Genomic DNA, 56,958 nt, shown 5'->3' with positions numbered 1-56,958 from the left:
CGGCCGGTCCCAGGCCTTGCGGGCGCGGGTGACCAGGGTCCGCACCGGGTTGTCGCGCACGGGCCGCACGGCGGCGGGCCGGGGGACGGCGCGCTGCACGGGCGGGCGGCGGGTACCGCCGCCGGGGCCTTTGGACTCAGCGGGCATCTGCGCCTCCGCCGTACGCCGGCCGCGTCTGTCCGGCTCGCATCGCGGGTCCCACGCGTCCCTCCCAAGGTCGCCCGGCGACAGGGCGGCCGGGTTCAGCGGGCGCCGAGTTCGCGAACGGCCTCCGCGAACGCGTCACCACGCTGGTTGTAGTTGGCGAACATGTCCATCGAGGCGCAGGCCGGGGCCAGCAGCACCGTGTCGCCGGGCCGGGCGAGCCGCCGTGCCTCCTGGACGGCCTGGAGCATCGCCCCAGTGTCGGTCCGGTCGAGGTCGACCACGGGGACCTCGGGCGCGTGTCGCGCGAGGGCGTCGCGGATGAGCGCGCGGTCGGCGCCGATGAGCACCGCGCCGCGCAGCCGCTCGGCCGCCCCCGCGACGAGTTCGTCGAAGGTCGCGCCCTTCGCCAGACCGCCCGCAATCCATACGATCGACTCATATGACGCCAACGACGCCTCGGTGGCGTGGGTGTTGGTGGCCTTGGAGTCGTCGACGTAGGCGACGCCGTCCACATCGGCCACGTGCGCGATGCGGTGGGCGTCCGGGGTGAAGGACCGCAGGCCGTCGCGGACCGCCGCGGCCGGCACGCCGAAGGCGCGCGCGAGGGCCGCCGCGGCAAGGGCGTTGGCGATGTTGTGCGGGGCGGGCGGGTTCACGTCGGAGACCTCGGCCAGCTCCTGCGCGTTCTTGTGCCGGTCCGCCACGAACGCGCGGTCGACCAGCAGGCCCTCCACGACGCCGAGTTGGGAGGGGCCGGGGGTGCCGAGGGTGAACCCGACGGCACGGCAGCCCTCCTCCACGTCCGCCGCGCGCACCAGGTCCTCGGTGGCCTTGTCGGCGACGTTGTAGACGCAGGCGACCCGGTTGCCCTCGTAGACGCGGCCCTTGTCGGCGGCGTACGCCTCCATGGAGCCGTGCCAGTCGAGGTGGTCCGGGGCGAGGTTGAGCACCGCCGCCGAGTGCGCCCTCAGGGAGGGCGCCCAGTGCAGCTGGTAGCTGGAGAGTTCGACGGCGAGCACGTCGTACTTCTCCTCGCCGAGGACGGCGTCCAGCAGGGAGACGCCGATGTTGCCGACGGCGGCGGTGCGCAGGCCCGCCGCCTTCAGGATGGCGGCGAGCATCTGCACGGTGGTGGTCTTGCCGTTGGTGCCCGTGACGGCCAGCCACGGGGCGGCGTCGGGGCCGCGCAGCCGCCAGGCGAGTTCCACGTCGCCCCACACGGGGACGCCGGCCCGCCCGGCGGCCTGGAACAGCGGCTTGTCCGGCTTCCAGCCGGGCGCGGTGACGACCAGTTCGGCGCCCTCGGGCAGGGTGTCCCCGTCGCCGAGGCGCACGGTGACGCCCAGGGCCTCGAGTTCGGCCGCCTGCGTCCGGGCGCGCTCGTCGTCGCCGTCGTTGACGACGGTGACGCGGGCGCCGAGCCCGGCCAGGACCTTGGCCGCCGGGACCCCGGAGACGCCGAGTCCGGCGACGGTGACGTTCTTCCCCTGCCAGTCGGTCACTTGTCCGCTGCCCATCCCGCGTAGAAGAGGCCGAGTCCGACGATCACGCAGATGCCCTGGATGATCCAGAAGCGGACCACCACGAGGACCTCGGACCAGCCCTTGAGTTCGAAGTGGTGCTGCAGTGGCGCCATCCGGAAGACGCGCCGGCCGGTGAGCCGGAACGAGCCGACCTGGATGACCACCGACATGGTGATGAGCACGAACAGGCCGCCCAGCAGCGCCATCAGCAGCTCGGTGCGCGAGCAGATCGCCAGGCCCGCCAGGACGCCGCCGAGCGCCAGCGAGCCGGTGTCGCCCATGAAGATCTTGGCCGGCGAGGTGTTCCACCACAGGAAGCCGAGGCAGGCGCCCATCAGCGCGGAGGCGACCACCGCGAGGTCGAGCGGATCGCGCACCTCGTAACAGGCGTTGGGGTTGGTCAGCGTCATCGCGTTGGCGCAGGACTCCTGGAACTGCCACACGCCGATGAAGGTGTACGCGCCGAAGACCAGCACGGAGGCGCCGGTGGCCAGACCGTCCAGACCGTCGGTGAGGTTCACGCCGTTCGACATCGCGAGGATCATGAACAGCGCCCAGATCACGAACAGCACCGGACCGATGGTCCAGCCGAAGTCGGTGATGAACGACAGCTTGGTGGAGGCCGGGGTGTTGCCGCGGTTGTCGGAGAACTGCAGCGCGAGCACCGCGAAGCCGATGCCGACGATCAGCTGGCCGGCCATCTTCGCCTTGGCCCGCAGACCGAGCGAGCGCCGCTTGACGATCTTGATGTAGTCGTCGAGGAAGCCGACCAGGCCCATGCCGACCATCAGGCCCAGCACCAGCAGCCCCGAGTAGGTCGGGGCGTAGCCGGTGATGACCTTGGACAGGAAGTACGCGGCGACGGTGGCCAGGATGAAGGCGATGCCGCCCATCGTCGGCGTACCGCGCTTGCTGGCGTGCTCGCGCGGGCCGTCGTCGCGGATGTACTGCCCGTAGCCCTTGCGGGCGAGGAGCTTGATCAGCAGCGGAGTGCCGACCAGCGTCAGGAACAGGCCGATGACTCCCGCGAACAGGATCTGCTTCATCATCGGCCGGCGACCTCGCCTTCGGCAGCGGTCTCGAGCAGCGCCGCGGCGACGCCCTCCAGACCGACCGAACGGGACGCCTTCACGAGGACCACGTCCCCCGGGCGCAACTCGCTGCGCAACAGGTCGATCGCCGCCTGTGCGTCGGACACGTGCACCGACTCCTCACCCCACGAACCCTCGTTATATGCGCCCAGTTGCAGCCAGGACGCTTCCCTGCCCCCGACCGCGACGAGCTTGCTGACGTTGAGCCGGACGGCGAGCCGTCCGACCGCGTCGTGCTCGGCGAGCGCCTCGTCCCCGAGCTCGGCCATCTTGCCGAGCACCGCCCAGGTCCGCCGCCCCTTGCCCATGGCCACGAGCGCGCGCAGGGCGGCCCGCATGGACTCCGGGTTGGCGTTGTAGGCGTCGTTGACGACGGTCACGCCGTCCGGGCGCTCGGTGACCTCCATCCGCCAGCGGGAGAGGGAGCCCGCCTCGGAGAGCGCGGTGGCGATCTCGGTTGCGGACATGCCCAGCTCATGGGCGACGGCGGCCGCGGCGAGCGCGTTCGACACGTGGTGCTCACCGTACAGGCGCATGGTCACATCGGATGCACCGGAGGGTGTGTGAAGCCTGAAGGAAGGCTGTCCGCTGTCCGTGAGTCTCACGTTCTCGGCGCGTACGTCCGCTTCGTCGGACTCACCGAAAAGGATCACCTTCGCCTTCGTACGGGAGGCCATGGCCCGTACCAACGGATCGTCGGCGTTGAGGATCGCAGCGCCGCCGTCCTCGGCCGCGGGCAGGCTCTCCACGAGTTCGCCCTTGGCCTGGGCGATCTGCTCACGGCCGCCGAACTCGCCGATGTGGGCGGAGCCGACGTTGAGCACCAGGCCCACCTTCGGCGGGGTCAGCTCGGTGAGGTAGCGGATGTGGCCGATGCCACGGGCGCCCATCTCCAGCACCAGGAACCGGGTGTCCTCGGTGGCGCTGAGGGCGGTCAGCGGCAGCCCGATCTCGTTGTTGAGCGAGCCCGGTGTGAACACCGTCGGCGCCTTGGTCTGCAGGACCTGGGCGATCAGGTCCTTGGTGCTGGTCTTGCCGGCCGAGCCGGTCAGCGCGACCAGGGTCGCGCCGAGCCGGTTCACGACGTGGCGGGCGAGGGCGCCGAGGGCGGCCTGGACGTCCTCGACCACGATCGCGGGCACGCCGACGGGGCGGGACGCCAGCACGGCGACCGAGCCCGCCGCCACGACGGCGGCGGCGAAGTCGTGGCCGTCCACGCGCTCGCCGACGAAGGCGACGAAGAGGCTGCCGGGCACCGCCTCGCGGGAGTCCCGGACGACGGGTCCGGTGACCTGGACGGACGGATCCGGTATGTCGTGCGTCTGCCCGCCGACGACTGCTGCGATCTCGGCGAGGGAGAGGGCGATCACAAGTTCATCCCCTGGGTCTTCTGGATTTTCATCCCTGGGTGTTCTGGATAGCTTCGCGAAGCACCTGGCGGTCGTCGAACGGACGGACCACTCCGGCGATGTCCTGGCCCTGCTCGTGGCCCTTGCCCGCGACCAGCACGGTGTCCCCGGGCCGGGCCCGGGCCACGGCGGCGGCGATGGCGGCGGCCCGCTCCTCGAAGAGCAGCACCTCGCCGCGCTCGTGCGCGGGCACCGAGGCCGCGCCCTGGAGCATGGCCGCCAGGATCGCGAGCGGGTCCTCGGAGCGGGGGTTGTCGGAGGTCAGCACGGCGGTGTCGGCCAGCCGCGCCACGGCGGCGCCCATCGGCTCGCGCTTGGTGCGGTCGCGGTCGCCGCCGCAGCCGAGCACGACGTGCACCCGGCCCTTGGTGACCTTGCGCAGGGCGCGCAGCACCGACTCGACGGCGTCGGTCTTGTGCGCGTAGTCGACCACCGCGAGGTAGGGCTGGCCCGCGTCCACCCGCTCCAGCCGGCCCGGCACGCCCGGTACGGCGGCGATGCCGTCGGCGGCGGTCTGCGCGTCGAGGCCGGCGGCGGCCAGGGCGACGATCGCCGCGAGGGTGTTGGCCACGTTGAACGGGCCGGGCAGCGGCGAGCGGGCGCTGACGCGCACGCCCTCGGGGCCGGTCACGGTGAAGGTGGAGTCCATCGGGCCGACCTGGACGTCCTCGGCGCGCCAGTCGGCGTCGGGGTGGCCCTCGGCCGAATAGGTGACGACCGGGACGGTGGCCTCCTCGGCGAGCCGCCGGCCGTACTCGTCGTCGGCGTTGACGATCCCGAGCCGGCTGCGCGCCGGGGTGAACAGCTGCGCCTTGGCCTGGAAGTAGTCCTCCATGCCGGAGTGGAACTCCATGTGCTCCGGGCTGAGGTTGGTGAAGACGGCGACGTCGAAGACGCAGCCGTCGACCCGGCCCAGCACCAGGGCGTGGCTGGAGACCTCCATGGCGACCGCCTCGACGCCGCGCTCGCGCATGACCGCGAACAGGGCCTGGAGGTCGGTGGCTTCGGGGGTGGTGCGCTCGGACTTGATGCGCTCCTCGCCGATCCGCGTCTCCACCGTGCCGATCAGGCCGGTGGCCTTCGCGGTCTTCAGGCCGCCCTCGACGAGGTAGGCGGTGGTGGTCTTGCCGGAGGTGCCGGTGATGCCGATCTGGAGCAGGTCGCGGCCGGGCCGGCCGTAGATCGTGGCGGCCAGTTCGCCCATCCGGGCGCGCGGGTCCTCGACGGTCAGGACCGGCAGTCCGGTGGCGGCGGCGCGTTCGGCGCCGGCCGGGTCGGTGAGCACGGCGACCGCGCCGAGGCTCGCGGCCTGGGTGACGAAGTCGGCGCCGTGCGCGCGGGCGCCGGGCAGGGCCGCGTACAGGTCGCCGGGGCGCACGGCGCGCGAGTCGTGGGTGATGCCCGTGACGTCGGCGGTGCGGTCCGGCTGCGCGGCACCCAGCTGATCGGCCAGCTCCGCGAGGGGTGTGGCGGAGACCTGAACCGGTCGCGGCGGCCCCGGATATGTCACGGAAGCGCCTTTCTGAGTGGTTTGGGACTGATCAGCGTGTGGCACGGCGGTGAGCGTACCGGGCGTACCCGCCTGGGAGCGAAGCGAGGGCCGGGGGCGGGGACGGTTCCCGGGATCGGGGGTGATCGTTGTCACGGGCTGGTTCCTGGTGGTTCCGTGCGGGTGGTACGGGTCGTGCGGGTCCCGGCGGCGGGGCGGTCCGCGCCGCGGTGAGCGGCGGCGGCGCGGGACCGTCCCGGCCGGGGGCGGCGCGGGTCAGGGCTTGAACTCCACGGGCAGGCTCGCGGCCTTCGCCCCGGTGGGCGGCACCTGGAGGGTCTTCAGCGCGAACTCCATGACCTGCTTGTAGATGGGTCCGCAGATCTGGCCGCCGTAGTAGTTGCCCTTGGTGGCGTTCTGGATCGCGCAGTAGACGGTGATGCGGGGGTTGTCGGCGGGCGCGAAGCCGGCGAAGGACGAGGTGTAGCCGCGGTACCGGCCGGTGGCCGGATCCACTCGGTTGGCGGTGCCCGTCTTGCCCGCGACCCGGTACCCGGGGATGCGCGCCTTCATGCCGGTGCCCTGTTCGTCGTCCACGACGGACTCCAGCATCTGGGCGAGTTCCTTGGCCGTCTTGGCGCTCACCACGCGGGTGGCGGCGGGCTTCTCGGCCGGGGTGAAGCGGCCGTCGGGGCCCTTGGTGCCGCGTACCAGCGTCGGCTGGATCCGGACCCCGCCGTTGGCGATCGTGGAGTACACGGAGGCGGCCTGGACGGCGTTGACGGAGACGCCCTGGCCGAACGGGATCGTGTACTGCTGCGAAGTGGACCACTTGTCGGGCGGGGCGAGGATGCCCTTGGTCTCGCCGGGCAGGTTCAGGCCGGTGTAGCCGCCGATGCCGAACTTGCGCAGGTAGGAGTAGAGGACCTTGTTGGCCTCGGCCTGGGTCTTGCCGAGCTGGCCGGTGGCCTCGATGGTGCCGATGTTGCTGGACTTGGCGAGCACGCCGTTGAGCGTGAGGTACCAGGTCTTGTGGTCGACGTCGTCGTGGAAGAGCCGGTCGCCGCGGTGCAGCCGGTTGGGCACGACGACATGGGTGAGCGGGGTGGCGGCGTTCTCCTGGAGGACGGCGGCCATCGACATGAGCTTGGCGGTGGAGCCGGGCTCGAAGGCGTCCTGGACGGCGGCGTTGCCGAGCGCGGCGGGGTCGGCGTGGGCAAGGTCGCCGGGGTCGAAGCCCGGGGAGTTCGCCATGGCGAGGATCTCGCCGGTCCGGGTGTCCTGGACGATCACGTAGCCGCGGTCCGCCTCGGACTTGCGCACCTGCTCGGTGATGGCGTTCTGGGCGGCCCACTGGATGTCGCGGTCGATGGTCAGCTCCACGTCGGAGCCGGGCACCGCGGGCGTCTGGGTGGAGCCGACCGTGGGCACCTCGCGGCCGCCGGACTGGGCGTAGCGGATCTTGCCGGGCTTGCCCGACAGCTCCTTGTCGAGCTGCTGTTCGATGCCGCCGCCGCCCTTGCCCTCGGCGTTGACCCAGCCGAGCAGGGCGGCGGCGAGGTCGCCGTTGGGGTAGACCCGCTTGCTGCTGGGGTCGGAGAAGACGCCGGCGAGGACGTTGACCGTGGTCTTGTCGGTCTGCGCCTTCTTGGTGAGGGCGGCCTTGAGGTCCTTGATCTGCTTCCAGACCTGCGGGGTCTGCCGGCGGGCCAGCAGCACGTACCGCGTGTTCCGCGTCTTCAGCTTCCTGACCAGCCCCGCCTGGTCCTGGCCGAGGATCGGGGCGAGCAGGGCCGCGGCCTGTTCGGGACCGTCGCCGATCTTCAGGGACTCGCGGGTGAACATGGTGGGGTCGGCGGTGATGTCGTCGGCGTCCACGCTGGCCGCGAGGGCGACGCCGTTGCGGTCGGTGATGCCGCCCCGCTCGGCGGCGATGGTGTGGACGACGTAGCGGTTCTCGTCGGCCTTGGCGGCGTAGGCGGCGGCGTCCACGGCCTGCACCTGGAGCAGCCGGACCGTGAAGACCAGCAGCACCAGGGTCAGCGCCACGGCGATCAGGCGCAGCCGCGGGCGGGGGCTGCCGAGCTTGAGGACCCGCACGGGCGGCGGCCGCCAGGCGGAGTTGGGGCGGCGGGCCGGGCGGGCGCCGGGGCCGGGACGCGGCCGGCTGCTGCCGGGGCGGGCGGGCCTTGCGGGTCCGGGCACGCGGCGGCGCGGCGGTTCCCTGTCGGACACTTCCGTCACCTGCCGGGGGTCGTGGTCGTGGCGGGCTGGGGGGCCGCCGGTGCGGCGGGGTCGGCGGGCGCGGCGGGCTCGGGGAGGGCGGGCTGCGGCGCGTTCGGGGCGGGGCCGTTCAGGGGGGTGGCCTCCGTCGGGACGGGGGTCGCGGGGACGGAGGTCACGGGGACGCCGTCCGTGGGCGGGCCGGCCGTCGGGGCGGCGCCCGTCGGGCCGGGGGCGCCCGTGAGGGACTCGGGCGGGCGGACGGAGACCGGCAGCTCCTGGTAGGCGGACTGGTCGGCGAGGGACTGCTCGGGGGCGGCCGAGGGGACGCCCTTGACGGTGCCGTCCGGGTTCAGGAAGGCCGGGTCGCCGCCGGGCACCATGCCGAGCTGCCGGGCGCGGCGCTCCAGGGCGTCGGGGGCGGAGTAGGCGTCGATGTCCCGCTGGAGGGCCTGTTCCTCGTCGGTGAGGTTCTTGGTGTCCTTCTGGAGGTCGTCCTGCTGGAACGCGCCCTCGCTGAGCGCGGAGTTCAGCACCAGCAGCCCGATCAGGCCGCCGCCGAGGAGCAGCACGACCAGGAGGACGAAGGGCGTGCGGGCGGCCTGTCGCCGGTTCGCCGGGAAGAGCCGCGCCAGCCGGGCGGCGCGGCCCCTCAGTTCCGGTTTCCTGCTCACTGGTCCCCCTTGCCTCACTCGACGTCCGCCCTGACGCGCTCGACCCCGCGCAGCCGGGCCGGCGCCGCCCGCCGGTTCTCGGCGATCTCCTCCTCGGTGGGAAGTTCGGCACCGCGCGTCAGCAGCTTGAGCCGGGGCTGGTAGCGCTCGGGGACGACCGGGAGCCCGGGGGGCGCGGTGGTGGCGGCGCCGGCCGCGAACACCTGCTTGACCAGGCGGTCTTCGAGGGATTGGTACGACAGTACGGCGATCCGACCGCCGACGTCGAGGGCCTTCACGGCGGCCGGGACCGCCCGCTCCAGGACGGCGAGTTCGCCGTTGACCTCGATGCGCAGCGCCTGGAAGGTGCGCTTGGCCGGGTTGCCGCCGGTGCGCTTGGCGGCCTGCGGCAGCGCGTCGCGGATCAGCTCCACCAGGCGGGCGCTGTGGGCGAACGGCTCCTTCTCGCGCTCGCGGACGATCGCGGCCACGATCCGCTTGGCCTGCTTCTCCTCGCCGTACGCGCGCAGGATGCGGACGAGTTCGCCGGGCGGGTAGGTGTTGAGGACCTCGGCGGCGCTGATGCCGGTCGTCTGGTCCATGCGCATGTCCAGGGGGGCGTCCTGGGCGTAGGCGAAGCCGCGGTCGGCCTCGTCCAGCTGCATGGAGGAGACGCCGAGGTCGAACAGGACGCCCTGCACGCGCGCGATGCCGAGCCGGTCGAGCACGTCGGGCAGCTCGTCGTAGACGGCGTGCACCAGGGTGGCCCGGTCGCCGAAGGGGGCCAGGCGCTCGCCCGACAGGCGCAGCGCCTCCTTGTCGCGGTCGAGGCCGATCAGACGGGCCTCGGGGAAGCGGGTGAGCAGCGCCTCGCTGTGCCCGCCGAGGCCGAGGGTGCAGTCGACGACCACCGCCCCCGGCCGCTCCAGGGCGGGCGCCAGGAGATCCAGGCACCGCTGGAGCATCACGGGGACGTGTCGGCTGTCGCTCAAGGGGGCCTCTCAGGTCCGGCGCGTCCCGCACGCACCGCCGGGTCCCCGACCGCTCACGGACGGTGGGCCCGACCGGCGCCGGAAGCGTCAGCCGACCGGGAGCGGGAGGAGGCCGAGCCGTACGTACGCGCCGCGCACGTGGGGAGACCGCTCGGGCGGTTGCCGGGGCCTCCGGGGAATGCATGTCCAGCAGGGAGAGCGGCGCCTCCCGCTTCGCGTCACTTTAGTCCACCGTGTCGCCCGGTCAATCAACCGGCCTGCGCGTCGCCCGACGGAGTGCCGCCGACACGGCGATCCGGTGAGTTTCACCCGGACGGAGGGGGGTAGCGGCCTGTGTGGAGTCGCTCACAACAAGCGACTGTCGTGCTTTTTGTCCTCTCTCATAAGAGGACCGCGAGACGCATGACCAGTAACGTCATGAGTATGACGACTTCTGCATCAGTTCCCGCCGGATCCGAGAAGGCCATAACGGACACCGACGTCATCGACAGCCTCGTCGCGGCGAACGCGGCCTACGCCGACGAGTTCACCGACCCGGGGATGGACGCCCGTCCCGTCCGCAAGGTCACGGTCGTCTCCTGCATGGACGCCCGTATCGACCTGCACGCCGCGCTCGGCCTGCGGCTCGGCGACTGTCACACCATCCGCAACGCCGGCGGCGTGGTCACCGACGACGTGATCCGCTCCCTGGCCATCAGCCAGCGGGCGCTCGGCACCCGCAGCGTGGTGCTGATCCACCACACCAACTGCGGCATGGAGGCCATCACCGAGGAGTTCCGGCACGAGCTGGAGATGGAGGTCGGCCAGCGGCCGTCCTGGGCGGTGGAGGCGTTCAAGGACGTCGACCAGGACGTGCGGCAGTCGATGCAGCGCGTGCGGACCTCGCCGTTCCTGCTGCACACCGACGACGTGCGCGGCTTCGTCTTCGACGTCCGCACGGGCCGGCTGCGCGAGATCGACCCGGCGGCCTGACCGAGCCCGGGGGCGCGCCCCGCGCACCACGGCGGCGGCCGTGCCCCCACGAACCCCGGCGACCGGGCCCGCGGGCCCCGGGAGCCGCGCCGCGAAGATGCGGAACCGCCCCGGCCGCATACACGGAATCGCTGGTCGGCGTGGACAAAACCCCGAGTTGTCACCTGGTAAAGGTCATAAGACCTGACATATCGCGGCCAGTTGTCCACAGGCGGATGACACGAATCGGTAACGGCGGCAAGAATGCGGGTGTGACACCCCGCGGAACTACGCAGCGTGGTGTCCGTGTTCGGGGTGGGCCGGTCCGCGCTGCGGGGCGTCGGCCTGGAAAGCTGGGGAATCCCCCGCTCGTCGAAGAGCGCGGGGAAAGGCCGAGGAGGGCCGGGTGACGACCTATGACGATCGAGCGAGCCTCACTGATCTGACCGCCACTGTGGAGCGGGTCCGCGGTTCGGTGGAGGGAGTGATCGAGGGCAAGCCCGAGGTCGTACGGCTCGCGCTGACCGTACTGCTGGCCGAGGGGCACCTGCTGATCGAGGACGTCCCCGGCGTCGGCAAGACGATGCTGGCCAAGGCGCTGGCGCGGACCATCGACTGCTCGGTGCGGCGCATCCAGTTCACGCCCGACCTGCTGCCGTCCGACATCACCGGCGTGTCCATCTGGGACCAGCAGCGCCGGGACTTCGAATTCAAGCCGGGCGCCATCTTCGCGCAGATCGTGATCGGCGACGAGATCAACCGCGCCTCCCCCAAGACCCAGTCGGCGCTGCTGGAGTCCATGGAGGAGCGGCAGGTCACCATCGACGGGCAGAGCTACGAACTGCCCAGCCCGTTCATGGTGGTGGCCACCCAGAACCCGGTCGAGATGGAGGGCACCTATCCGCTGCCCGAGGCCCAGCGCGACCGGTTCATGGCCCGTGTCTCCATCGGCTATCCCAGCCCGGAGGCCGAGTTGCAGATGCTGGACGTGCACGGCGCGGTGAGCCCGCTGGACGACCTCCAGCCGGTGGCGCACGCGCACGACATCGTCAAGCTGATCGACGCCGTGCGCGGCGTGCACGTCGCCGCGGCCGTCCGCCGGTACGCCGTCGACCTGGTCGCCGCGACCCGTACGCACCCCGACCTCAGACTCGGCGCCTCGCCGCGCGCGACGCTGCACCTGCTGCGCGCGGCGAAGGCGTCCGCGGCCCTGAGCGGGCGGGAGTACGCCCTGCCGGACGACGTGCAGGCGCTCGCGGTGGCGGTCCTCGCCCACCGGCTGCTGCCCACCGCCCAGGCCCAGCTCAACCGCCGCACTGCCGAACAGGTCGTCCAGGAGATCGTGCAGCACACCCCGGTGCCCGCGGCGGCCCAGGCCGGCGGCCTCGGCCCCGGCCACACCACGCCGGAGTTCGGCCGGCACCAGCCGCGGAGGCTGTGATGACCGAGGCGGGGGCCCCGCGCCCGGAGGACGACCAGGACGACAGGGGCGGCGTGCGCACCGCGCTGGCCGGTCTGACCACCCGCGGGCGCTCCTTCCTGGCCGCCGGGATCGCGGCGGCCGTCTGCGCCTACGTCCTCGGCCAGCCCGGCCTGCTGCGGGTCGGTCTGCTGCTGGCCGTGCTGCCGCTGGTCTGCGCGGCCGTGCTGTACCGCACCCGCTACCGGGTGGCCGGCAACCGCCGGCTCTCCCCCGCGCGCGTGCCCGCCGGCAGCGAGGCCCGCGTGCACCTGCGGATGGACAACGTCTCCCGGCTGCCCACCGGCCTGCTGATGCTCCAGGACCGGGTGCCCTACGTGCTCGGGCCGCGGCCCCGCTTCGTCCTGGACAGGGTGGAGCCCGGCGGCCGCCGCGAGGTGTCCTACCGGGTCCGCTCCGACCTTCGCGGACGGTATCCGCTGGGGCCGCTCCAGCTGCGCCTGTCGGACCCGTTCGGCATGTGCGAACTGACCCGCTCCTTCTCGTCGTTCGACACCCTGACCGTCGTCCCCCGGGTGACGCCGCTGCCGCCGGTGCGGCTGACCGGCGACGCCAGGGGGTACGGCGAGGGACGGCAGCGCGCGCTGGCGCTGGCCGGCGAGGACGACGTCATTCCGCGCGGGTACCGCTACGGCGACGACCTGCGCCGCGTGCACTGGCGCTCCACCGCGCGCTACGGCGAGCTGATGGTGCGCCGCGAGGAGCAGCCGCAGCGCGCCCGCTGCACGGTGCTGCTGGACACCCGGGGCGTCGCCTTCCGCGGCGCGGGCCCCGAGTCGGCCTTCGAGTGGGCGGTGTCGGCCGCCGCCTCCGTGCTGGTGCACATGCTGGAGCGCGGCTTCACGGTGCGGCTGCTGACCGACACGGGCGCCTCGGTGCCCGGCGACAGCGCCGACGGGTACGCCGGAACCGGGACGGACTCGGCGGACGCGGCCGGGCTGATGATGGACACCCTCGCCGTGATCGACCACTCGGACGGGGCGGGCCTGTCGCGCGCGTACGACGTGCTGCGCGGCGGCGACGAGGGGCTGCTGGTCGCCTTCTTCGGCGATCTCGACGAGACGCAGGCCGCGGTGGCGGCGAGGATGCGGCAGCGCAGCGGGGGCGCGGTCGCGTTCGTGCTGGACGACGCGGCCTGGACGCGGGAGCCGTCCGGCGCGGCCGGTCCCGCGGACCCCGCTGCCGGGCCGGGTGTGCTGCGGCTGCTGCGCGACGCGGGCTGGACGGCCGTGGGCGTGCCGCGCGGGGCCTCGCTGGAGGACCTCTGGCGGCGGGCGGACCACGAGCGCACCGCCGCCGCCGGCGGCCTGGGCTCCCCTGCCGCGGACGCCGCCGGGTTCGGTGCGGTGGGCGGCTCCGGGGTCGGTGCGGTGGGCGGTTCCGGGCTCGGTTCCGGCCTGGGGGGTTCCGGGTTCGCGGGGTCCGGGTTCGGGGGGCATGGCTTCGGGGAGGGGCGGGGATGAGCGGGCGGGCGCGGCTGGAGTGGAGCGCCGCACTGGCGACGGTGATGGCGGCGTGCGCGCTGCTGCCGCTGGTCGGCTCCTCCCGGTGGATCTGGCAGGCGGCGCTGCTGGTGGCGGTGCAGTCGGGCGTGGGCGCGGCGATGCGGCGGGCGCCGGTGCCGCGACCGCTGACCGTGCTGGTGCAGGCCCTGGTGACGCTGGTGCTGCTGGTCCTGGTCTTCGCCCGGGGGCAGGCCCTGGGCGGGCTGCTGCCGGGTCCCGACGCCTTCCGGCAGCTGATCGACCTGTTGCAGCAGGGCGGCGACGACGTCAGCCGGTACGCCACCCCGGCGCCGCTGACCGACGGCATCCGGCTGATGCTGGTCGGCGGCGTGCTGGTGATCGGGCTGCTGGTGGACGCCCTCGCCGTGACCTTCCGCAGCGCCGCCCCCGCCGGGCTGCCGCTGCTCGCGCTGTACTCCGTGGCCGCCGGTCTGGCCACCGGGGGCTGGGACTGGCTGTGGTTCCTGGTCGCGGCGGCGGGCTATCTGATGCTGCTGCTGGCCGAGGGCCGGGACCGGCTCGCCCAGTGGGGCCGGGTGTTCAGCGGCGCGGCGCCCGCGCCGGGCCGGGAGGCCGCCGGCGCGCCGGCGCCGGTGCGCACCGGACGCCGGATCGGCGCGCTCGCGCTGGGCGTCGCCCTGGTGGTGCCGCTGGCGCTGCCGGCGATGGACGGCGGGCTGCTGGGGCCCGCCGGGCCGGGCGCCGGCGCGCGCGTCGGGGGCGGCGGCACGATCTCCGCGGTGAACCCGCTGGTCTCGCTGCGCGACAGCCTCAACGTCGACCAGGACCGCACGGTCCTGAACCTGCGCACGAACAGCGCGGACGCCTCCGACCTGTATCTGCGGATCGTGTCCCTGGACGACTTCGACGGCACCACCTGGAAGCCGTCCCAGCGGCACATCGTCGGCGTGCCCGACCCGCTGCCCACACCGGCCGGCCTCAGCGGCGACGTCCGGCGCGCGGAGGTCACGACGACGATCTCCGCGGCGAACTGGTACGCGCAGGACTGGCTGCCGATGCCGTATCCGCCGAGCGGCGTGCGGATCGAGGGCAACTGGCGCTACGAACCCGTGGGCATGACCCTGGTCGGCGACCACGGGCAGAACACGCGCGGGCTGACGTACCAGGTCAGGAGCCTGGACCTGCGGCCGACGGCGGAGCAGCTGGCCGACGCGCCGAACCCGCCCGCGGCGCTGAAGCGCGAGTACACCGAGGTGCCCAAGTCGCTGCCGGAGATCGTCGGGATCACCGCGCGCGCGGTCACCGAGGGGGCGGCGAACCACTACGAGCAGGCGGTCAAACTCCAGGACTGGTTCGCGCTGGACGGCGGCTTCCGGTACGACACCCAGGTCGAGGTGGGCACCGGCTCGCAGGCGATCGCGAAGTTCCTGGCGGACAAGCGGGGCTTCTGCGTGCACTTCTCCTTCGCGATGGCCGCGATGGCCCGGACGCTGGGCATCCCCGCCCGGGTGGCGGTCGGCTTCGCGCCCGGCGCGCCGCAGGGCGACGGCACGGTCGCGGTGGGGCTGAAGGACGCGCACGCCTGGCCCGAGCTGTACTTCGAGGGCGTCGGCTGGACCCGTTTCGAGCCGACTCCGACGCGGGGCACGCTGCCCGAGTACACCCAGTCGGACACGCCGAGCACGAGCCTGCCGAACCCGGCGGTGCCGTCCACGTCGGCGAGCGCGGCCCCGTCCGCCTCGGCCCCGGCGAGCACGGACTGCCCGGCGGCGCAGCGGCGGCTCCAGGAGTGCCCGAGCGCGTCCGCGCAGGCGGCGCTGCCCGTCGACGGGGGCGGCCCGCGGTGGTGGGCGGTCGCGGCGTGGGCGCTGGGCGGGGCGGCGGTCGTGGTGCTGCCGCTGCTGCCGCTGCTGTGGCGCAGACGGGTGCGGTCGGTGCGGCTGGGCGCGCACGGGCGGGGTGCGGCGGACGCCGCCCCGCACGCGCTGGCCGTCTGGCGGGAACTGACGGACACGGCGTGGGACTTCGGGATCGCGCCGGACGACTCGCTGACGCCGCGCAGGGCCGCCGAGCGGATCATCCGGCTCGGGCGGCTCGATCCGGTGGCCGCGGAGTCGGTGCAGCGGCTGGCCGCCGCGGTGGAGCAGGTCCTGTACGCGCCACGGCCGCGTCCGGTGGCCGGGCTGGCCGAGGACGCCCGGCGGGCCGCCGCGGGTCTGCGCGCCACGGCCTCCCGCGGCGCCCGCCTGCGCGCGGTCCTGGCCCCCCGCTCCGCGGCGAGCGTCGCCTGGGCCCTCTCGGTCCGCTGGTCGGCCCTGAAGTCGCGGGCGACGGCCCACCGGCCGAGCTTGCGCCGCCCTTCGCGTCAGGAGGGCTGAGGCACGCGTCGCGCGTCCCGCGCGGGGTCTCGCCTCCGGGCGGCGCGCGGCGGTGCGCTCCTGTGGGAGGTGGCTGAAATCCACCTCCCACGGGGAGAGAAGCCCAGCTCGGCGGCTGTGGTCCCCGCGGGTGCGGGGATGGTCCGAGGGGGTCGGTGCGGTCGTAGGTTTTGCAGACGTGGTCCCCGCGGGTGCGGGGATGGTCCCTGGTCCATCATGTCGCCGAGGTACTTCGCCGAGTGGTCCCCGCCGCACGCGGGGGCGGTCCCGTGGTCCTGACGGTGCTGAAGAAGGTCGTCGGGTGGTCCCCAGACCCGCGGGGCACGCCGTCGCCGCCGTCTCCCGCGGCCTGGTCGTCCCCGCGCGTGCGGGGCCTCGCGTCGCCCGGCCCCGGCAGGGCGCCGTGTGCCGGCCCCGGCCGGTTCCGGACAGCCGTGAGGGGCCGACCACGCCTCGCGTAGTCGGCCCCTCACCGTGTCCTGGGTCGGGCCTAGCGGCCCTGTTCGTCGCGGCGGCGCTGCCACCGCTCCTCGATGCGGTCCATCATGGAGCGCTTCGCGCGTACCGGACGGCGGCCGGGCGGGCCGCCGACGGGCTGCTCGCCCGGCTTGGGGGCCTTGCGCCAGCCGGTCACGGCCAGTACGGCACATCCCAGCATGACCAGGAAGCCCACGACGCTCACCCATGTCTGCTGGGTGACCACACCCGCCATGAGGAGCGCGATTCCTACGAGGAAGCCCGCGACCGCCTGGTAGACCCGCCGCCGGGTGTACGTACGCAGCCCGCTTCCCTCGAGCGCCGACGCGAACTTGGGATCTTCGGCGTACAGCGCTCGCTCCATCTGCTCGAGCATGCGCTGCTCGTGCTCCGAGAGCGGCACGGAGTCCTCCTCATCGTGCAGTCGCCGGGGGGCGACCCGGGGGGTCCCTTCAGGATAGGCAGGGAATCGCCCCCGTGAAACCCGCCCCTCTGCGCCAACTGGCCAACCTGATCCGCCACGGCGGGCCCGGCTCGCTGAGGCTTCCATTCCCCGGCGGCCGACCCGTCATGCCGGACGGTCTCCCTCGATCATACGGCGCGGGGTGCCCGAGCGGGGGGCCTGTGGCGCACTCCATGCCCGGCCGGACGGCCGATCGGCGGCCCGCCCCGGGAACGGAGCCCCGGCAACGGCCCCGGGCCTCGGGGACCGCCTCAGGCCTCCGCGGCGGCCGGGGTCTCGCCGAGTACGTGGAGCTGGGTGGCCACGGAGTGGAAGGCCGGCAGCTCGGCGGCGGCCACCTCCAGTTCCAGCAGCGCGTCCAGCGTCCCGGGCTCGGTGTCCACCAGCACCCCGGGCACCAGGTCGGCGAAGACCCGTACGCCGTGCACCGCGCCGACCGTCAGGCCCGCGCCCTCGACGAGCGCGGTGAGCTGCTCGGCGGTGAAGCGGCGCGGCATCGGGTCGCCCTCGCCCCAGCGGCCGTCGGGGTCGCCGAGGGCCTGCCGGGCCTCCTTGAAGTGCCCGGCCAGGGCCCTGGCGAGCACCGCGCCGCCGAGGCCGGCGGCGAGCAGACTGAGGACGCCCTCGGCGCGCAGCGCGGCGACCGCGTTGCGCAGGCCCTCTGCGGGGTCGTCCACGTACTCCAGGACGCCGTGGCACAGCACCGCGTCGTAGCCGCCGCGCTCGACCACGTCGAACAGGCCGTGCGCGTCGCCCTGCACACCGCGCACCCGGTCGGCGACGCCGGCCTCCGCGGCGCGGCGCTCCAGGGCGAACAGCGCGTTGGGGCTGGGGTCCACGACGGTGACCCGGTGGCCGAGGGCGGCGAGGGGCACGGCGAAGTTGCCGCTGCCGCCGCCGGTGTCGAGGACGTCCAGCGACTCCCGGCCGGTGGCCTTGACCCGCCGGTCCAGGGCGTCCCGCAGCACCTCCCAGACCACGGCCGTGCGCAGCGAGGCGCGGGGCCGGGCGGGGCCGGGGCGCAGCGGCGTCGTCCGGTGCTGGTGAGGGGAGACGGGCGGGCGCATCGGGTCCGACACGGCAGTTGACTCCTCGCGGCGGCACCGCCTCTTGCGCGGCGGGGCGATCGGGCTGCCTGCCCGGCCCGGGAAACGGGAGGCGGGAAGGCTTCAGGCACTCTCCACCCTATTGCCTCCGCCACCTGGTCCGCCCGTCGCCTCGGCGCCGCCGCCCTCCCCCGCCCCGGCGCGGGGCTGGGGCAGCACCGGCTGGAGGACCAGCATCCGTTCGACGATGCGGAGGAACATCGCCACGTCCCGTATCAGGTCGTCGGCGTCGCGGCGGCCGGCCGCGCCCTGGACGCCGGCCTCGGCGAGCGCGCGGCGGCGGGCGCCGGAGGCGAACAGTGCGCTCCACTCGGTGAGTTCGGGCGCTATCTCCGGCAGGACCTCCCAGGCGCTGCGGATCCGGGCCCGGCGGCGGGGGCTGGTCTCGGGGCGGCCGCGCGCGGCGAGCACGGCGGCGGCGGTGCGCAGGGCGGCCAGGTGGGCCGTGGCGTAGCGCTCGTTGGGCTGGTCCAGGACGGCGGCCTCGTCGAGTCCGGCGCGGGCCTGGGCGAGCAGGTCGAGGGCGGCGGGCGGGGCCGTGGCCCGGCGGAGCACGGGGTGCACGTCGCTCGCCGGGCCGGTCAGTGAGGGGGCAGGGCCGGAAGCGCGGCGCCGGCTGGCGGCTGCGGACGAGTTGGCCATGACGAACCTCCTGTCGTCTGGGTCACGGCACGGGTGCCGTATGTGCCCATCGTGAGGTATGCCACTGACAATCCGTTCTGACCTGGACTTTTGCTTGGATCGCAGAATCGGGGGTAGTTTTTGCACTGACCAGTCAGTTCAAAAAATCCAGGGGAGGGGAAGACCCGTGGACCAGAGCCCGCGCGAGACCGCGTACGGCGCCCCGCGCGGTCTCGCCGTCACGGCCCGCGGCTTCGGACTGCGCGGGCCGCGCGGCTGGGCGTTCCGCGACGTGGACGTCGACGCGGCGCCCGGTTCGCTGATCGCCGTCGAGGGGCCGTCCGGCTCCGGCCGCACCTGTCTGCTGCTGGCCCTCACCGGGCGGATGAAGCCCACCGAAGGGGTGGCCGAGGTGGGCGGTCTCAAACCGCCCCGGCGCATGTCCGCGCTACGCCGGGTCAGCGCGCTCGCCAACGTCGCCGGCGTCACCGACCTCGAACCGGCCCTGACCGTCGGCGAGCACCTGCGTGAACGGGCGCTGCTCCAGCGCCGGTTCGGCGCCGCGCCGCGCGCCCTGCTGCGCTCGCGCGCCCGGCGGCGGGCCGAGGCGCGGGAGGCGACGGAGGCGGCGCTGACGGCCGCCGGGCTCGACGTCGCCGCGCTGCCCAAGGGCCCCCGGACCGCAGTGCGGGACCTGGAGCGCCTGGAGGAGCTGCGCCTGTCGATCGCCCTCGCCCTGATGTCCGGGCCGCGGCTGCTCGCCGTGGACGACGCCGACCACAAGCTCTCCGGCGCCGAACGGGCCGAGGTGTGGGAGCTGTTGGGCTCCCTGGCCGCGTCCGGCACGACCGTGCTGGCGGTGTGCTCCGAGGCGCCCGAGGACGCGGTGGTCGTCTCCACCGCCGGCCCCGCGAAGCCGGGGACGGCGGACGACGACGGGACGCCCGCCGGCGACACCGCCGAGACCGGCGGACCGGCCGCGGACGACTCGGCCGCCGGGGACGGCACGCCCGCCGACGCCGTCCTCGAGGACGGCGAGAGGGCCGAGCACGGCGGGGCCGCCGCCCACGGCGGGACCGCCGAGCGGCGCACGCCCGCCGACGGCCGCACGACCACCCGGGGCGGCGTGCCCGCCGCCGAGGACGAGGAGGGGGCGGCCGATGCGCTCGCCGAAACTGGCCGCTCTTGAGCTGAGGCGCTTCGGCCGCGGGAAGCTGCCGCGCGCCGCCCTGGTCGCGCTGCTCGTGCTGCCGCTGCTGTACGGCGCGCTGTACCTGTGGTCGTTCTGGGACCCGTACGGCCGCTTGGACCGGGTGCCGGTGGCGCTGGTGAACGAGGACCAGGGCGCCACGGCGGCCGGCCGCGAGATCACCGCCGGCGACGACCTCACCAGGGAGCTGCTGAAGAGCGAGGTGTTCGACTGGCACCGGGTGAGCGCCGCCGAGGCCCGCCGGGGCGTCGAGGACGGCACGTACTACCTCTCGCTCACCATGCCCGCCGACTTCAGCGAGCGGATCGCCTCCAGCGCGGGCGGCTCCCCCGAGACCAGCGCACTCCAGGTGCGGACGAACGACGCCAACAACTACATCGTCGGACAGATCTCGCGGACGGTGTTCAACGAGGTCCGCAGCGCCGCGTCCACCAAGGCGTCGCGGTCCTTCCTGGACCGGATCTTCATCTCGTTCTCCGACATCCACGGGCAGACCGTCAAGGCCGCGCAGGGCGCCGACCAGCTGAGCGGCGGCATCGGCAAGGCGAAGAAGGGCTCCCAGGACCTCGCCGACGGGCTGACGGAGGCCCAGAAGGGCAGCGGCAAGCTGGCCAAGGGCCTGCGCAGGCTCGACACCGGCGCGGGCGACCTGGAGTCCGGCTCGCGGCAGGTCGCCGACGGCACCCAGACCCTGGCCGACAAGGTCAACGGGGTGGACGCGAAGGCCGGGCCGTATCTGAAGGGCAACGAGAAGAAGATCGGCGACTCCGCCCGGCTGGTCGCCGACTCGGCCAAGGCGATCCGCCGCAACCTCGACACGCTGGTGGACAAGGCCCCGGGCGCCGCCCGGCTCGCCCACGCCTCCGCCGCCGTCCTGGACGACATCTACGCCCGCCGGTGCGCCGGGCCCGGGACCGCCCTCCCCGACCCCGCCTGCCCCGATCTGAAGAAGGCCAAGGAGTCCGCCGCCGACGTGGCGACCGTCGCCGACGACGTCAACACGCTGATCAAGGACAACGACGGCGACCTGAAGAAGCTCGACACCGACCTCGCGGCCCTCCAGAAGCAGTCCCAGGCGCTCGCCGACCGCGCGCCCCACCTGTCCGAGGACCTGGACGACGCCGTCAAGAAGATCAACCAGCTCAACCAGGGCGCCGCCCGGGTCGCCGCGGGCGCGAAGAAGCTGCACACCGGGATCGGCACCGCCAAGACCGGCGCCGCCGACCTGGACGCCGGCGTGGGCAAGCTGAAGACGGGCGCCGTGGATCTGAACGGCGGCATGTACAAGCTGGCCGACGGCTCCGGCAAGCTGGCCGGCGGGCTGCACTCGGGCGCGAAGAAGATCCCGGACTACGACAAGCAGGACCGCGACCGGCGCACCGACGTGATGGCCGACCCGGTCCAGCTGGCCTCCCGGGACCTGCACCACGCGCCCAACTACGGCACCGGTTTCGCCCCGTACTTCATCCCGCTGTCGCTGTGGGTGGGCGCCATGGTGGCGTACATGCTGATCCCGCCGATGAACCGGCGGGCGCTGGCCGCGGGCGCCTCCGCGTGGCGGATCGCGCTGGCCGGCTGGCTGCCGGTGGCGGCGGTCGGGGTGCTCCAGACGGCGGCGCTGATGGCGGTGCTGCACTGGGGGGTCGGGCTGGAGATGACCCGCGCGGGAGGCACGATCGCCTTCCTGTTCCTGGTGGCGGCGTGCTTCGCGGCGATCGTGCAGTGGCTGAACGCGCGCTTCGGACCGGCCGGCCGCATCCTCGTGCTGGCGCTGCTGATGCTCCAGCTGACCTCCGCCGGCGGCACCTACCCGGTGCAGACCAGTCCCGGCTTCTTCAACGCGCTGCATCCCTTCCTGCCGATGAGCTACGTCGTGGACGCCCTCCGGAGGCTGATCACCGGCGGCGGGCTCGGTCCGGTGTGGACGGCGTGCGCGGTGCTCGCGGGCTTCACCGCGGCGGCGCTGGCGCTGACCGCGCTGGCGGCCCGGCGGCGGCAGGTGTGGACCCTGGACCGGCTGCACCCGGAGCTGAGCCTGTGAACCGCCCGCCCGCCTCGCCTTCCGCACCCGTCGAGCCCGCCGGGCGGCCCGCACCTGTGAGAATCAAGGCCATGGAACGCAGCAGCACCACGCCGGCCGGCAGCACCCGCCGGGAGGCCACCCGGCAGAAGCTCTACGAGGCGGCCGTCACGCTCATCGCCGAGCAGGGCTTCTCCGCGACCACGGTGGACGAGATCGCCGAGCGCGCCGGCGTGGCCAAGGGCACGGTCTACTACAACTTCGCGAGCAAGTCGGTCCTCTTCGAGGAGCTGCTGCGGCACGGGGTGGGCCTGCTCACCGCCTCCCTCAGGGAGGCGGCCGAGGGGACCGAGCGGGCGGGCGGCAGCCGGGTCGACGCCCTGGACGCGATGGTCCGGGCCGGTCTCGTCTTCATCGACCGCTACCCCGCCTTCACCCAGCTGTACGTGGCCGAGCTGTGGCGCACCAACCGGGCCTGGCAGTCCACGCTCATGGTGGTCCGGCAGGAGGCGGTCGCGGTCGTGGAGGGGGTGCTGCGCGAGGGGGTGGCGCAGGGCGAGTTCAGCGACGAGATCGATGTGCCGCTGACCGCCGCCGCGCTGGTGGGCATGGTGCTGGTGGCCGCCCTGGACTGGAAGTCCTTCCAGCCCGAACGCTCCCTGGACGATGTCCACGCGGCGCTCTCACGGCTGCTCCAGGGCCGGGTGAGCGGCGCCCGCTGACGATTCGTCGACCGCCCTGCCGGGGGTGTACGGCACAACTGGGGGCGTACGACCCTGCTGAGGGCGTACGGCAGTGCGCGGGCGTGCACGAGAGCGCCGGTGCGCCGTGGCCGGCGTTCCCCCGCGGCCACCGCGCTCCGGCGCTCCTGTCCCGCCCCCGTTCCCCCGTCGGGCCCCCGTCGGTCGTCCGGGTCCCCCGTGCCTCGCTTCCGCCGACGCGAGCCGGCGGAAGGAGCGGTCCAGGGCGGCGCCGGTTCCGCCGCCCCGTGTCGGCGGTACCGGCGCCGTGCCCCTTCCCGTGCCTCCACTCTCGCCTCCCGACGGTCCCGCCCCCATCCGCGCGCGTACTCATCTGTGCGGCTAGGTACGGGTACTCAGCACCCCGCGCCCCGCCCCGGCCGACGGGCCGCCGAGGGGCGAATGCGCTGGTCACGGCCCCGCGGCGGGCATTGTCGGTGGTGGTCGGTAAAGTCCCCGGCATGGCACGGATTGCGGTGATCGGCGCCGGGACGGGCGCGATGGCTGCCGCCGCCCGGCTGGCCGTCGCGGGCCACCGGGTGACGGTGTACGAGCGGACGGAGACGTACGGCGGCGGGGTGCGCCGCTTCGAGCGGGACGGTTTCGCCTTCGACACCGGCCCCGCGCTGCTCCCGCTGCCCGCGGTCCACCGCGACCTGTTCGTCAAGACCGGCAAGGAGCCGCTGGAGGACGTCGTCGAGCTGGTCCAGGTCGATCCCTCGGTCCGGCACGTCTTCGCGGACGGCACCGCCGTGTCCCTGCCGAACGCGTCCCGCGCGGGCGTGGTCGCGGCCCTGGACGAGGCGCTGGGTGCGGGGGCCGGGCAGCGCTGGGGCGACTTCCTGGTGCGGGCGCGCGAGGCCTGGGACCGCACCCGCAGACCGCTCCTGGAGGAGCCGCTGTGGCCCAACTGGCCGGTGCTGGCCGAGCGCGAGCCCTATCCGGCGGTGCCGCACAAGCGTCTGCTGCGCACCCGCCGGGCGGGCACGCTCGCCGAGGTCGGCGCCTGGGAGCTGCGCGACGCCCGTCTCGCCGCGCTCCTGGAGAGCCACGCGCTCGCCTGCGGCCTCGATCCGCGGACGGCCCCGGCGAGCGCGGCCGTGCTGCCGTACATGGAGCACGCCTTCGGCACCTGGTACGTCCGGGGCGGGCTGCGCGAGCTGGCCCGCGCGGTGTACGAGCGGTGCGTGGCGCGCAGGGTGGAGTTCGTCTTCGGCGCCGAGGCCGTGCGGATCGCCGAGCGGGACGGCCGGGCGGCGGGCGTGGAGTTCGCCGACGGGACGGCGGCGGAGGCGGAGTTCGTGGTCGCCGGCGTCCCGCCCGAGACGCTGGACCGGCTGACCGGGCGGACGGCGGTCCGGGAGCCGGGCGGGGTGCCGGCGCAGCGCGGGCTGCCGAGCCGGCTGACGGTGCTGCTGGCGCTGCGCGGCGGCCGCCCCGAGGGAACGGCCCACCGGACCGTGGTGCACACCCCGGACCGCGCGGCCGAGCTGGACGCGCTGTTCGGCACGGCTCCCGCGCCGCCCGCGCCGCCGACGGTGGCCGTGACGCGGCCCGGCGACCCGGCGCTGGTCCCGGACCCGGAGCACGAGGCCGTCACGCTCACGGCCACGGTCCCGGCGGGCGGCGGCGATCCGGCGGGCCGCGAGGCGCTGGAGGCGCGGGCCGAGCGCATGATCGCGGCGGCCGAGCGGGCCGTGCCGGGGCTGCGGGAGCGCATCCTGTGGCAGGAGGTGCGCGGACCGGCCGACATCGAGCGGGAGACCGGCGCGCCGGGCGGCGCGGTGCCCGCCCCGGCGCTCGCCGCGGCCGGCGGCCGGCTGCTGCACCCGGCCAACTCCACGGCGCTGCCCGGGCTGTTCACCGTGGGCGGCTGGTCGCATCCCGGCGGCGGGCTGCCGCACGCGGGGATGTCGGGCGCGCTGGTGGCCGGACTGATCGTGGAGGGACCGGAGTTCCGCGGCTCCCAGTGAGCGGGCTCGGTCAGCGGGCTCGGTGAGCGGGGCCCGGCGGTGCGTCCGCCGGGCTCACCGGCTCAGAAGCGGTACTGCTCGTCGTAGCCCGGGGCGTGCGGGGCCGGGTTCTGGTTCTGGCCGTCGCCCTGGTACGGGTAGGGCTGCTGCTCGGGCGGGAGCGCGCCGCCGTGCGGGTCGTCGGCGCGCTGCTGCGGGACCCACACCCCGGCGGCCGGGGTCTCGCCGCCGTAGCCGCCGGTCGTGTACGGCGCCTGGGCGCCGCCCTGGCCGTAGGACGGGTCGTAGGAGGCGCCGCCGTAGCCGGACTGGTCGCCGAGGTAGGGGTCGGTGTAGCCGGTGTAGCCCTGGCCCGCGCCGTCGTAGCCGTAGCCCTGCTGGCCGTAGCCGGAGTAGTCGTAGCCGTAGCCCTGGTCGGCGCCCTGTGCGGCGGTGGCGTACTGGTCCTGGGCGGGCCGGGGGTCGTAGACGCCGTAGGAGCCGGTGTCGTCGGGCAGGGGCTGCGGCTCGTACACGGCGGTGGCGTCGTCGCCCGCGGCCTGCAGGGGGCGGGCGGGGGCGAACACGTCGTCGCGGTCGTAGTCGTCGTCGTGCCCGTACGCCGGGACGTCGTGGCCAGGCGGGGCGTCCGCGCCGGTCGCCGGGTCCGTGCCGTCCTCGAGGTGCGCGCCGTCCGCGTCGGCGTGGCCGGTGCCGTAGCCGTCGGCGGTGTCGAGGCCGGCGCTCTCCGGGTCCTCGCCCTTCTTCTTGCGCTCGGCGCGGCCCCGGCGGCGCTTGGCGCCGCTCTCCGCGCCCGGGCCGGGCCGGCTGACCGCCCAGCCGGCGGCGAAGCCGCGGCGGAAGGACAGCGTGACGAACGTCTGCCCCACCGCGAACGCGGCCGTGCCCAGCGCGATGACCAGGACGGAGGGCATCAGCACACCGACCACCACACACAGGAAGCCGGCGAAGGCGAGCAGCCGCCAGCGCAGCCGCGCCTTGTACTGCAACAGCACCTCGCCGAGCAGCCACAGCGCGACGACGCCGAACGCGATGTAGAGGACCGTCCAGCCCATGTACGCCCCTCTCCCAGTGGCCGCTCCGCAGTGTGTCGTACGCGGGTACGGCCGGTCTAGGCCCGCGGGGGGTGGTGCAGGCCCAGGTTCTCGTAGATTTCCAAGGTCGCCGTGGAGTTGTTGAGCGTGATGAAGTGCAGTCCGGGCACTCCCTCGGCCAGCAGCCGCGCACAGAACTCGGTGGCGAACTCGATTCCCATGGAGCGTACCGCCGTCGGATCGTCCTTCGCCGCGAGGATCCGCTCTTTCAGGGCGTCGGGGATGACGGCGTTGCTGAGCTGTGGCAGTCGTTCCAGCATCTTGACACTGGTGACCGGCATGACCTCGGGGATCACCGGGGTCTCGCAGCCGGCGGCGGTGACGCGGTCGCGCAGCCGGAGGTAGGACTCCGGCTGGAAGAACATCTGGGTGATGGCGTAGTCGGCGCCCGCGCGGCACTTGTCGACGAAGCGGGCGACGTCGGTGTCCCAGTCGGCCGAGCGCGGATGCATCTCCGGGAAGGCCGCCACGCCGACGCAGAAGTCGCCCGACTCCTTGATGAGGCGGACGAGTTCGGCGGCGTAGGTCAGTCCGCGCGGGTGCGGGACCCACTCGCCCATCGGGTCGCCGGGCGGGTCGCCGCGCACGGCGAGCATGTTGCGGATCCCGGCGTCGGCGTACTGGCCGATGATGTTGCGCAGCTCGGCGATCGAGTGGTTCACCGCGGTCAGGTGGGCGACCGGGGTGAGGGTGGAGTCGGCGGCGATCTGCTGGGTGGCCCGGACCGTGCCCGCGCGGGTGGAACCGCCGGCGCCGTACGTCACCGAGACGAAGTCGGGGGCGACCGCCTCGACCCGGCGCAGCGCGTTCCACAGGTTGCGCTCGCCCTTCTCCGTCTTCGGCGCCCAGAACTCGAACGAGAACGTGCTCTTACCGGTGGCGAGCATGTCGCGCACGGTGCGTGCGCGGTCAGTCCTGGTGGATGCGGTTCCGAGGGCCATACCCGCAGGTTATCCACGGGGCGGCGGCGCCCCAACCGGGCGCCGGAAATTTGACCGAATTGCCCCTTTGTTGTCCACCCTTCGGACACTTCGGTCCGGAACCGGGCGTCCGGCGGGCGTGAAGCGGCCGTCGGGCGGCCGCCGGCGTCCGAGGGGCGAGACGCGGGCGGCCGGGGGCGGGCGGGACCGGCGGGCTAGGTGTGCTGTCCCGGGACGTTGGTGACACGCGTGCTGGGTGCTTGAACAGGTGAGGGCCTTCTGGGTTCGGTGTGGATTGCGAAGTCTGCACCGACGTCCAGGAGGCCCTCGTGTCCCACCGTAACGCCCCGTTGCCCCCCACCGGCAGGCTGCGTCTGGCCCGGTGTGTCGTCGAGGACGGCTGGCCCTTGCGCCGTGCGGCGGAACGTTTCCAGGTCAGCCATACGACTGCCGCCCGATGGGCCGGCCGCTACCGGCAGCTGGGCGAGGCCGGGATGCACGATCGCTCCAGCCGCCCGCACGGCCAGCCCCGCCGCACCCCGGCTGCCGTCGAAGAGCAGGTCGTGCGGCTGCGGCGCGAGCACCGTATCGGGCCGGTCCGGCTGGCCGCCCGCACCGGTATCGCCGCTTCGACCGCCCACCGCATCCTCGTCCGGCATGGCTTGCCCGCTCTGGCCGTCTGTGACCGCTCCACCGGTGAGCCCGTGCGCCGCTACGAGCGCTCCCGGCCCGGCGAACTGGTCCACATCGACGTCAAGAAGCTCGGCCGCATCCCGGACGGCGGTGGACACAAAGTCCTCGGCCGGGCGGCCGGCCGGGCCAACCAGGACCGCCGAGGCGGCACCGGGTACGCCTACCTGCACACCGCCCTGGACGACCACTCCCGCCTGGCCTACACCGAGCACCTGCCCGACGAGAAAGCCGCGACCTGCGCCGGCTTCCTACGCCGGGCAACGGCATGGTTCGCCGCCCAGGGCATCACCGTCGAGCGGGTCCTGACCGACAACGCCTGGGCCTACACCAAGAACACCTGGCGCGACACCTGCCACCAGCTGGGCATCCGCCCCCGCTGGACCAGGCCCTGGCGGCCCCAGACCAACGGCAAGGTCGAACGCTTCCACCGCACCCTGCTCGAGGAATGGGCCTACCAGCGGCCCTACACCTCGGACGCCGAACGGCAGGCAGCGTTTCCCGACTGGCTGGACTGGTACAACTACCACCGACCCCACACCGGCATCGGCGGCCACCCACCAGCCAGCCGCGTCACCAACCTGTCCGACCAGCACAGCTAGGCCGTGTCGCACATTCCCGCCGTCCGCCCGGAGGGCGGGCCCTGCGGCGTCAGGTGCGTGCTCTGGGGGTCCCCCCTGCTCGGAGAGCTTGGGGAAGTGCCGGACCCTGACCCTCGTACTGGACGTACTCGGGTCTGGGTCCGGTGCGGCGAGAGTGCGTGCATGGCGGCGCGGAGCAGGCGGGAATGTGACGACACGGCCTAGCGCGGTTCGCGCAGGCGCTCGGCGAACTCCGCCGCCGCCGCGCCGGGGTCGTCGGCCTCGGTGATCGCCCGGACCACGACGACGCGGCGGGCGCCGGCCTCCAGGACCTGGTCCAGGTTGCCGAGGTCGATGCCGCCGATGGCGAACCAGGGGCGGTCGGCGCCGAGGGCGGCGGTGTGGCGGACGAGGCCGAGTCCGGGCGCGTGGCGGCCGGGCTTGGTGGGGGTGGGCCAGCAGGGGCCGGTGCAGAAGTAGTCCACGCCGTCCTGGACCGCCGCGGCGTCGGCCTCCGGTTCGGCGTGCGTGGAGCGGCCGATCAGGACCTCGTCGCCGAGGATCGCGCGGGCGGCGGGGACGGGCAGGTCGCCCTGGCCGAGGTGGAGCACGTCGGCACGGGCGGCGTGGGCGACGTCCGCGCGGTCGTTGACCGCGAGGAGCTTGCCGTGGCGGGCGCAGGCGTCGGCGAACACCTCCAGGTGCTCCAGCTCCTCCCCCGCCTCCATGCCCTTGTCCCGCAGCTGCACGATGTCGACGCCGCCGGCCAGCACCGCGTCGAGGAACTCGGCGAGGTCGCCGCGGTCCTTGCGGGCGTCCGTGCACAGGTACAGCCGGGCGTCGGCGAGCCGTTCCCGGGCGGAGGCGATCGCGGCGTCGGACATACGGGGTCCCCTCGTTCGTCGGTTGCGCTGACGCTTCGCGGCAGGCGCGGGCGCGCGCCGTACGTGTCGTTCTGCGCCGGCGCGCGGACGCGTCGACGCGCGATGCGTCGCTGTGGACGCGATGCGCGAGAGCGCTTCTGCCGGCGCGGCGACGCCTCGCCGCGGACGCGGTGCGTGAGGCCGCCGCCGTGGGTCACGGTGCGCGGACGCGCCACCGCGGATGCGGTGCGTACGGTGCCCACAGCCTACGCGGACCACCGACGCCGCCTCCGCGGGAGCGGGGCCCCGGCCTCGCGACGGTCGCTGCCGGTCCGGGCAGCCAGCATCCGGTCGGGGCCCGAACCGGTCCGCAGGGGCGGAGCCAGGTGGATCGGCGCAACCGAGCCGGGGGCCGCAGGTCGGGGCCCGCCGACCGTCGTCGGGCCAGAGCCCCCGCACTCGCAGGGCCGGGGGAAGGTCTGCACGGCCGACGCCGCACGAGCCGGGCCATGGGCCCGGAGCCGGACGGAAGTCCGTCGGCACGGCCGAAGATCCCGGAACGGAGGTCGCGTCTCCCGGCCGCGCCTCCCCGCCTGGCCGGAGGCCGCCCCCAGGAGCAACCGCCCGGGAGGCCGCACCCCGGCGGGCAGGCTCGGAGGGCCACGCCCACCGTCAGCAAGCCCTCAGGGAGCGGGTCCGGAGGCCACGCCGCCGGAAACAAGCCCGCAGGAGGCGGGTCCGGAGGTCGCCCCCCGGAAGCAAGCCCCCAGAGGCGGGCCCGAAAGGTCACGCCCCAGAAGCAGCGCCCCGAGGGGGCAGTACCCGGAGGGGGCGGTGCCCTGAGGCCACGACCCGAAAGCAAAGCCCCGACGGGGCAGCAAGCAGCCCCAGGGGGCAGGTCCGGAGGACGCCCACCGGCAGCAAGCGCCAGCAGGCAGGCCCGAAGGCCACGCCCCGGAAGCAAGCCCCAGAGGCGGGCCCGAAAGGTCACGCCCCAGAAGCAGCGCCCCGAGGAGGCGGGGTCCCGGAGGCCCCCACGGGGTCCGGGGGCGGACGGAAGGCGGGCCCCCGGTCAGGGGGCGGGGCTTCAGACGGCCAGGGCCTGGGCGCGGCGCTTCACCTCCGTGCCGCGGTTCTCGCTGAGGGCCTGCGCGGGCGTGCCGGGCAGGGTCGGGTCGGGGGTGAAGAGCCACTCGATCATCTCTTCGACCGTGAAGCCGTCGTCCCGCAGCAGGGTCAGGGTCCCGGACAGGCCCTTGACGACCTTGTCGCCGTCGATGAAGGCGGCAGGCACGTGCAGGGCCCGGTTCTCACCGCGGCGTACGGCGATGAGCTGGCCCTCCTTGACCAGCTGCCGCACCCGTGTCACCTCGACATCGAGCATTTCGGCGATATCGGGCAGGGTGAGCCAGGCGGGGACGAGAGCATCAATCTTGGCGTCAATCTCGGTCACGGAACCAAGCGTGCCATCTGCCACCGACAGTCGGAAGTCAGCCCCACCCACCTGGGCGGACGGCAGGCCGACGACGGGCGGACGGCACGGCCCTGGGCGGCCTACGCGGTCGCTTCCTTCAGCGGTCTGGCCGGGTCCGCGAGCAGCCCCCGGTCCATCGCCGTACCGGCCTCGATCAGCCGCCGGCCCTGCGCGAGATCGCGCGGTCGGCCGACCGCCAGCAGAGCGACCAGCCGGTCGCCGCGCAGCCAGCACACGCTCCACGCCGGCCCGGCGGCGTCGCCGCGCCACAGCAGCGTGTCGCCGGCCGTGTGGTGCCCGGCGTACTGCACGAAGCGGCCGAACTGCTCGGACCAGAAGTACGGCACCGGGTCGTAGGGCGCCGGGGCCGGGCCGACGACGTTCGCGGCGACCGTGCGCGGGCCCTGGAGGGCGTTGTCCCAGTGGTGGATCAGCAGCCGCTCGCCGTAGCGGCCCGAGGGGAAGGAGGCGCAGTCGCCGACCGCGTACACGTCGGGCAGGGAGGTGCGCAGGTGGTCGTCGGCGACGATCTCGCCCAGCTCGCCGAGTGCGATGCCGGATCCGGCCAGCCAGCCGGTCGCCGGGCGCGCCCCGATGCCGACGACGACGGCGCCCGCGGGCAGCCGCGAGCCGTCGTCGAGCACCACCGCGCCGGGCTCGACGTGCGCCACGCGCGCGCGGGTGCGCAGCTCGGCGCCGCTGTCGGCGTACCAGGCGGTCATGGGGGCGGCGACCTCGTCGGGCACGACGCCCGCCAGCGGCCGGTCGGCGGCCTCCACCACGGTCACCGCGCAGCCGGCCTCGCGCGCCGCGGTGGCGAACTCCGCGCCGATCCAGCCGGCGCCGACGACGACCACGTCGTGCTGTGCGGCGAGGACGGGCCGCAGGCGTTCCGCGTCGTCCAGGGTGCGCAGCAGGTGGACGCCGGGGACGCCCTCGGAGCCCGGGAGGCGAATCGGTTCGGCGCCGGTGGCGAGCACGAGGACGTCGTAGGGCACCGGCCCGGCGGAGGTGTCGAGGACGTGCTCCTCGGGGCGGACGGCCAGCGCCTCGCAGCCGAGCCGCAGTTCGAGGCCGAGCGCCTCGAAGTCGACGTCGAAGGCGGAGTCCTCGGCCTTGCCGAGCAGGACGGCCTTGGACAGCGGCGGCCGGTCGTAGGGCTGGTGGGGTTCGGCGCCGATCAGCACGACCGAGCCGGTGAAGCCCTGCTCGCGCAGGGCGACCGCGGTCTGCACGCCGGCCATGCCCGCGCCCACGACGACCACGCGCCGCGGCTGTGCCGTGCCCTGTTCCTGCGTCTGCTCGCTCACCTGATCACCATAGACAACTGACTTGCCGTCAGGCAGGGGGCGTGCGCGGTGACCTCCCGCACAACCGCTACGGCCGGACTTCCTCCACCACGCTCGTCCCGCTGCCGGCCTGCGACTCCCACTCCCAGGTCTCCGTCAACCGCAGCCGCCCGTCGGGCAGTTCGCCGACCGTGGACACGCAGTGCCCGCTGGAGGTGGTGCCGTCGTGCTTGAGCTGGACGTAGCGGAAGTCGAGCCGGTCGCCGTCGCGGGTGCCCACCAGATGGCCGCGTACGACGTCGCCGCCGGCGTACTCGGCCCAGATCCGGCCGTCGTCCTCGTGGTACGTGAAACGGGTGCGGGTGCCGACCTGGCCGGGGGCCTGGTCGGCGACGGGGGCGAGGACCAGACCGTCCAGTGAGCGCGGCATGCGAGAAGCTCCCTCTCAAGTGGCGCTGCTAGGCTACAAGCACTCGCGGGAGCCCGGACGCACCGGGCTGAGAGGGAGGCTGGCGGCCTCCGACCGTACGAACCTGATCCGGGTCATGCCGGCGAAGGGAGGGGCTGGAAGCCCATGTCATTGCCATCGTCACGCACCTCGGACGTCCTCGTCCTCGGGGGCGGGATCATCGGCCTCGTGACGGCCTGGCGCGCGGCGCAGCGCGGGCTGGCCACGGCCGTGGTGGACCCCGAGCCGGGCGGCGGGGCCGCGCAGGTGGCGGCCGGGATGCTGGCCGCGGTCACCGAACTGCACTACGGCGAGCAGACGCTGCTCGGCCTCAATCTGGCCTCCGCGCGCCGCTATCCGGACTTCGCCGCCGAGCTGGCCGAGGCGGCCGGAGCCGATCTCGGCTACCGCCGGTGCGGCACGCTCGCGGTGGCGCTGGACGCCGACGACCGCGCCCACCTGCGCGAACTGCACGCGCTGCAGCAGCAGTCGGGGCTGGAGTCGGAGTGGCTGTCGGGGCGGGAGTGCCGGCGCCTGGAGCCGATGCTCGCGCCCGGGGTGCGCGGCGGGCTGCGGGTGGACGGCGACCACCAGATCGACCCGCGGCGGCTGGCCGCCGCGCTGGTCGCCGCCTGCGAGCGGGCGGGCGTGGTCTTCCACCGCGCCTGGGCCGAGCGGCTCACCGTCGAACGGGACCGGGCCGCCGGCTGCGTCCTCCGCGACGGCACGGCGCTCGGCGCGCGGCAGGTGGTGCTGGCCGCGGGCAGCCTCAGCGGGCGGCTGGCCGGGGTGCCGGACGAGGTGCTGCCGCCGGTGCGCCCGGTCAAGGGTCAGGTGCTGCGGCTGACGGTACCGGGACGGTACGCGCCGTTCCTGAGCCGCACGGTGCGGGCCGTGGTGCGCGGCAGCCACCTGTACCTGGTGCCGCGTCTGAGCGGCGAGCTGGTCGTCGGGGCCACCAGCGAGGAGCTGGGCTGGGACACCACGGTGACGGCGGGCGGCGTGTACGAGCTGCTGCGCGACGCGCACGAGCTGGTGCCCGGCATCACCGAGCTGCCGCTGACCGAGACCCGGGCCGGGCTGCGCCCCGGCTCCCCGGACAACGCCCCGCTGCTCGGCCCGACCGTGCTGCCCGGGCTGCTGCTGGCCACCGGCCACTACCGCAACGGGGTGCTGCTCACGCCGGTCACCGGCGACGTCATGGCGCACGTCCTGACCACCGGCGAGCTGCCCGACGAGGCGCGCCCCTTCACCCCGCGGCGCTTTCGCGCCGCCGTCCGCACGGAGCTGCCCGTATGAACATCTCCGTCAACGGCGTCTCCCGCGGCGTCGAGCCCGGTACGGCGCTCGACGCCGTGGTGCGGGCGCTGACCGCGGCGCCCTCCGGGGTGGCCGCCGCCCTCAACGAGACCGTCGTCCCGCGCGCGCAGTGGCCGGCCACGGTGCTGGCCGAGGGCGACCGCGTCGAAGTCCTGACCGCCGTCCAGGGAGGCTGAGCCATGGCCGACGATCCTCTCGTCCTCGGCGGAACGTCCCTCACGTCCCGCCTGATCATGGGCACCGGCGGCGCGCCGAGCCTCGACGTGCTGCGGCGGGCCCTGGTGGCCTCGGGCACGGAGCTGACCACGGTGGCGATGCGCCGGGTCGATCCGTCGGTGCACGGCTCGGTGCTGTCGGTGCTGCGCGAGCTGGGCATCGCGGTCCTGCCGAACACGGCGGGCTGCTTCACCGCGGGCGAGGCGGTGCTCACGGCGCGGCTGGCGCGCGAGGCGCTGGGCACCGAGCTGGTGAAGCTGGAGGTCATCGCCGACGAGCGGACGCTGCTGCCGGACCCGATCGAGCTGCTGGAGGCGGCCGAGACGCTGGTGGACGACGGCTTCACGGTGCTGCCGTACACCAATGACGACCCGGTGCTGGCCCGCAAGCTGGAGGACGCGGGCTGTGCGGCGATCATGCCGCTGGGTTCGCCGATCGGGTCCGGGCTCGGCATCCGCAACCCGCACAACTTCCAGCTGATCGTGGAGCACGCGCGCGTGCCGGTGATCCTGGACGCGGGCGCGGGCACCGCCTCGGACGTGGCGCTGGCGATGGAGCTGGGGTGCGCGGGCGTGATGCTCGCCTCGGCGGTGACCCGGGCGCAGGAGCCGGTGCTGATGGCCGAGGCGATGCGGCAGGCGGTGACGGCGGGCCGGCTGGCCCGGCTGGCCGGGCGCATCCCCAAGCGCCACTTCGCCGAGGCGTCCTCCCCCACCGAGGGCCTGGCCGCCCTGGACCCGGAGCGCCCGGCCTTTTAGTGCCCGGGGGCGCGGGGCCGCCCGGCCCTGGTGCCCGGCGACGCGCGGGCGGGGGCGCTCGGCGGCGTGGGCGGGCGCGCGCGAGGGGCGTGGGAAGCGTCACAGGACGGCTGCAGTCCCGTCCCGGACCTCGTCCGGGAGACGTGGGTGTCCGTGCCGGCTCGTAGACTCGCTGCGTGGATACGACCCTTCAGGACCCTCTCGTCGGGCAGGTGCTCGACGGCCGCTATCGCGTCGACGCGCGGATCGCCGCCGGCGGGATGGCCACGGTCTACCGGGCCCTGGACACCCGCCTCGACCGCGTCCTCGCGCTCAAGGTGATGCATCCGGCGCTCGCCACGGACGCCTCGTTCGTGGAGCGGTTCATCCGCGAGGCCAAGTCGGTCGCCCGCCTCGACCACCCGAACGTTGTACAGGTGTTCGACCAGGGCGCCGACGGGTCGTACGTCTACCTCGCCATGGAGTACGTCGCGGGCTGCACCCTGCGGGACGTGCTGCGCGAGCGCGGGGCGCTGCAGCCGCGGGCCGCGCTGGACATCCTGGAGCCGGTGCTCGCCGCGCTCGGCGCCGCCCACCGCGCGGGCTTCGTGCACCGCGACATGAAGCCGGAGAACGTCCTGATAGGGGACGACGGCCGGGTCAAGGTCGCCGACTTCGGGCTGGTGCGGTCCGTGGACACGGTGACCAGCACCACCGGCGCCGTCCTCGGCACCGTCTCCTACCTCGCCCCCGAGCAGATCGAGAACGGCACGGCCGAACCGCGGGTCGACGTGTACGCGTGCGGCGTCGTCCTCTACGAGATGCTGACCGGCGGCAAGCCGCACCAGGGCGAGACCCCCGCGCAGGTGCTCTACCGGCATCTGCACGAGGACGTGCCGCCGCCCTCGGCCGCCGTGCCGGGCCTGCCGCCCGGGCTGGACGCGCTGGTCGCCGCGGCCACCGCCCGCGATCCGCAGGCGCGTCCGCACGACGCGGTGGCCCTGCTGGCGCTCGCGCGCGAGACCCGCGCCGCGCTGAGCGCCGACCAGCTCGACGCGCTGCCCCCGCAGGCCCGCACCGACGGGCACGACAACGCCGAGGACCGTACGAGCGTGATCCCGCGCGCGCTGACGGTGCCCCGCCCGCTGCCCGTCTCCGGCGACCCCGTGGACGAGGCCGCCCTGCACCGCACCAGCCGCCTGGAGACGCCTCCGCCCCCGCCGGGCCCCGGTCCGCGGCGCACCGGCGGCCGGCGGCCCGGGCGCGGAGTGCTCACGCTCGTCGCCGCCGTCCTGCTGGTCCTCGGCGTCGGCGGCGGCGTCTGGTACATCAACTCCGGCCAGTTCACCAAGGTGCCGCCGGTGCTCGGCAAGACCGAGGCGCAGGCCAGGGACCGGCTCGACAAGGCCGGCCTGCGGGTCGGCAGCGTCCAGCACGCCTACAGCGACACGGTCCAGCGCGGCACGATCATCAGCACCGACCCCGGCGCCGGGGCCCGCATCCGCAGTCACGGCTCCGTCGCGCTCACCCTCTCCGACGGTCCGGAGACCGTGCGGGTGCCCGACCTCGAGGGCATGGCCCTGGACAAGGCGCGCGCCCGGCTGAAGAAGGAGGGGCTGGAGCCGGGCATGGTGAGCCGGGCGTTCAGCGAGGACGTCGCCAAGGGCGCGGTGATCAGCACCGACCCCGGCGCGGGCATCGACCGCCGGGCCGGTTCGGCGATCGCGCTCGTCGTCAGCAAGGGCCGCCCGGTGGAGGTGCCGGACGTCACCGGCGAGGACCTGGACCAGGCGAAGTCCGACCTGGCCGACGCTGGCCTGGAGGTGAAGGTCGCCGCCGAGCGGGTCAACTCCGACGACGATCCGGGCCAGGTCGCCCGGCAGTCCCCGGGCGCCGGCGGCCGGGCCGCCGAGGGCGACACCGTCACGCTGACCCTGTCCAAGGGCCCGGAGATGGTCGAGGTGCCGGACGTGACGGGCGACAGCGTGGACGACGCGAAGAAGACGCTGGAGGCGGCCGGCTTCCAGGTCGATGAGGACCGCGGACTGCTGGGGCTGTTCGGCGACACCGTCAAGAAGCAGTCGGTGGACGGCGGCGACCGGGCGCCGAAGGGCTCCACGATCACCATCACGATCAGGTGAGGCGCCCGGTCCGCGCCGGGCGACCCGCCCGACGAGACCGGGATCACGGCGGCCCGGCGGTCCAGCGCCCGCCGGGACCGTGACACCCTGAACGGGTGAGCAGTCAGCAGTCCCCCACCCTCCCCCTGTCGCCCGGCCGCACCCGCAACCCGGTGGGCGGCCACGTCCCCGTCGCGGGCGGGCTGAACTCCGTGGGCCTCGCCTACGCCCGCGAACTGGGGGCCGAGACCGTGCAGGTCTTCGTCGCCAACCCGCGCGGCTGGGCCACGCCCACCGGCGACCCGCGCCAGGACGAGGCCTTCCGCGCGGCCTGCGCCGAGGAGTCGATCCCGGCGTACGTGCACGCACCGTATCTGATCAACTTCGGTTCGCACACCGAGGCGACCGTGGAGCGGTCGGTGGAGTCGCTGCGGCACTCGCTGCGGCGCGGCCGGGAGATCGGCGCGCTCGGCGTGGTGGTGCACACCGGCAGCGCGACCGGTGGCCGGGACCGCGCGGTGGCGCTCGCGCAGGTACGGGAGCGCCTGCTGCCGCTGCTGGACGAGCTGACCCACGACGACGACCCGTTCCTGCTGCTGGAGTCGACGGCCGGGCAGGGCGCCTCCCTGTGCTCGCGCACCTGGGACTTCGGGCCGTACTTCGAGGCGCTGGACGCCCATCCGAAGCTCGGCGTGTGCCTGGACACCTGCCATGTGTTCGCCGCCGGGCACGACCTGACCGGCCCGCACGGCATGCACCAGACCCTCGACCTGCTCGTGGAGACCGTGGGCCCGGGCCGGCTGAAGCTGATCCACGCCAACGACTCCAAGGACGTCTCGGGCGCGCACAAGGACCGGCACGAGAACATCGGCGCCGGTCACATCGGCGAGGACCCGTTCCGCGCCCTGATGACGCACCCGGCCACGGCGGGCGTCCCGCTGGTCATCGAGACCCCGGGCGGCAAGGAGGGCCACGCGGCGGACGTGGAACGCCTGAAGAAGCTCAGGGACGGCTAGCTAGCGGGAACTCACAGTTCCGGACCGTCCCCCGGTTCCTCCTGGTAGGAGTAGCGCTGCTCCTTCCAGGGGTCGCCGATGTTGTGGTAGCCGCGCTCCTCCCAGAAGCCGCGCCGGTCGGCGGTCATGTACTCCACGCCGCGCACCCACTTGGGGCCCTTCCAGGCGTACAGGTGCGGGACGACCAGGCGGAGCGGGAAGCCGTGCTCGGCGGTGAGCAGCTCGCCGTCCTTGTGGGTGGCGAAGAGGGCGCCCTCGGCGGTGAAGTCGGACAGCCGCAGGTTGGAGCTGAAGCCGTACTCCGCCCAGACCATCACATGGGTGACGTCCGGCGCGGGCGGCGCGATGTCGAGGATCGTGCGGGCCGGGATGCCGCCCCATTCGGCGCCGAGCATGCTGTACTTCGTGACGCAGTGCAGGTCGGCGACCACGGTGGTGTACGGCAGGGCCGTGAACTCCTCGTGGGTCCAGCAGTGCTTGGCGCCGTCGGCGGTGGCCCCGAAGACCCGGAACTCCCAGCGCTCGGGCCGGAACTTGGGCACCGGACCGTAGTGGGTGACCGGCCAGCCGCGCTGGAGGCGCTGGCCCGGCGGAAGCTCCGGCTGCGCGGCTCCCGACGGCGCCCCCTTCGCCCCTGCTCCCGACGCGTTCCCGGACGCGCGTTCCACCGGCTGACCCATGACTCCATCCTGACAGACCGGACGGGGTGCACATGACCAGCCCCGAGACGATTCGGGCATCTATTACTAAGTGTGAACTTACTGGACGCGTGTGTGCACCGGTGCAATCATGCGGCGCTATCGGACCGGATCCGCACAGAAGGAGCCCAGCAGGATGCAAGGCGACCCCGAGGTCATCGAACTCCTCAACGAGCAGCTGACCGCCGAGCTGACCGCGATCAACCAGTACTTCCTGCACTCGAAGCTGCAGGACCACAAGGGATGGACGAAACTCGCCAAGTACACCCGCGACGAGTCCTTCGACGAGATGCGGCACGCCGAGCTCCTGACCGACCGCATCCTTCTCCTGGACGGCCTGCCCAACTACCAGCGGCTCTTCCATGTGCAGGTCGGGCAGACCATCACGGAGATGTTCCGGGCCGACCGGCAGATCGAGGTCGAGGCCATCGACCGGCTGCGCCGGGGCGTGGACGTGATGCGCGACAAGGGCGACATCACCTCGGCGAACATCTTCGAGGCGATCCTCGCGGACGAGGAGCACCACATCGACTACCTGGACACCCAGCTGGAGCTGGTGGACAAGCTGGGCGAGGCGCTCTATCTCTCGACGGTCATCGAGCAGAGCCAGCCGGACCCCTCGGGCCCCGGCACGCACGGCTTCTCGACGCCGTAACGGCCGCCCGGGCCCCGTCCGTTCCTGGGCCCGGGACCCCGCCCGGGACCCGGACTCCTAGGCGGCGTCGCGGTCGGCGTCGGACGGCGTCGCGACGGCGGCGGTGCGCGGGAGCTGCGGGAAGGCCGGCGCGCCGCGGTCGATCAGCTCGCGGCGGGGGCAGGCGCCCCGGCCGAGCAGGGCCTGGATGCGCCGGACGCAGCCGCCGCAGTCGGTGCCGGCCTTGCAGGCGGAGGCGATCTGGCGGGGCGTGCAGGCGCCGTTCTCCGCGTGCTGCTTGACCTGCTGCTCGGTGATCCCGAAGCAACTGCAGACGTACACGCGGCTCACCTCCCGCCGGGTCGGATCAGGGGTGCCGTCCCGACTTCTCGGTGAGGCAAACCTAACCTTACCCGTCACGCAAGGACCGCGACAGCGGCTGGGGCGCGGACCGTGTGTGATCCGCGCCCCAGATCATTCCCGCAGGCGGGAGACCCCGTCACTGGTCGCGGTACATCTCCGCGACGAGGAAGGCGAGGTCGAGGGACTGGCTGCGGTTGAGGCGGGGGTCGCAGGCCGTCTCGTAGCGCTGGTGGAGGTCGTCGACGAAGATCTCGTCGCCGCCGCCGACGCACTCGGTGACGTCGTCGCCGGTCAGCTCGACGTGGATGCCGCCCGGGTGGGTGCCGAGCGCCTTGTGGACCTCGAAGAAGCCCTTGACCTCGTCGAGCACGTCGTCGAACCGGCGGGTCTTGTGCCCGGAGGCCGCCTCGAAGGTGTTGCCGTGCATCGGGTCGGTCACCCAGGCCACCGCCGCACCCGACGCGGTGACCTTCTCGACCAGCTCGGGCAGCTTGTCCCGGACCTTGTCCGCGCCCATCCGCACGATGAACGTCAGCCGGCCCGGCTCGCGGTCGGGATCGAGGCGCTCGATGTACTGCAGCGCCTCCTCGGCCGTGGTGGCCGGGCCGAGCTTGACGCCGATCGGGTTGCGGATCTTCGAGGCGAACTCGATGTGCGCGTGGTCCAGCTGCCGGGTCCGCTCGCCGATCCACACCATGTGCGCGGACACGTCGTACAGCTGCCCGGTGCGCGAGTCGACGCGGGTGAGCGCCGACTCGTAGTCCAGCAGCAGCGCCTCGTGCGAGGAGAAGAACTCGACGGTCTTGAACTCCTCCGGGTCGGTGCCGCAGGCCCGCATGAAGTTCAGCGCGTTGTCGATCTCCCGGGCCAGCTGCTCGTAGCGCTGCCCGGAGGGCGAGGACTTGACGAAGTCCTGGTTCCAGGCGTGGACCTGGCGCAGGTCGGCGTAGCCGCCGGTGGTGAAGGCGCGCACCAGGTTCAGCGTGGAGGCGGAGGCGTGGTACATCCGCTTCAGGCGCTCGGGGTCGGGGACGCGGGCCTGCTCGGTGAACTCGAAGCCGTTGACGGAGTCGCCGCGGTAGGTCGGCAGCGTCACCCCGTCGCGGGTCTCGGTCGGCTTGGAGCGCGGCTTGGAGTACTGCCCGGCGATCCGGCCGACCTTCACCACCGGCACGGAGGCGGCATACGTCAGCACGGCGCCCATCTGGAGCAGCGTCTTGAGCTTGGCCCGGATATCGTCGGCGGACACCGCGTCGAACGCCTCGGCGCAGTCGCCGCCCTGGAGGAGGAACGCCTCTCCCCGGGCCACGGCCGCCATCCGGGCGCGCAGATTGTCGCACTCGCCCGCGAAGACGAGCGGCGGGAAGCTCTCCAGTTCGGTGATCACCTCACGGAGAGCGCCCTGGTCCGGATACTCCGGCTGCTGGGCCGCAGGGAGGTCTCGCCAGGTGTTCATGTCGACGGTGGAGGCGTTTGCGTTCACGCTCCCAGCCTACGGGCTGCGTGTGGCGTCTCGGCCCCGTGCCCAAACTCTGGGACACCGGATTCCGGGAGCCGGCGCCCGGTCGTGGGCGGCCGCGGGGAGCGCACCGCGCCGCTCGCGCGCCCCTCAAGCCCCCGTGCCCACGTCCAGCAGATCGCGGTCGACGCTGATCCGGACGCCGCCGTACGTCTCGGCGCGGTCGCCCGCGTACTGGTGGACGCGCTGGTGGCCGGCCCACAGGGCGGCCGGGAGGACGGGGTCGGTGAGGGTGGCCTCGTCGTTCCAGCGAGCGAAGTGGATCACGTCCGGCAGGGTCGTCCCGGCGGCGTGCGCGACCAGGTCGGCGACCAGGGAGGAGACGCTGCCGTACGCGCCGGAGCGGTAGCCGAGTTCGTGCAGGCGCGCGGTCCAGGCCTCCAGGTAGCCGAGCACCCGCGCGGTCAGGGCGGCGCCCGGCGTGTACTGCTCCAGGTCGTTGTAGAGCACCGAGCCCTTGCCGAAGCCGAGCGTCCCGGCCTGGGCGACGGCGTCCTCGGCGGCGGCCCTGCCCTGCGGGACCGGGTCGGTGACGGCCGCGCAGTCGCTCGCGCAACTGCCGGCGCCGGCGGCGGGCTGCGGGCCGACGTACAGCGGCAGGAAGCGCCAGCCGGCCCTGTACTGGGTGCGCACCCACTCCGCGGTCAGGTTCGGCTGGGCGCAGCCGCGGTTGACGCCGCCGATGTAGACGCCGACCGCGCTGTAGGGCGAGGCGGCCTTCCAGGCGTCCATGGCGCTCTGTCCGGGCGCGGTGCAGGTGTCGAAGCCCTTGCCCTGGTGGGCGGTGGCGTCGGCGGGCAGGGCCGGGGCGGCGGGGGTGGCGGCGGGCGGTTCGGTGCGTGCGGCGGCGACGGGCAGTCCGGCGCTGCGCAGCACCCGCTCGGCGGTGGCGCGGTCGGCGCCGTAGGGGGCGGTGACGGCGATGCCGTCGGCGGGCGCGGTGGCCCGGAACTCACGGGCGGTGGGGTTCTCGGTGACGGCGGCCTTGGTCGCGGTGGCCGGGCGCAGCCACAGCGCCTCGGTGCGGCCGATGACGCGGGCGGGGCAGTCCTGCTGCTCGCCGGGGTCGCCGAGGTAGACGGCGTGGCGGTCGAAGCGGACGCAGGCGGTGGGGTGCGCGGTGAGGTCGACGACCGGCCAGTCGGCGGGGACGGTGAAGGTGTGGCCGCGGTAGGAGACGGTCTTGCCCGCGTCGTCGGAGGCCGCAGAGGCCGCGGGGCGGGCGGGGGACGCGGCGGGACCGGCGGCGGGCGGCGCGGTGCGGGGTGCGGGCCGCCCGGCGGAAAGCGGCTCGGCGCCGGCGGGCTGCTGCACGGCGTCGGCCGGCGGTGCGGTGGCGGCGGCCGACGGGGCGCCCGCGCCGAGGGCGGCGCACAGGGCCGCCGCGGTGAGGGCGCGCGGGGCGCGCCGTCCGGCCGGGCGGTGCGGCGGTCGTCGTACGGACCGTCGTACGGGCATGGCGGGCTCCTCGGTCGGGACGGGCGCCGTCCGAAGGGGACCGGCGCACGGGACGGACGCCGTCCTTCCACGCGCCGGGCCCGCCGGAAACCGGCCTGTGGTGCGTCCGGGCGACGCGGGACGCGGTCCGGGCGGGGCGCGATGCGGCACCGATGGGGTAGGGTGCCGGGCATGTTCGCGCATTCGACCCTGAACCAGAACTGGTGGTGGACCGCTTCTCCGGCGGCCCGCTGACTGCGCGTATCCCAGACTTCGCGAAGGCCGCCCGGGGGGCGGCCTTCGGCGTTCTCGCGTCCGGACCGTTCCTCACCGGCAGTCGGCAGACATCGACGACACCGACGGAAGAGGAACCATGGACCTGGCACAGCTGCTGCACGACGACCGTCCCTTCGCCCTGCTGCGCCGCCGCACCCCGGGCCACGACCATGAGCGGGTCGAGGTGCTGGTCGGCCGGGTGTCCGTGTGCGAGCGGCTGGCCGAGCTGCCCGACGAGGGCCTGGCGCTGGTGCCGTTCCGGCAGATCCGCGAGCGCGGCTTCGACGTACGCGACGACGGCACCCCGCTGACCGTCCTCACGCCCGAGGAGACGTACGCCGTCCCGCTCGCCGAGGCGCTGGCGCAGCTGCCCGCGCACGAGGTGCGGGTCGAGGGCGGCGGCTTCGACGTGGGCGACGAGGAGTACGCGGAGATCGTCGGGCGGGTCCTCGACGAGGAGATCGGCGCGGGCGAGGGCGCGAACTTCGTGATCCGGCGGACCTACCAGGGCGGGATCCCGGGCTTCTCGCGGGCGGACGCGCTGGCGCTGTTCCGGCGGCTGCTGGCGGGCGAGCGGGGCGCGTACTGGACGTTCGTGGTGCACACCGGGGACCGGACGCTGGTCGGGGCGAGCCCGGAGGTGCATGTGCGGATGTCGGGCGGCACCGTCGTGATGAACCCGATCAGCGGGACGTACCGCTATCCGGCCGAGGGGCCGACGCCCGAGCACCTGCTGGACTTCCTCGCCGACGGCAAGGAGATCGAGGAGCTGTCGATGGTCGTCGACGAGGAACTGAAGATGATGTGCACGGTCGGCGACATGGGCGGGGTCGTGGTCGGGCCGCGGCTGAAGGAGATGGCCCATCTGGCGCACACGGAGTACGAGCTGCGCGGCCGGTCCTCGCTGGACGTGCGCGAGGTGCTGCGGGAGACCATGTTCGCCGCGACCGTCACCGGCTCGCCGGTGGAGAACGCCTGCCGGGTCATCGAACGGCACGAGGTGGGCGGCCGGGGCTACTACGCCGGCGCGCTGGCCCTGCTCGGCCGGGACGCGGGCGGCGCGCAGACGCTGGACTCCCCCATCCTGATCCGCACCGCCGACATCGACGCGGCCGGGCGGCTGCGGGTGCCGGTGGGGGCGACGCTGGTGCGCGGTTCGGACCCGGCGAGCGAGGTCCAGGAGACGCACGCCAAGGCGGCGGGCGTGCTGAGCGCCCTCGGCGTACGGCCGGCCCGGCCGCGGGCGGAGCGGACGCTGCCCCGGCTCGCCGACGACCCGCGGGTGCGGGCGGCGCTGGACGGGCGGCGGCTGTCGCTGGCGCCGTTCTGGCTGCGGATGCAGGAGCGGTCGGACGCCGTGTCCGGGCACGCGCTGGTCGTGGACGGCGAGGACACCTTCACGGCGATGCTGGCGCATGTGCTGCGCTCGGCGGGGCTGGAGGTGACCGTCCGCCGCTACGACGAGGCCGGTCTGCGCGAGACGGTCCTCGCGCACGAGGGACCGGTCGTCCTCGGGCCGGGCCCCGGCGACCCCCGGGACCTCGCCGATCCGAAGATGCGGCTGCTGCGCGCCCTGACCGCCGAGCTGATCGCCCGGCACCGGCACGGGGTGCTCGGCGTGTGCCTCGGCCATGAGCTGATCGCGGCGGAACTCGGCCTGGAGATCGTCCGCAAGGAGGTGCCGTACCAGGGGGCGCAGACCGCGATCGACCTGTTCGGGCGGCCGGAGACCGTCGGCTTCTACAACAGCTTCGTGGCCCGCTGCGACGACGAGGCCCGCGCCGAACTGGCCGCGCACGGCGTCGAGGTGAGCCGCGGCGCGACGGGCGAGGTGCACGCGCTGCGCGGGCCGGGCGGCGACGGCGGGGGTGCGTTCGCGTCGGTGCAGTTCCACCCGGAGTCGGTGCTGACGCTGAACGGCGCGGCGATCGTGACCGGTCTGATGGGTCAGCTGTGCGGCACGAGCACGTTCTCCGAGCGGCGCCCGGCCTTGTAGTCGAGGACGTTGCGGACGGTGGTCTCCACGATCTGCCGCACCGCGTCCTCGGTGTAGTACGCCTGGTGGGAGGTGACCAGGACGTTGGGGAAGGTGAGCAGGCGGGCCAGTATGTCGTCCTCGATGGCCTCCAGGGACTTGTCGAGGAAGAACAGGCCCGCCTCGGACTCGTAGACGTCCAGACCGACGCCGGTGAAGCGGCCCTCGCGCAGTTCGGCGACGAGGGCCGCGGTGTCGATGAGGCCGCCGCGGCTGGAGTTCACCAGGATCGCGTCGTCCTTCATCGCCTTCAGCGCGGCGGCGTCGATGAGGTGCTGGGTCTGCGGCATCAGCGGGACGTGCAGGGAGACGAGGTCGGACTCGGCGAGCAGCTGGTCCTTGGGGACGTACTGCATGCCCAGTTCCATGCAGGCGGGGTTCTCGGCGACGTCCCAGCCGAGCAGCCGCATGCCGAAGCCGTGGGCGATCCGCGCGAACGCCTCGCCGATCTTGCCGGTGCCGAGCACACCCGCGGTACGGCCGTGCAGATCACGGCCCATCAGGCCGTCGAGGCGGAAGTCGAAGTCGCGGGTGCGGGTGGAGGCGCGCACGATGCGCCGGTTGACGGCGAGGGCGAGCGTCCAGGCGAACTCGGCGACGGCGTACGGCGAGTAGTACGAGACGCGGGCGACCGTCATGCCGAGCTGGTTGGCGACGCGCAGGTCGATGTTGTTGAAGCCGGTGGAGCGCTGGGCGATCATCCGGGTGCCGCCCGCGGCGAGGATCTCCAGGACCGGCGCGTCGAGTTCGGCGTTGACGCTGGAGGAGACGATCTCGTAGCCGGCGGCGATGGGCGCGGTGTCCTCGTTGAGGAAGACGTCCAGACAGCGGACCTCGTGGTGGTCCTGGAAGGCGTGTTCGATCAGGGGCTTCTCGTCGGCCTGCACTCCGAAGGCCAGGATCTCCACTGCGCGCTCCCGTTCTGTGGGGTATGGGCCGAGGATACGGCCCGTACCCCGTGGGCCGGCGGTCCACCACGGCGGCGGGCCGCCGGCCGGGGACGGCGTCAGCCGAAGAAGACGCCGGCCTCGTCGTACAGCTTCGGGTCGACCGTCTTCAGTTTCGCGGTGGCCTCGGTGATCGGGACGCGGACGACGTCGGTGCCGCGCAGGGCGACCATCTTGCCGAAGTCGCCGTCGCGGACGCAGTCGACGGCGTGCAGCCCGAAGCGGGTGGCGAGCCAGCGGTCGAAGGCGCTGGGGGTGCCGCCGCGCTGGATGTGCCCGAGGACGGTGGTGCGCGCCTCCTTGCCGGTGCGCCTCTCGATCTCCTTGGCCAGCCACTCGCCGACGCCGGACAGCCGCACATGTCCGAAGGAGTCGCGGGACTCGTCCTTGAGGACCATCTGCCCGTCCTTGGGCATGGCGCCCTCGGCGACGACGACGATCGGGGCGTAGGAGGCGCGGAAGCGGGAGGTGATCCAGGCGCACACCTGGTCGAGGTCGAAGCGCTGCTCGGGGATGAGGATGACGTTCGCGCCGCCGGCGAGTCCGGAGTGCAGGGCGATCCAGCCGGCGTGCCGGCCCATCACCTCGCAGACCAGGACGCGCATGTGGGACTCGGCGGTGGTGTGCAGGCGGTCGATGGCCTCGGTGGCGATGGAGACCGCGGTGTCGAAGCCGAAGGTGTAGTCGGTGGCGGACAGGTCGTTGTCGATGGTCTTGGGCACGCCGACGCAGGGCACGCCGTACTCGTCGCTGAGCCGCGCGGCCACGCCGAGGGTGTCCTCGCCGCCGATCGCGACGAGCGCGTCGATCTCGTTCTTGGCGAGGTTGTCCTTGATCCGCCGGATGCCGTCCTCCTGCTTGAGGGGATTGGTGCGCGAGGAGCCGAGGATGGTGCCGCCGCGGGGCAGGATGCCGCGCACCGCGGGGATGTCGAGCCGGACGGTGTCGTTCTCCAGGGGGCCTCGCCAGCCGTCCCGGAAGCCGACGAAGTCGTAGCCGTACTCCTGCACGCCCTTGCGGACGACGCCCCGGATGACGGCGTTGAGCCCGGGGCAGTCGCCGCCTCCGGTCAGTACTCCGACGCGCATGGAAATGTCCCTTCGCCGCGGTTGCCTGGTGAGGCTCACGCTAAGGGTGACGCAGGTCACTCCGGGACGGGCGCGACGGTCAATTCCGGTGAAATGTCCGGTAGTTGATCACGGCAAATGCACTCGAAAGGGTGACTTGATCACTTCACGCCGGTTTACGCGCGATCGCAGCCCTATGCCCTTCTCGCCCTATTCGCCGTCGAGCCCGCGTTCGATGGCGTAGCGGACCAGTTCGACGCGGTTGTGCAGCTGGAGCTTGCCGAGGGTGTTCTGCACATGGTTCTGCACCGTGCGGTGGGAGATGACCAGACGCTCGGCGATCTGCTTGTAGCTGAGGCCCTTGGCGACCAGGCGCAGCACCTCGGTCTCGCGCTCGGTGAGCCGGGGCGCCCCCGGCTCCGGGCCGTCCGTCCCGGCGCCGGCGGCGGGCGCGGGTTCGGCGGCCAGCCGCCGGTACTCGCCGAGGACCAGCCCGGCCAGCCCCGGCGTGAACACCGGGTCGCCCGCGGCGGTCCGGCGCACCGCGTCCAGCAGCTCCTGCGTGGAGGCCGACTTGAGCAGATAGCCGGTGGCGCCCGACTTCACGGCCTCCAGCACATCGGCGTGCTCGCCGCTCGCGGAGAGCACCAGTACCCGCAACGCCGGGTTGTGCGCGACGAGTTCCTTGCAGACCTGGACGCCGGGCTTGACCGGCAGATTGAGGTCGAGGACGAGGACGTCGGGCGCGGCGGCCAGGGCGCGGCGCACCGCCTGCTCGCCGTCGCCCGCCGTGGCGACCACCTCGAAGCCGGACTCGGCCAGATCGCGGGCGACGGCGTCCCGCCACATCGGGTGGTCGTCCACCACCATGACCCGCACCGGCGTGTTCTCCTCGCCCTGCCCGGTTCCGGTTCCGCTCGTCGCCGTCATCGGTTTCCCGCCTTCCCCCGCACCCACGCCGCGGCGCCGCCGCCGCGGGCCTCGCGCGGATGCTTCTCGTGCTTCTCGTGCTTCTCGTGCTTCTCGTCCGTCGCGTGCTTCGGGTGCGACGCGTTCTTGGGTACGGTCAGTTCGACCTCCGTGCCCTGGCCGGGCACCGAGATCAGCGCGGCGGCGCCGCCGATGTCGCGCAGCCGGCCCCGGATCGACTGGGCCACCCCGAGCCGGCCCTCGCCCTCGGCCTGGGCGAGCCGTCCCTCGGGGATGCCGGGCCCCTCGTCGCGCACGGTCACCAGCACCGACTCCGGTTCGTCCTCCACCAGGATCCAGGCCCGCGCGTCCTCGCCCACGTGCCGGCGGACGTTGTCCAGCGCGGCGCCGACGGCCGCGGCCAGCTCCCGGGCGACGGCGGCCGGCAGCGGCACCGGGGCGCCCGGCTCGGCCAGGGCCACCCGGGAGCCGGCGTACGGGGCGAGCAGCGCGCGCAGATCGACGGAGCCGTCGCCCCGCCCGTCCCGCCCGCCGCGCCCGCCGGGCTCGTCCCCGTCCTCGCGCTCGTCCCGCTCGTCCACGAGCTGGACGAGGGCGCCGTCGGCCGCGTCGGTGGAGACCCGGGAGACGGGGACCATGCCGCCGGAGACCAGGGTGCGCAGCGCCACCTCCTGCTCGCCCGCCAGCCGCCCCAGTTCCGCCGCCTCGCCGCCGATCACCGCGCCGCGCCGCTGCACCATGGCCAGCACCTGGAGCACGCTGTCGTGGATGTCCCGGGCCAGCCGCTCCCGCTCCCTGGTCGCGGCCTCGATCTCCAGGGCGCGGGCGAGGGTGCGCTCGGAGGCGCGGGCGACCTCCACGACGTAGCCGATGGCGATGGAAGCGACCCAGACCAGGACGACGTTGTGCACGGTGTCGCGGGCCGGGACGCCGCGCTCGACGAGGTTGGCGACGGCGATCGCGGTGGAGGCGACGGCGGCCCACCGCCAGCCGCCCTTGACCGCGAAGGCGAGGACCGAGCCGGCGGTCCATATCGACGGCAGGGTCGGTCCGCCCTCCACGATCCGGGCGTGCGCGTCGGCCACCGGGGTGAGGAGGATGCCGCAGACGGCGAGGGAGAGGTCGACGGCGAGGAAGGGGCGGGTGCAGCTCGCGGCGTTGGCGACCCGGGGCAGGGTGGCCAGGGTCCACACGAAGATCACGCAGTAGTACGCGACGGCGACCCACGGGCGCGGGAAGCGGTCGTAGGCGGTGGCGAACAGGCCGACCGCGTAGAACATCGTCAGCACCCGGTAGCCGGCCAGCGCACGCCACATGGGCTGCTCGACCGACATCCTCATGACGCGCGCGCGCCTGGGCATGCGCCCCTCCCCCCGTTGTCCGCGGTCGCCTACTCCGCGGTTCTCTCCTCTTCGGCCCGCCCGTCGTCCCCACGGGTCCGGCCGTTCTCGTCCTGCCCGTCGTCGCGGGTCCGGCCGTTCTCGTCCTGCCCGTCGTCGCGGGAGCTTCCGGCCGGGGTCCGCTTATCGTCGCCAGCCGGCCCGGCCCCGGCCTGCCGCTCGTCGCGGGAGGGTCCGGCCGCGGCGTGCGCCTCCTCCTCGGCCTGGACCTCCCTGCGGTTCGCCTCGGCCGCCTCCCGCTCGGCCCGCTCCTTCTGGGCCTGCGCCTTCTCGGCCTTCTCCATGGCGGCCGCGGCGGCCTTCTCCGCCTTCTCGGCCTCCTTCTCCGCCTTGGCCGCCTCCGTGAGCTGCCGCTTGGCCGCGGTCGCGTACATGTCGACGTACTCCTGGCCGGAGAGCTTCATGATCTCGTACATGACCTCGTCGGTCACCGCGCGCAGGACGAAGCGGTCGTGCTCCATGCCCTGGTAGCGGCTGAAGTCGAGGGGCCTGCCGATGCGGATGCCGGGGCGCATCAGCTTGGGGACGACCTTGCCGGGCGGCTGGATCTTCTCCGTGTCGATCATGGCGACCGGGATGACCGGCGCGCCGGTGGCCAGCGCCACCCGGGCCAGACCGCCCGGCTTGCCGCGGTAGAGGCGTCCGTCGGGCGAACGGGTGCCCTCCGGGTAGATGCCGAACAGCTCGCCGCGCTCCAGCACCTCGATCCCGCTCTTCACCGCGGCCTCGCCCGCGCCGCGCGCACCGGAGCGGTCCACCGGCAGCTGGCCGACGCCCTTGAAGAACGCGGCGGTCAGCCGGCCCTTCACGCCGGGCGTGGTGAAGTACTCGGCCTTCGCGATGAAGGTGACCTTGCGGTCGAGCACCGCGGGCAGGAAGAACGAGTCCGAGAACGAGAGGTGGTTGCTCGCCAGAATGGCGGGGCCCTCGGCCGGAATGTTCTCCAGGCCCTTCACCCAGGGCCTGAAGGCGAGCTTCAGCGGCCCCCCGATGGCGACCTTCATCGTGCCGTAGAACAACCGAGTTCCTCCCGTGTGTGTCGATCAGACCATAACCCGCTGCACCGCCGAAGGACCCGACGGCCCTGGTCGGTGTCAGTGCGGTCGCGTACGGTGAAGTACCCGCAGTCGACGGCCGCGCGCCGCTGCGGCGGGCCATCCTGCCTCGACGTACCTGTCATCGACGTGCCGAGTCCACTCACGAACAGGAGACCGACGTGCCGGTCCTCCCCGGAGCAGAGCCGTACCGCCACGAGGGCGGGGAGGTCGGCGTCCTCCTCTGCCACGGCTTCACCGGTTCCCCCCAGTCGCTGCGCCCCTGGGCCGAGTATCTCGCCGAGCGCGGTCTGACGGTGTCGCTGCCGCTGCTGCCCGGGCACGGCACGCGCTGGGAGGACATGCAGCTCACCGGCTGGCAGGACTGGTACGCCGAGGTGGACCACGAGCTGCGCGCCCTGCGCGAGCGGTGCACGCGCGTCTTCGTGGCGGGACTGTCGATGGGCGGCGCGCTGGCGCTGCGGCTGGCGGCCAAGCACGGGGACGCGGTCGACGGCGTGGTGGTCGTCAACCCGGCCAACAAGGTGCACGGCCTGTCCGCGTACGCCCTGCCCGTGGCCCGGCACCTGGTGCGCACGACGAAGGGCATCGCCAGCGACATCGCCAAGGAGGGCGCCGCCGAGCTGGGCTACGACCGGGTGCCGCTGCACGCCGCGCACTCGCTGCGGGTCTTCCTGCGCATGCTGGACGGTGAGCTGCCGCAGGTCACCCAGCCGCTGCTGGTGCTGCGCAGCCCCGCCGACCATGTGGTGCCGCCGGCCGACCCGGCGCGGATCCTCAGCCGGGTCTCCTCCCTGGACGTGACGGAGGTGCTGCTGGAACACAGCTACCACGTCGCGACGTTGGACCATGACGCGGACCGGATCTTCGAGGAGAGCTACGCCTTCATCGGACGGCTCGCACCCAGCGTCGGCAAGGAAGGGACGGCCCAAGGTGGCTGAGCACGACTCCGACCGCGAGGGCCGGGAGAACGGCGAGCCGAGGCCGCCGCACCGTCCCGACGGGGCGGCACGGCCCGGGGAGGCGGTACGGGACGACGCCGCGGTACGGGACGACGCGGCGGTACGGGACGACGCGGCCTCCGGGGCGGCTGAGGCGGGTGGCTCGGGCGAGGCTGCGCGGGCCTCCGACGCGGTCGAGCCGGCCGACGCCGGGCCGGCCGGGGCGACCCAGCCGGTCGACTCAGCCGAACCCGCCGGACCGGGCGACGGGCTGACGGCGGGCGATCCGATCTCAGCGGTCGATCCGATGAAGGCGGCCGATCCCGTCAAGGCGTCCGACGCGGCCAAGGCCGCCGATCCCCTCAAGGCGTCCGACGCCGTCAGGTCGGTCGACGCCGGCGACGCGCGGGAGGCCGGGGAGTCCCGGGCCGCGGGCAGGGCGGCGGAGGCGGGCGCCCCGGGCGGACCGGTGGAGCGCACGGCGGCGGGCATGCCGCTGGACGAGGAGGCCGCCTGGGCCGCGATCGTCGCCGGGTACGGCGAGGAGCCGCCGGACCCGCCGGGCGCACGGCCGTTCCGGCCGATCCGGGACCTGCCGCTGCCGGAACCGCCGGACGCGGACGACGAGCGGCCCGGCACCAAGGACCGCCCGAAGGCACGGCGGCCCGAGGACGGCGGCCCGCAGGACGGACGCGCCACGGGCGACGGGCGGACCACCGGCGACGCAGCGCAGGACGGGCGTTCCGAGGAAGCGGGGCCGGGCGCGGCCCGGCCGCTGGGCGGCTCGGTCTCCTTCGCGCCCGGCGTCGGCACGCCCGCCGGCCCGCGCGACTTCACGGTGCGCGAGCCCTCCGACGACGACTTCGACGAGGACGACGAGGGCCACTTCGTGCCCCCGGAGCCGCCCCCGCTGCCGGACGCGGACGCCACGGCGAAGTTCGCCTGGCTGGGTGTGATCGGCGGGCCCGTCCTGCTCCTGCTGGCGGTGCTGCTCGGCTGGGACATGACGTGGTGGCTGACCACGCTGAGCATCGGCGGCTTCCTCGGCGGCATCGCGACGCTGGTGGCGCGGATGAACCCGGGCGACGACGAGGACGACGACCCGGGGCGCGGCGCGGTCGTGTGACCGGGACGAGAGCGGTCGTGGAGACGACGACGGGGGCCGTACGCCGGTACGGCCCCCGTCGTCGTACGCCCGCCCGTACGGCGGCGCTACGGCGGCTCCGTCCCGCCCTCGGTCACGCGGTCACGCCGTCGCCGGGATCTTCAGGGCCGCGAGCACCGGACGGTGGTCGGTGGCCGCCCTGAGGTCCGCCTCGGTGACTCCGGGCTGGTCCAGCGGGACGCCGCAGCCGAGCACCTCGATGCCGGGGGTGGCGAAGATCGCGTCGATGCGGCGGTGCGGCTCGGTGGCCGACCAGGTGTGCTCGCCGCCCCAGGGGGCGGTGGCGTAGCCGTCCTGGAGGGCGTCTGCCAGCCGCCGGAAGGCCGGGCCCTCGGGGCCCTCGTTGATGTCGCCGCCCACGATCGCGTGCTCCACGCCCATCTTGGCGAGCCGGTCCAGGAGCAGCCCGCTCTGGTCCTGGCGCTCGGCGGCGACGAGGGAGAGGTGGGAGGCGAGGACACCGAGCCGGGCGCCGCCGAACCGGACGACCGCGGTGGCGAGTCCGCGCCGGTGCTGCCCGGGGGTGAGCGGCAGCAGGACGTCCTCGGTGCGCTCGACGGTGGCCCGCAGCGAGCAGAGCACCGCGGGCCCCGCGGCGGTCGCGCCGCCGGTGAGGATCACCAGGTCGGTGGCGGACGCGAGCCGGGCCAGCTTCTTGCGCCAGCGGAAGAAGCGGGGCGCCTCCTGGAGCAGGACGAGATCGGGCGCGCAGGCCCTGATCACGCGGGCGAGGGCCTCGAAGTCGTCCTGCAGCGAGCGGATGTTGTAGCCGAGGACACGGACGACGGCGGAACCGTCGGGTTCCGTGCGGGAGTTGGGCAGCAGCATGACGATCAACATACGCCGCGCCCGCCGCCCGACCGGCACGGCGACCCGTCTCGCCGACGAGGCGGACCGCGAGCCGCCCTCCAGGCGGCGGCCCGCAGCGGGGCATCCCGCTTCCCCGCCGGGCGCGCGAACGCATCGCCCCCGGGCGGTCCGCACGCCCGCCTCGGCCCGCCCGGTCAGACACACCGCCCCGCCCCGCGCCCTCACACCGGCAGCGCGCCCCGGGCCTCCCCGGCGGCCCCGCGCCTCCACAGCGGCAGCGCGTCCCCGGCCTCCCCCGGCCGCCCCGCGCCCCCACACCGGCACCGCGTCCCCGGCTTCCCCAGCGGCCTCCCCCACCGCGGGAACACTCCGCCGTCCCGGCCACGCAGTCCCGGCCACGCAGTCCCGGGGGGGGGCAGCGCACGCCCCGCGCACACGCCCCCACACCCGCACACGCCCTCAGGCGCACATCCACACCCACACCCGCCCGTTCCTCCCCCGGACACGCCTGCGCCCACCGGCCCGGACGGAGAGGGCGGTGGGCGCGTGGTCGCTCGGCGGACGGGGCCGCCCGGCAGGACCGGCCGTTCGACGGGCCGGGGCCGTCCCGTCCGGCAGGCGCGGCCGGTCAGGGGGCGGTGTCGTTCACATGACCGGGTCGGGCTCCCGGGCCAGGTCCGCCGCGCCGACCAGGCCGGCCTTGTTGCCGAGCTGGGCGGCGATCACGTCGGCGACCGGCCGCCAGTTGCCGCCGACCAGCCAGCGCTTGTACGACTTGCGGATCGGGTCCAGGACCAGTTCGCCCTCGTCGGACAGTCCGCCGCCGACGATGAAGGCGGACGGGTCGAAGAGGGAGGCCAGGTCGGCCAGGCCCGCGCCGACCCAGCGGGCCAGCTCGCGGTAGGAGTCGACGGCGACCGGGCAGCCCTGGCGGGCGGCCATGGAGATGTGCTTGCCCTCGATGCCGTCGGGGGTGCCGTCGCCGAGGGCGAGCAGCACCTCGGCGCGCTCCGGGGTGGCGTTGGCGCGCTGCTTGGCGTACCGGACGAGGGCGCGCCCGGAGGCGTACTGCTCCCAGCAGCCCTGCGAGCCGCAGCCGCACAGCAGGCCGTCCGGGACCATCCGGATGTGGCCGAACTCGGCGGCCACGCCGAAGTGGCCGCGGCGCAGCTTGTTGCCGATGATGATGCCGCCGCCGAGGCCGGTGCCGAGCGTGATGCAGATGGCGTTGCGGTGGCCCTTGCCGGCGCCGAACTTGTATTCGCCCCAGGCCGCGGCGTTGGCGTCGTTCTCCACGACGACGGGGAGGCCGACGCGCTCCTCGACCTTCGCCTTGAGCGGCTCCTGGCGCCAGTCGATGTTGGGCGCGAAGTAGACGGTGGAGCGCTGCCGGTTGACGTATCCGGCGGCGCCGATGCCCACGCCGACGATGTCGTGCCCCGCGCGCGCTCCCTCCACCGCCGAGGCGATGGCGTCCACGATGGCCTCGGGTGTGGTGGGGGTCGGCACCTTGAAGGTCGAGAGGATGTTGCCTTCCTCGTCGACCACGCCGGCCGCGATCTTCGTGCCGCCGATGTCGACGCCGATGGTGAGTCCCATGAATCCCTCAGTTCCGGTCGAGCCCCGCTACGGCCAACCGTACCCGAGGCGCCACCGTCCGATTCGCGGCGTCCACCCCCCGAGCAGGCGCGCATCGGCGGCGGAGCCGGCCCCCGGGGCGGCCGAGGGCGGGTCCGCGGTGGGGCTCGTCTTCGGCGGGGGCTCGTCGTCCGGCGGGGCTAGTCCAGGTCGATGCGCTGGCCGCCGCCCGTGCCCTCGCCGCCGTCGCGGCGGCCCGGGCCGTCCCCGCGGTCGTCCAGGTTCTTCAGGTCGCCGTCGAGGTCGTCGGCGCGGCCGGTGCGGGACGTCCAGCGGCGTTCCTGGGCCTGGACGGCCGAGCGGTAGGCGGCGAGGAGTTCGCCGCCGGCCGCGGCGAGGTGGTCGAAGACGTCCGGGTTGCGTTCGATGACCGGTTCGACGGTCGCCTTGGCCTGCTGCACGACCTGCCGCACCACCTGCTGTGCGGCGGGCCCGGCCAGCGCGCCGAGCAGCGGCGACTGGAGCGAGGACAGCTTGCCGGCGACGGCGTCGACGAACTTGCGCAGCTCCTCGGCGGCCGAGCCGGGGGGCGGGCCGTACTCGGCGCGGCGCCGGGCCTGCTCCGCCGCCAGGTCCTCGGCGCACGCCGTCGACCAGGCGTCGTCGTCGGTGGCGCGCGGCGGGGCGGCGGTGGTCTCCTCCTGAGCGGCGTCGTCCCGAGCGGCGTCGGTGGGTGGGCGCTCTTCGCTCATGGCGGGCTCCTGACTACGGTTCGTCCTTCGACGTTACCCGAACCGGGGGCGGCGGTTCATCTCTCGCGCGGCCACAGCGCGGGGTCCGGCGCGAACCGGATCCGCAGCTCCCCCTCGCGCAGGGCGGCGCCCTCGACGGTGCACCGGCGCAGGGCGGAGGGCAGCGGGACGATACGGCGGAACGGTCCCGCGGTGAGCACGAGTTCGTCGCCGCGCCGGACCAGGTCCAGCTCGTCGCGCAGGGCGCCGGGCAGCGGGATGTGCCACACGAGCACGCCGTCCCCGGCGATCTCGTCGGTGACCGGCCAGGCGGCGGGCGCGGGCGCCGGGGCGGCGGCGGGCAGGGCGAGGGCGGTCAGGTCGTCGGGGCCGCGCGGGTCCCGGCCGAGGTGGGCGGCCGGGTGGACGGCGTAGGTCTCCCGCCACTCGTCCAGGGCCTTTCGCTGCTGGGCGGCGAGGGAGGCCTGCCAGGAGTCGGCGGGGGCCTCGGGCAGGACGCGGGTGGCGACCAGCGACTCCACGGGCAGGGCGCGCACGGCGAGGCCGAGGGCGGCGGCGCGGACCGCGTCGGCGCCGGCCGGGCCGGGCTCGGCGACCAGGCGTACGGCGGTGCCCGGGTCGGCGACGACCGCCTCGACGGCGGCCAGCTCCACGTCCCAGCGGGCGGCGGTCTCGTACAGCCACTCGGCGGGCATGGGGACGCCGGCGAGGCGGCCGAGGACCGGGCGCAGGGCGCGGGCGGCCTGCCGCTCGGGCGGCAGCAGCCGGCGCAGATAGCGGCGCAGTTCGGCGGGGAGGGCGAGCAGGGCGAGGGCCTGCGGGGCGGGCGGCAGATCGACGACGAGGAGGTCGAAGCGCTCGGAGAGGGCGGCGTCGCGCAGGGCGCGCAGCAGGGCGAGTTCCTCGGCGCCGGGCAGCGGGGTCAGTTCCTCGGCGTCCAGGCGGGCGGCGCCGAGCAGGTCGAGGACGTTCGCGGCGCGGTCCTGGAAGGCGGCGAGGTCGGCGCGGAAGCCGGCGGCGGCGTCGGGGCGCCAGGCGGTGAGGCCCGGTGCCACGGCCACGGGCTCGGCGCCGGTCGCCGCCCCGAGGACGGCGCCGAGGGTGTCGGTGCGGTCGGCGCTGAGCACCAGAGTGCGGACGCCGTCACGGGCGGCGGCGAGTGCGGTGGCGGCGGCCACGGTCGTACGGCCACTGCCCCCGGGTCCCGTGATCAGGAGGGTACGCATGCCCCGAACGCTACATCCGCCCGCCGCGCGCGAACGCCGGGCCGCCGGACCGCGACCCCGGGAGCGCCCCCGCGATCAGATCCGAACCGACCTCGGCGGAGTCCGGACGGGCCTCGGGCGCACCCGAAAGCTCCCGTGCCGGTCCGACCGCCCGACGAGCCGCCCGGCGGGACCACGAACGGAACCCCGCCCCGCCCCGTTCCGGCTCGGCCGCGAACCGTCCCGGCCGGCCCTTGCCGAGCCCCCGACCGCCCGCCGGAGGAAGCGGAACCCCGTCCCGCCCCGCCCGGAGGGCTACCGCTCCTTCGACTCCACCCGCTTCTTCAGTCCCGCCAGCGCCCGGTCGATGATGACCTTCTCCGCCTTGCGCTTGATCATGCCGAGCATGGGGATCTTGACGTCCACCGTGAGGCGGTAGGTGACCTCGGTGGTGGCCGGGCCCGAGCGGCGCAGGAGGTAGGAGCCGTCCAGGGAGCGCAGCATCTGGGACTTGACCAGGGTCCAGGAGACCTCGTCGTCGCCGGTCCAGGTGTAGGCGAGGGTCTGGTCGTCCTTGATGGCGCCCGCGTCCATGACCAGGCGCACCTGCTCGGCGCGGCCCCGCTCGTCCGCCTTGAGGACCTCGGCCTCCTTGACCTCGCCGGTCCAGTCGGGGTAGCGGGCGAAGTCGGCGATCACCCCCATGACGTCGGCGGGGGCCGCCTCGATCGTGATGCTCGAGCTGGTGTGTTCCGCCATCGCCGTGGCTCCTCCAGGTGCGGACCGGAAGTCGGGTCGTCGTGCGCACGTGTGTGCAGCGGAAGGCTACCGCGCAGGCGCACGGCGGACTGAACCCCCACCAGCGGACATGGCGGGGGCGCGCCCCCCCCCCCCCCCCCCCCCCCCCCCACCCCCCCCCCCCCCGCCCCCCCCCCCCCCCCCCCCCCGCGCCCCCCCCCCCCCCCC

49 protein-coding genes, 1 pseudogene and 1 riboswitch (1 of these 51 only partly in view) are annotated in these 56,958 nt (G+C 74.3%); of the genes and pseudogenes, 19 read left to right on the top strand and 31 right to left on the bottom strand.

Going from position 1 to position 56,958, the window contains the following annotated elements; genetic code table 11:
* The 8 genes from ftsW to rsmH form a co-directional block, all read right to left on the bottom strand.
* Positions 1-147: the start of a putative lipid II flippase FtsW gene (gene ftsW, locus K7787_RS05600; protein WP_164391838.1), read on the bottom strand. 1,353 nt of this gene lie to the left of the window's left edge; the window shows 147 of its 1,500 coding nt (coding positions 1-147); its start codon is at positions 145-147; its stop codon lies beyond the left edge, outside the window.
* Positions 148-242: 95 nt separating this feature from the next.
* The gene (gene murD, locus K7787_RS05595; protein WP_009188110.1) at positions 243-1,664 is read right to left on the bottom strand and encodes a UDP-N-acetylmuramoyl-L-alanine--D-glutamate ligase; all 1,422 of its coding nucleotides are present in this window, start codon (positions 1,662-1,664) and stop codon (positions 243-245) included.
* Positions 1,646-2,716: a phospho-N-acetylmuramoyl-pentapeptide-transferase gene (gene mraY / locus K7787_RS05590; RefSeq protein ID WP_043260697.1), complete on the bottom strand. Its 1,071-nt coding sequence runs from the start codon at positions 2,714-2,716 to the stop codon at positions 1,646-1,648. The genes murD and mraY overlap by 19 nt, the downstream gene beginning before the upstream one ends.
* Positions 2,716-4,131 (bottom strand): UDP-N-acetylmuramoyl-tripeptide--D-alanyl-D-alanine ligase, encoded by a 1,416-nt coding sequence (locus K7787_RS05585; protein ID WP_223000664.1) that lies wholly within the window; start codon positions 4,129-4,131, stop codon positions 2,716-2,718. The genes mraY and K7787_RS05585 overlap by 1 nt, the downstream gene beginning before the upstream one ends.
* 28 nt (positions 4,132-4,159) lie before the next feature.
* On the bottom strand, positions 4,160-5,815 hold the full coding sequence (locus tag K7787_RS05580) for a UDP-N-acetylmuramoyl-L-alanyl-D-glutamate--2,6-diaminopimelate ligase (protein ID WP_223000663.1): 1,656 nt from the start codon (positions 5,813-5,815) through the stop codon (positions 4,160-4,162).
* Between the two features lie 120 nt (positions 5,816-5,935).
* Positions 5,936-7,894 carry a peptidoglycan D,D-transpeptidase FtsI family protein gene (locus K7787_RS05575; RefSeq protein WP_308036289.1) on the bottom strand — a complete coding sequence of 653 codons (1,959 nt, stop codon included), beginning with the start codon at positions 7,892-7,894 and terminating at the stop codon, positions 5,936-5,938.
* A 5-nt stretch (positions 7,895-7,899) separates the two neighbouring features.
* Positions 7,900-8,556: a cell division protein FtsL gene (gene ftsL / locus K7787_RS05570; RefSeq protein ID WP_223000661.1), complete on the bottom strand. Its 657-nt coding sequence runs from the start codon at positions 8,554-8,556 to the stop codon at positions 7,900-7,902.
* A gap of 14 nt (positions 8,557-8,570) precedes the next feature.
* Complete coding sequence (gene rsmH, locus K7787_RS05565; protein ID WP_164394453.1) at positions 8,571-9,527, bottom strand: 16S rRNA (cytosine(1402)-N(4))-methyltransferase RsmH; 957 nt, start codon at positions 9,525-9,527, stop codon at positions 8,571-8,573.
* 402 nt (positions 9,528-9,929) lie between these two features.
* Between rsmH and K7787_RS05560 the strand changes: the two genes are divergently transcribed.
* The 4 genes from K7787_RS05560 (at position 9,930) to K7787_RS05545 (ending at position 15,802) form a co-directional block, all read left to right on the top strand.
* A complete protein-coding gene (locus tag K7787_RS05560; RefSeq protein WP_197073752.1) occupies positions 9,930-10,499 on the top strand; it encodes a beta-class carbonic anhydrase in 570 nt (189 codons plus the stop codon).
* Between the two features lie 385 nt (positions 10,500-10,884).
* The gene (locus K7787_RS05555) at positions 10,885-11,919 is read left to right on the top strand and encodes an AAA family ATPase (protein ID WP_027758502.1); all 1,035 of its coding nucleotides are present in this window, start codon (positions 10,885-10,887) and stop codon (positions 11,917-11,919) included.
* Positions 11,919-13,421, top strand: coding sequence for a DUF58 domain-containing protein (locus tag K7787_RS05550; RefSeq protein WP_223000660.1), 1,503 nt, complete (start codon positions 11,919-11,921; stop codon positions 13,419-13,421). The genes K7787_RS05555 and K7787_RS05550 overlap by 1 nt, the downstream gene beginning before the upstream one ends.
* Positions 13,418-15,802: a transglutaminase TgpA family protein gene (locus K7787_RS05545; protein ID WP_223000659.1), complete on the top strand. Its 2,385-nt coding sequence runs from the start codon at positions 13,418-13,420 to the stop codon at positions 15,800-15,802. The genes K7787_RS05550 and K7787_RS05545 overlap by 4 nt, the downstream gene beginning before the upstream one ends.
* Before the next feature lie 490 nt (positions 15,803-16,292).
* Here the strand turns inward: K7787_RS05545 and K7787_RS05540 are convergent, their stop codons facing one another.
* The 3 genes from K7787_RS05540 to K7787_RS05530 all read right to left on the bottom strand — a co-directional run bounded on the left by K7787_RS05540 (position 16,293) and on the right by K7787_RS05530 (position 18,490).
* Positions 16,293-16,682, bottom strand: a complete 390-nt coding sequence (locus K7787_RS05540) for an SCO2097 family morphological protein (RefSeq protein WP_019984418.1) — start codon at positions 16,680-16,682, stop codon at positions 16,293-16,295.
* 311 nt (positions 16,683-16,993) lie between these two features.
* Entirely contained in the window at positions 16,994-17,821 is an 828-nt protein-coding gene (locus K7787_RS05535) for a methyltransferase (protein WP_169436609.1), read from the bottom strand.
* Between the two features lie 90 nt (positions 17,822-17,911).
* Positions 17,912-18,490, bottom strand: a complete 579-nt coding sequence (locus K7787_RS05530) for an SAV_6107 family HEPN domain-containing protein (RefSeq protein ID WP_019984420.1) — start codon at positions 18,488-18,490, stop codon at positions 17,912-17,914.
* Positions 18,491-18,656: 166 nt separating this feature from the next.
* On the opposite strand from K7787_RS05530, the gene K7787_RS05525 reads away from it, so the two are divergent.
* From K7787_RS05525 to K7787_RS05510, 4 genes are all read left to right on the top strand, one after another.
* Positions 18,657-19,658, top strand: coding sequence for an ATP-binding cassette domain-containing protein (locus tag K7787_RS05525; RefSeq protein ID WP_223000658.1), 1,002 nt, complete (start codon positions 18,657-18,659; stop codon positions 19,656-19,658).
* Positions 19,630-21,720 carry a YhgE/Pip family protein gene (locus K7787_RS05520; RefSeq protein ID WP_164387784.1) on the top strand — a complete coding sequence of 697 codons (2,091 nt, stop codon included), beginning with the start codon at positions 19,630-19,632 and terminating at the stop codon, positions 21,718-21,720. The genes K7787_RS05525 and K7787_RS05520 overlap by 29 nt, the downstream gene beginning before the upstream one ends.
* Positions 21,721-21,791: 71 nt before the next feature.
* Complete coding sequence (locus tag K7787_RS05515) at positions 21,792-22,421, top strand: TetR/AcrR family transcriptional regulator (protein WP_019984423.1); 630 nt, start codon at positions 21,792-21,794, stop codon at positions 22,419-22,421.
* 479 nt (positions 22,422-22,900) lie between these two features.
* On the top strand, positions 22,901-24,412 hold the full coding sequence (locus K7787_RS05510) for a phytoene desaturase family protein (protein WP_223000657.1): 1,512 nt from the start codon (positions 22,901-22,903) through the stop codon (positions 24,410-24,412).
* 62 nt (positions 24,413-24,474) lie between these two features.
* On the opposite strand, the gene K7787_RS05505 is transcribed toward K7787_RS05510, so the two are convergent.
* Both K7787_RS05505 and metF read right to left on the bottom strand, forming a co-directional pair.
* Positions 24,475-25,467, bottom strand: a complete 993-nt coding sequence (locus K7787_RS05505; RefSeq protein ID WP_223000656.1) for an SCO2102 family sporulation regulator — start codon at positions 25,465-25,467, stop codon at positions 24,475-24,477.
* A 56-nt stretch (positions 25,468-25,523) separates the two neighbouring features.
* On the bottom strand, positions 25,524-26,447 hold the full coding sequence (metF, locus tag K7787_RS05500) for a methylenetetrahydrofolate reductase [NAD(P)H] (RefSeq protein ID WP_009188127.1): 924 nt from the start codon (positions 26,445-26,447) through the stop codon (positions 25,524-25,526).
* Positions 26,448-26,755: 308 nt separating this feature from the next.
* Between metF and K7787_RS05495 the strand changes: the two genes are divergently transcribed.
* Positions 26,756-27,718: an IS481 family transposase gene (locus K7787_RS05495; protein WP_223000655.1), complete on the top strand. Its 963-nt coding sequence runs from the start codon at positions 26,756-26,758 to the stop codon at positions 27,716-27,718.
* A 200-nt stretch (positions 27,719-27,918) separates the two neighbouring features.
* Here K7787_RS05495 and thiE read toward each other — a convergent pair whose 3' ends face one another.
* From thiE to K7787_RS05475, 4 genes are all read right to left on the bottom strand, one after another.
* The gene (gene thiE / locus K7787_RS05490; protein ID WP_223000654.1) at positions 27,919-28,581 is read right to left on the bottom strand and encodes a thiamine phosphate synthase; all 663 of its coding nucleotides are present in this window, start codon (positions 28,579-28,581) and stop codon (positions 27,919-27,921) included.
* Between the two features lie 1,066 nt (positions 28,582-29,647).
* The gene (locus tag K7787_RS05485) at positions 29,648-30,013 is read right to left on the bottom strand and encodes an Rv2175c family DNA-binding protein (protein ID WP_027758504.1); all 366 of its coding nucleotides are present in this window, start codon (positions 30,011-30,013) and stop codon (positions 29,648-29,650) included.
* A gap of 101 nt (positions 30,014-30,114) precedes the next feature.
* Complete coding sequence (locus K7787_RS05480) at positions 30,115-31,344, bottom strand: NAD(P)/FAD-dependent oxidoreductase (RefSeq protein ID WP_223000653.1); 1,230 nt, start codon at positions 31,342-31,344, stop codon at positions 30,115-30,117.
* A 67-nt stretch (positions 31,345-31,411) separates the two neighbouring features.
* Positions 31,412-31,753: an avidin-fold protein gene (locus K7787_RS05475; RefSeq protein ID WP_009188131.1), complete on the bottom strand. Its 342-nt coding sequence runs from the start codon at positions 31,751-31,753 to the stop codon at positions 31,412-31,414.
* Between the two features lie 35 nt (positions 31,754-31,788).
* Positions 31,789-31,900, top strand: a riboswitch (TPP riboswitch).
* On the opposite strand from K7787_RS05475, the gene thiO reads away from it, so the two are divergent.
* The 5 genes from thiO (at position 31,898) to K7787_RS05450 (ending at position 37,180) form a co-directional block, all read left to right on the top strand.
* A complete protein-coding gene (gene thiO / locus K7787_RS05470; protein WP_372456606.1) occupies positions 31,898-33,070 on the top strand; it encodes a glycine oxidase ThiO in 1,173 nt (390 codons plus the stop codon). It overlaps the preceding riboswitch by 3 nt.
* Positions 33,067-33,267 (top strand): sulfur carrier protein ThiS, encoded by a 201-nt coding sequence (gene thiS / locus K7787_RS05465; RefSeq protein WP_164392819.1) that lies wholly within the window; start codon positions 33,067-33,069, stop codon positions 33,265-33,267. Before thiO ends, thiS begins: the two co-directional genes overlap by 4 nt.
* A 3-nt stretch (positions 33,268-33,270) precedes the next feature.
* On the top strand, positions 33,271-34,065 hold the full coding sequence (locus K7787_RS05460) for a thiazole synthase (protein WP_164392821.1): 795 nt from the start codon (positions 33,271-33,273) through the stop codon (positions 34,063-34,065).
* A 176-nt stretch (positions 34,066-34,241) separates the two neighbouring features.
* On the top strand, positions 34,242-36,185 hold the full coding sequence (gene pknB, locus K7787_RS05455; protein WP_223000652.1) for a Stk1 family PASTA domain-containing Ser/Thr kinase: 1,944 nt from the start codon (positions 34,242-34,244) through the stop codon (positions 36,183-36,185).
* Between the two features lie 95 nt (positions 36,186-36,280).
* Complete coding sequence (locus K7787_RS05450) at positions 36,281-37,180, top strand: deoxyribonuclease IV (RefSeq protein ID WP_164388002.1); 900 nt, start codon at positions 36,281-36,283, stop codon at positions 37,178-37,180.
* 11 nt (positions 37,181-37,191) lie between these two features.
* Here K7787_RS05450 and K7787_RS05445 read toward each other — a convergent pair whose 3' ends face one another.
* Positions 37,192-37,860, bottom strand: a complete 669-nt coding sequence (locus K7787_RS05445) for a sulfite oxidase-like oxidoreductase (protein WP_043260701.1) — start codon at positions 37,858-37,860, stop codon at positions 37,192-37,194.
* A gap of 154 nt (positions 37,861-38,014) precedes the next feature.
* On the opposite strand from K7787_RS05445, the gene bfr reads away from it, so the two are divergent.
* Positions 38,015-38,533, top strand: a complete 519-nt coding sequence (gene bfr, locus K7787_RS05440; protein WP_009188138.1) for a bacterioferritin — start codon at positions 38,015-38,017, stop codon at positions 38,531-38,533.
* 57 nt (positions 38,534-38,590) lie between these two features.
* Here the strand turns inward: bfr and K7787_RS05435 are convergent, their stop codons facing one another.
* The 3 genes from K7787_RS05435 to K7787_RS32050 all read right to left on the bottom strand — a co-directional run bounded on the left by K7787_RS05435 (position 38,591) and on the right by K7787_RS32050 (position 41,852).
* Positions 38,591-38,863, bottom strand: coding sequence for a (2Fe-2S)-binding protein (locus K7787_RS05435; protein WP_308036288.1), 273 nt, complete (start codon positions 38,861-38,863; stop codon positions 38,591-38,593).
* Positions 38,864-39,011: 148 nt separating this feature from the next.
* Positions 39,012-40,331, bottom strand: coding sequence for a class II 3-deoxy-7-phosphoheptulonate synthase (locus tag K7787_RS05430; protein WP_043261680.1), 1,320 nt, complete (start codon positions 40,329-40,331; stop codon positions 39,012-39,014).
* Between the two features lie 153 nt (positions 40,332-40,484).
* Positions 40,485-41,852, bottom strand: coding sequence for a glycoside hydrolase domain-containing protein (locus K7787_RS32050; RefSeq protein ID WP_223000651.1), 1,368 nt, complete (start codon positions 41,850-41,852; stop codon positions 40,485-40,487).
* A 141-nt stretch (positions 41,853-41,993) separates the two neighbouring features.
* Between K7787_RS32050 and K7787_RS32385 the strand changes: the two genes are divergently transcribed.
* Positions 41,994-42,086: a trp operon leader peptide gene (locus tag K7787_RS32385; RefSeq protein WP_223000650.1), complete on the top strand. Its 93-nt coding sequence runs from the start codon at positions 41,994-41,996 to the stop codon at positions 42,084-42,086.
* Between the two features lie 118 nt (positions 42,087-42,204).
* Positions 42,205-44,103, top strand: coding sequence for an anthranilate synthase family protein (locus tag K7787_RS05415; protein WP_223000649.1), 1,899 nt, complete (start codon positions 42,205-42,207; stop codon positions 44,101-44,103).
* Here the strand turns inward: K7787_RS05415 and K7787_RS05410 are convergent.
* The 5 genes and pseudogenes from K7787_RS05410 to K7787_RS05390 form a co-directional block, all read right to left on the bottom strand.
* The gene (locus K7787_RS05410) at positions 44,055-45,050 is read right to left on the bottom strand and encodes a 2-hydroxyacid dehydrogenase (protein WP_223000648.1); all 996 of its coding nucleotides are present in this window, start codon (positions 45,048-45,050) and stop codon (positions 44,055-44,057) included. The genes K7787_RS05415 and K7787_RS05410 overlap by 49 nt on opposite strands.
* Positions 45,051-45,148: 98 nt before the next feature.
* Positions 45,149-46,177, bottom strand: coding sequence for a 6-phosphofructokinase (locus K7787_RS05405; RefSeq protein WP_223000647.1), 1,029 nt, complete (start codon positions 46,175-46,177; stop codon positions 45,149-45,151).
* 189 nt (positions 46,178-46,366) lie between these two features.
* The gene (locus tag K7787_RS05400) at positions 46,367-47,086 is read right to left on the bottom strand and encodes a response regulator (RefSeq protein WP_050790701.1); all 720 of its coding nucleotides are present in this window, start codon (positions 47,084-47,086) and stop codon (positions 46,367-46,369) included.
* On the bottom strand, positions 47,083-48,447 hold the full coding sequence (macS, locus tag K7787_RS05395) for a MacS family sensor histidine kinase (protein ID WP_223000646.1): 1,365 nt from the start codon (positions 48,445-48,447) through the stop codon (positions 47,083-47,085). Before macS ends, K7787_RS05400 begins: the two co-directional genes overlap by 4 nt.
* Before the next feature lie 263 nt (positions 48,448-48,710).
* Positions 48,711-49,490: pseudogene (locus tag K7787_RS05390) on the bottom strand (lysophospholipid acyltransferase family protein); the annotation flags it as partial.
* A 212-nt stretch (positions 49,491-49,702) separates the two neighbouring features.
* Between K7787_RS05390 and K7787_RS05385 the strand changes: the two are divergent.
* Together K7787_RS05385 and K7787_RS05380 are read left to right on the top strand one after the other, a co-directional pair.
* Positions 49,703-50,482, top strand: coding sequence for an alpha/beta hydrolase (locus K7787_RS05385; RefSeq protein WP_223000645.1), 780 nt, complete (start codon positions 49,703-49,705; stop codon positions 50,480-50,482).
* Between the two features lie 490 nt (positions 50,483-50,972).
* The gene (locus tag K7787_RS05380; protein WP_223000719.1) at positions 50,973-51,608 is read left to right on the top strand and encodes a hypothetical protein; all 636 of its coding nucleotides are present in this window, start codon (positions 50,973-50,975) and stop codon (positions 51,606-51,608) included.
* 120 nt (positions 51,609-51,728) lie between these two features.
* Here K7787_RS05380 and K7787_RS05375 read toward each other — a convergent pair whose 3' ends face one another.
* The 5 genes from K7787_RS05375 to K7787_RS05355 all read right to left on the bottom strand — a co-directional run bounded on the left by K7787_RS05375 (position 51,729) and on the right by K7787_RS05355 (position 56,751).
* The gene (locus K7787_RS05375) at positions 51,729-52,487 is read right to left on the bottom strand and encodes an endonuclease/exonuclease/phosphatase family protein (RefSeq protein ID WP_223000644.1); all 759 of its coding nucleotides are present in this window, start codon (positions 52,485-52,487) and stop codon (positions 51,729-51,731) included.
* Between the two features lie 615 nt (positions 52,488-53,102).
* Positions 53,103-54,056, bottom strand: a complete 954-nt coding sequence (locus K7787_RS05370) for an ROK family glucokinase (RefSeq protein WP_019984448.1) — start codon at positions 54,054-54,056, stop codon at positions 53,103-53,105.
* Between the two features lie 179 nt (positions 54,057-54,235).
* Positions 54,236-54,787, bottom strand: a complete 552-nt coding sequence (locus tag K7787_RS05365; RefSeq protein ID WP_164389427.1) for a DUF5304 domain-containing protein — start codon at positions 54,785-54,787, stop codon at positions 54,236-54,238.
* Between the two features lie 56 nt (positions 54,788-54,843).
* Positions 54,844-56,013 (bottom strand): ArsA family ATPase, encoded by a 1,170-nt coding sequence (locus tag K7787_RS05360; RefSeq protein WP_223000643.1) that lies wholly within the window; start codon positions 56,011-56,013, stop codon positions 54,844-54,846.
* Between the two features lie 294 nt (positions 56,014-56,307).
* Positions 56,308-56,751: an SRPBCC family protein gene (locus K7787_RS05355; protein WP_164389519.1), complete on the bottom strand. Its 444-nt coding sequence runs from the start codon at positions 56,749-56,751 to the stop codon at positions 56,308-56,310.
* Between the last annotated feature and the right edge of the window lie 207 nt (positions 56,752-56,958).

The organism is Streptomyces sennicomposti, from assembly GCF_019890635.1.
GTDB lineage: Bacteria > Actinomycetota > Actinomycetes > Streptomycetales > Streptomycetaceae > Streptomyces > Streptomyces sennicomposti.
The sequence above is the reverse complement of the archived record's forward strand: the minus strand, read 5'-3'. Positions and strand labels throughout refer to the sequence as shown.

Bases quoted from the DNA above. Each gene is read 5' to 3' on its own strand.
- murD (WP_009188110.1), bottom strand. From the start codon at position 1,664: ATGGGCAGCGGACAAGTGACCGACTGGCAGGGGAAGAACGTCACCGTC.
- mraY (WP_043260697.1), bottom strand. From the start codon at position 2,716: ATGAAGCAGATCCTGTTCGCGGGAGTCATCGGCCTGTTCCTGACGCTG.
- K7787_RS05560 (WP_197073752.1), top strand. From the start codon at position 9,930: ATGACCAGTAACGTCATGAGTATGACGACTTCTGCATCAGTTCCCGCC.
- K7787_RS05550 (WP_223000660.1), top strand. From the start codon at position 11,919: ATGACCGAGGCGGGGGCCCCGCGCCCGGAGGACGACCAGGACGACAGG.
- K7787_RS05545 (WP_223000659.1), top strand. From the start codon at position 13,418: ATGAGCGGGCGGGCGCGGCTGGAGTGGAGCGCCGCACTGGCGACGGTG.
- K7787_RS05530 (WP_019984420.1), bottom strand. From the start codon at position 18,490: ATGGCCAACTCGTCCGCAGCCGCCAGCCGGCGCCGCGCTTCCGGCCCT.
- K7787_RS05520 (WP_164387784.1), top strand. From the start codon at position 19,630: ATGCGCTCGCCGAAACTGGCCGCTCTTGAGCTGAGGCGCTTCGGCCGC.
- K7787_RS05515 (WP_019984423.1), top strand. From the start codon at position 21,792: ATGGAACGCAGCAGCACCACGCCGGCCGGCAGCACCCGCCGGGAGGCC.
- K7787_RS05510 (WP_223000657.1), top strand. From the start codon at position 22,901: ATGGCACGGATTGCGGTGATCGGCGCCGGGACGGGCGCGATGGCTGCC.
- K7787_RS05505 (WP_223000656.1), bottom strand. From the start codon at position 25,467: ATGGGCTGGACGGTCCTCTACATCGCGTTCGGCGTCGTCGCGCTGTGG.
- metF (WP_009188127.1), bottom strand. From the start codon at position 26,447: ATGGCCCTCGGAACCGCATCCACCAGGACTGACCGCGCACGCACCGTG.
- thiE (WP_223000654.1), bottom strand. From the start codon at position 28,581: ATGTCCGACGCCGCGATCGCCTCCGCCCGGGAACGGCTCGCCGACGCC.
- K7787_RS05475 (WP_009188131.1), bottom strand. From the start codon at position 31,753: ATGCCGCGCTCACTGGACGGTCTGGTCCTCGCCCCCGTCGCCGACCAG.
- thiO (WP_372456606.1), top strand. From the start codon at position 31,898: ATGTCATTGCCATCGTCACGCACCTCGGACGTCCTCGTCCTCGGGGGC.
- thiS (WP_164392819.1), top strand. From the start codon at position 33,067: ATGAACATCTCCGTCAACGGCGTCTCCCGCGGCGTCGAGCCCGGTACG.
- K7787_RS05460 (WP_164392821.1), top strand. From the start codon at position 33,271: ATGGCCGACGATCCTCTCGTCCTCGGCGGAACGTCCCTCACGTCCCGC.
- K7787_RS05445 (WP_043260701.1), bottom strand. From the start codon at position 37,860: ATGGGTCAGCCGGTGGAACGCGCGTCCGGGAACGCGTCGGGAGCAGGG.
- bfr (WP_009188138.1), top strand. From the start codon at position 38,015: ATGCAAGGCGACCCCGAGGTCATCGAACTCCTCAACGAGCAGCTGACC.
- K7787_RS05430 (WP_043261680.1), bottom strand. From the start codon at position 40,331: ATGAACACCTGGCGAGACCTCCCTGCGGCCCAGCAGCCGGAGTATCCG.
- K7787_RS32050 (WP_223000651.1), bottom strand. From the start codon at position 41,852: ATGCCCGTACGACGGTCCGTACGACGACCGCCGCACCGCCCGGCCGGA.
- K7787_RS32385 (WP_223000650.1), top strand. From the start codon at position 41,994: ATGCGGCACCGATGGGGTAGGGTGCCGGGCATGTTCGCGCATTCGACC.
- K7787_RS05415 (WP_223000649.1), top strand. From the start codon at position 42,205: ATGGACCTGGCACAGCTGCTGCACGACGACCGTCCCTTCGCCCTGCTG.
- K7787_RS05405 (WP_223000647.1), bottom strand. From the start codon at position 46,177: ATGCGCGTCGGAGTACTGACCGGAGGCGGCGACTGCCCCGGGCTCAAC.
- K7787_RS05400 (WP_050790701.1), bottom strand. From the start codon at position 47,086: ATGACGGCGACGAGCGGAACCGGAACCGGGCAGGGCGAGGAGAACACG.
- macS (WP_223000646.1), bottom strand. From the start codon at position 48,447: ATGCCCAGGCGCGCGCGCGTCATGAGGATGTCGGTCGAGCAGCCCATG.
- K7787_RS05380 (WP_223000719.1), top strand. From the start codon at position 50,973: ATGCCGCTGGACGAGGAGGCCGCCTGGGCCGCGATCGTCGCCGGGTAC.
- K7787_RS05375 (WP_223000644.1), bottom strand. From the start codon at position 52,487: ATGTTGATCGTCATGCTGCTGCCCAACTCCCGCACGGAACCCGACGGT.
- K7787_RS05370 (WP_019984448.1), bottom strand. From the start codon at position 54,056: ATGGGACTCACCATCGGCGTCGACATCGGCGGCACGAAGATCGCGGCC.
- K7787_RS05365 (WP_164389427.1), bottom strand. From the start codon at position 54,787: ATGAGCGAAGAGCGCCCACCCACCGACGCCGCTCGGGACGACGCCGCT.
- K7787_RS05360 (WP_223000643.1), bottom strand. From the start codon at position 56,013: ATGCGTACCCTCCTGATCACGGGACCCGGGGGCAGTGGCCGTACGACC.
- K7787_RS05355 (WP_164389519.1), bottom strand. From the start codon at position 56,751: ATGGCGGAACACACCAGCTCGAGCATCACGATCGAGGCGGCCCCCGCC.